The sequence below is a fragment of the Streptomyces rubradiris genome, assembly GCF_016860525.1.
In the GTDB taxonomy this organism is placed as follows: domain Bacteria; phylum Actinomycetota; class Actinomycetes; order Streptomycetales; family Streptomycetaceae; genus Streptomyces; species Streptomyces rubradiris.
The window spans coordinates 4390001-4446604 of sequence record NZ_BNEA01000015.1 but is presented as its reverse complement, the minus strand read 5'-3'; the positions used below and the strand labels follow the sequence as shown (position 1 = coordinate 4446604).

55 protein-coding genes and 2 rRNA genes (2 of these 57 only partly in view) are annotated in these 56604 nt (G+C 71.0%); 29 read left to right on the top strand and 28 right to left on the bottom strand.

The features are described 5' to 3' along the window. The 6 genes from besB to Srubr_RS32940 all read right to left on the bottom strand — a co-directional run. Positions 1–1316, bottom strand: the 5' portion of a protein-coding gene (besB, locus tag Srubr_RS32965; RefSeq protein WP_189992627.1) for an L-2-amino-4-chloropent-4-enoate dechlorinase/desaturase BesB. Its footprint begins 229 nt before the window's first position; 1316 of the gene's 1545 nt are visible here — the first part of the coding sequence; the start codon lies at positions 1314–1316; the stop codon falls past the left edge of the window. Next, positions 1313–2080 carry a 4-chloro-allylglycine synthase BesC gene (besC, locus tag Srubr_RS32960; protein ID WP_189992629.1) on the bottom strand — a complete coding sequence of 256 codons (768 nt, stop codon included), beginning with the start codon at positions 2078–2080 and terminating at the stop codon, positions 1313–1315. Before besC ends, besB begins: the two co-directional genes overlap by 4 nt. A 78-nt stretch (positions 2081–2158) precedes the next feature. Further along, a complete protein-coding gene (besD, locus tag Srubr_RS32955; RefSeq protein ID WP_189992631.1) occupies positions 2159–2914 on the bottom strand; it encodes an L-lysine 4-chlorinase BesD in 756 nt (251 codons plus the stop codon). 431 nt (positions 2915–3345) lie between these two features. Next, entirely contained in the window at positions 3346–4695 is a 1350-nt protein-coding gene (locus Srubr_RS32950; RefSeq protein ID WP_189992633.1) for a hypothetical protein, read from the bottom strand. Between the two features lie 2 nt (positions 4696–4697). Further along, positions 4698–4952 carry a MoaD/ThiS family protein gene (locus Srubr_RS32945; RefSeq protein WP_189992635.1) on the bottom strand — a complete coding sequence of 85 codons (255 nt, stop codon included), beginning with the start codon at positions 4950–4952 and terminating at the stop codon, positions 4698–4700. A 56-nt stretch (positions 4953–5008) separates the two neighbouring features. Next, positions 5009–5869 carry an alpha/beta hydrolase gene (locus Srubr_RS32940; protein ID WP_189992637.1) on the bottom strand — a complete coding sequence of 287 codons (861 nt, stop codon included), beginning with the start codon at positions 5867–5869 and terminating at the stop codon, positions 5009–5011. A gap of 182 nt (positions 5870–6051) precedes the next feature. Here Srubr_RS32940 and Srubr_RS32935 point away from each other — a divergent pair, with 182 nt between their 5' ends. The 6 genes from Srubr_RS32935 (at position 6052) to Srubr_RS32910 (ending at position 11573) form a co-directional block, all read left to right on the top strand. Then, on the top strand, positions 6052–6831 hold the full coding sequence (locus Srubr_RS32935) for a winged helix-turn-helix transcriptional regulator (protein WP_189992639.1): 780 nt from the start codon (positions 6052–6054) through the stop codon (positions 6829–6831). 84 nt (positions 6832–6915) lie between these two features. Next, complete coding sequence (locus tag Srubr_RS32930) at positions 6916–7938, top strand: LacI family DNA-binding transcriptional regulator (RefSeq protein WP_189992641.1); 1023 nt, start codon at positions 6916–6918, stop codon at positions 7936–7938. A 109-nt stretch (positions 7939–8047) separates the two neighbouring features. After that, positions 8048–9016: a S1C family serine protease gene (locus Srubr_RS32925; RefSeq protein WP_189992643.1), complete on the top strand. Its 969-nt coding sequence runs from the start codon at positions 8048–8050 to the stop codon at positions 9014–9016. 47 nt (positions 9017–9063) lie between these two features. Continuing rightward, positions 9064–9291: a hypothetical protein gene (locus Srubr_RS32920; protein WP_189992645.1), complete on the top strand. Its 228-nt coding sequence runs from the start codon at positions 9064–9066 to the stop codon at positions 9289–9291. A gap of 90 nt (positions 9292–9381) precedes the next feature. Continuing rightward, positions 9382–10116 (top strand): response regulator transcription factor, encoded by a 735-nt coding sequence (locus Srubr_RS32915; RefSeq protein ID WP_030612487.1) that lies wholly within the window; start codon positions 9382–9384, stop codon positions 10114–10116. Further along, complete coding sequence (locus Srubr_RS32910) at positions 10113–11573, top strand: sensor histidine kinase (protein WP_189992648.1); 1461 nt, start codon at positions 10113–10115, stop codon at positions 11571–11573. Before Srubr_RS32915 ends, Srubr_RS32910 begins: the two co-directional genes overlap by 4 nt. Before the next feature lies 1 nt (position 11574). Here Srubr_RS32910 and Srubr_RS32905 read toward each other — a convergent pair whose 3' ends face one another. After that, complete coding sequence (locus Srubr_RS32905; RefSeq protein WP_189992650.1) at positions 11575–12435, bottom strand: helix-turn-helix transcriptional regulator; 861 nt, start codon at positions 12433–12435, stop codon at positions 11575–11577. 146 nt (positions 12436–12581) lie between these two features. On the opposite strand from Srubr_RS32905, the gene Srubr_RS32900 reads away from it, so the two are divergent. Then, positions 12582–13361: an NAD(P)H-dependent oxidoreductase gene (locus Srubr_RS32900; RefSeq protein WP_189992652.1), complete on the top strand. Its 780-nt coding sequence runs from the start codon at positions 12582–12584 to the stop codon at positions 13359–13361. Between the two features lie 78 nt (positions 13362–13439). After that, positions 13440–15491 (top strand): pectinesterase family protein, encoded by a 2052-nt coding sequence (locus Srubr_RS32895; protein WP_189992654.1) that lies wholly within the window; start codon positions 13440–13442, stop codon positions 15489–15491. A 65-nt stretch (positions 15492–15556) separates the two neighbouring features. Here Srubr_RS32895 and Srubr_RS32890 read toward each other — a convergent pair whose 3' ends face one another. Then, the gene (locus Srubr_RS32890) at positions 15557–15778 is read right to left on the bottom strand and encodes a DUF397 domain-containing protein (RefSeq protein ID WP_189992656.1); all 222 of its coding nucleotides are present in this window, start codon (positions 15776–15778) and stop codon (positions 15557–15559) included. Next, complete coding sequence (locus Srubr_RS32885; RefSeq protein WP_189992659.1) at positions 15775–16599, bottom strand: helix-turn-helix domain-containing protein; 825 nt, start codon at positions 16597–16599, stop codon at positions 15775–15777. Before Srubr_RS32885 ends, Srubr_RS32890 begins: the two co-directional genes overlap by 4 nt. A gap of 119 nt (positions 16600–16718) precedes the next feature. Here Srubr_RS32885 and Srubr_RS32880 point away from each other — a divergent pair, with 119 nt between their 5' ends. From Srubr_RS32880 to Srubr_RS32870, 3 genes are all read left to right on the top strand, one after another. Then, on the top strand, positions 16719–17006 hold the full coding sequence (locus Srubr_RS32880; protein WP_189992661.1) for a hypothetical protein: 288 nt from the start codon (positions 16719–16721) through the stop codon (positions 17004–17006). Positions 17007–17099: 93 nt separating this feature from the next. Next, on the top strand, positions 17100–17426 hold the full coding sequence (locus tag Srubr_RS32875; protein WP_189992664.1) for a DUF6247 family protein: 327 nt from the start codon (positions 17100–17102) through the stop codon (positions 17424–17426). Beyond that, positions 17423–17662, top strand: a complete 240-nt coding sequence (locus tag Srubr_RS32870; RefSeq protein WP_189992665.1) for a hypothetical protein — start codon at positions 17423–17425, stop codon at positions 17660–17662. Before Srubr_RS32875 ends, Srubr_RS32870 begins: the two co-directional genes overlap by 4 nt. 47 nt (positions 17663–17709) lie before the next feature. On the opposite strand, the gene Srubr_RS32865 is transcribed toward Srubr_RS32870, so the two are convergent. Beyond that, the gene (locus tag Srubr_RS32865) at positions 17710–19500 is read right to left on the bottom strand and encodes a bifunctional metallophosphatase/5'-nucleotidase (RefSeq protein ID WP_189992667.1); all 1791 of its coding nucleotides are present in this window, start codon (positions 19498–19500) and stop codon (positions 17710–17712) included. Positions 19501–19671: 171 nt separating this feature from the next. On the opposite strand from Srubr_RS32865, the gene mshD reads away from it, so the two are divergent. Continuing rightward, positions 19672–20598, top strand: coding sequence for a mycothiol synthase (gene mshD, locus Srubr_RS32860; protein ID WP_189992668.1), 927 nt, complete (start codon positions 19672–19674; stop codon positions 20596–20598). A gap of 37 nt (positions 20599–20635) precedes the next feature. On the opposite strand, the gene Srubr_RS32855 is transcribed toward mshD, so the two are convergent. From Srubr_RS32855 to Srubr_RS32835, 5 genes are all read right to left on the bottom strand, one after another. Next, positions 20636–21310 (bottom strand): ABC transporter, encoded by a 675-nt coding sequence (locus tag Srubr_RS32855; RefSeq protein WP_189992670.1) that lies wholly within the window; start codon positions 21308–21310, stop codon positions 20636–20638. Further along, positions 21298–22761, bottom strand: a complete 1464-nt coding sequence (locus Srubr_RS32850) for an ABC transporter permease (RefSeq protein ID WP_189992816.1) — start codon at positions 22759–22761, stop codon at positions 21298–21300. The genes Srubr_RS32855 and Srubr_RS32850 overlap by 13 nt, the downstream gene beginning before the upstream one ends. Positions 22762–22817: 56 nt before the next feature. Next, complete coding sequence (locus Srubr_RS32845; protein ID WP_189992672.1) at positions 22818–23678, bottom strand: ABC transporter ATP-binding protein; 861 nt, start codon at positions 23676–23678, stop codon at positions 22818–22820. A gap of 142 nt (positions 23679–23820) precedes the next feature. Next, on the bottom strand, positions 23821–24648 hold the full coding sequence (locus Srubr_RS32840) for a cupin domain-containing protein (protein WP_189992675.1): 828 nt from the start codon (positions 24646–24648) through the stop codon (positions 23821–23823). Between the two features lie 28 nt (positions 24649–24676). Beyond that, a complete protein-coding gene (locus tag Srubr_RS32835; RefSeq protein ID WP_189992676.1) occupies positions 24677–25219 on the bottom strand; it encodes an RNA polymerase sigma factor in 543 nt (180 codons plus the stop codon). 132 nt (positions 25220–25351) lie between these two features. Between Srubr_RS32835 and Srubr_RS32830 the strand changes: the two genes are divergently transcribed. From Srubr_RS32830 to Srubr_RS32805, 6 genes are all read left to right on the top strand, one after another. Continuing rightward, positions 25352–25738: a GntR family transcriptional regulator gene (locus Srubr_RS32830; RefSeq protein ID WP_189992678.1), complete on the top strand. Its 387-nt coding sequence runs from the start codon at positions 25352–25354 to the stop codon at positions 25736–25738. Beyond that, a complete protein-coding gene (locus Srubr_RS32825; RefSeq protein ID WP_189992680.1) occupies positions 25735–26628 on the top strand; it encodes an ABC transporter ATP-binding protein in 894 nt (297 codons plus the stop codon). The genes Srubr_RS32830 and Srubr_RS32825 overlap by 4 nt, the downstream gene beginning before the upstream one ends. Further along, entirely contained in the window at positions 26625–27665 is a 1041-nt protein-coding gene (locus tag Srubr_RS32820) for an ABC transporter permease (protein WP_189992682.1), read from the top strand. Before Srubr_RS32825 ends, Srubr_RS32820 begins: the two co-directional genes overlap by 4 nt. A gap of 103 nt (positions 27666–27768) precedes the next feature. Beyond that, positions 27769–30135: an RNA degradosome polyphosphate kinase gene (locus Srubr_RS32815; RefSeq protein ID WP_373313434.1), complete on the top strand. Its 2367-nt coding sequence runs from the start codon at positions 27769–27771 to the stop codon at positions 30133–30135. After that, a complete protein-coding gene (locus Srubr_RS32810; protein WP_189992686.1) occupies positions 30116–31246 on the top strand; it encodes a CHAD domain-containing protein in 1131 nt (376 codons plus the stop codon). The genes Srubr_RS32815 and Srubr_RS32810 overlap by 20 nt, the downstream gene beginning before the upstream one ends. A 16-nt stretch (positions 31247–31262) precedes the next feature. Next, positions 31263–31679 (top strand): NUDIX hydrolase, encoded by a 417-nt coding sequence (locus Srubr_RS32805; protein WP_189992688.1) that lies wholly within the window; start codon positions 31263–31265, stop codon positions 31677–31679. 139 nt (positions 31680–31818) lie between these two features. On the opposite strand, the gene Srubr_RS32800 is transcribed toward Srubr_RS32805, so the two are convergent. Together Srubr_RS32800 and Srubr_RS32795 are read right to left on the bottom strand one after the other, a co-directional pair. Next, positions 31819–31989 carry a hypothetical protein gene (locus tag Srubr_RS32800; RefSeq protein WP_189992690.1) on the bottom strand — a complete coding sequence of 57 codons (171 nt, stop codon included), beginning with the start codon at positions 31987–31989 and terminating at the stop codon, positions 31819–31821. 478 nt (positions 31990–32467) lie between these two features. Then, entirely contained in the window at positions 32468–32653 is a 186-nt protein-coding gene (locus Srubr_RS32795) for a hypothetical protein (RefSeq protein ID WP_189992692.1), read from the bottom strand. 112 nt (positions 32654–32765) lie between these two features. Between Srubr_RS32795 and Srubr_RS32790 the strand changes: the two genes are divergently transcribed. Both Srubr_RS32790 and Srubr_RS32785 read left to right on the top strand, forming a co-directional pair. Next, complete coding sequence (locus Srubr_RS32790) at positions 32766–33626, top strand: SCO4651 family lipoprotein (protein ID WP_189992694.1); 861 nt, start codon at positions 32766–32768, stop codon at positions 33624–33626. Positions 33627–33743: 117 nt separating this feature from the next. Continuing rightward, on the top strand, positions 33744–33905 hold the full coding sequence (locus Srubr_RS32785) for a hypothetical protein (RefSeq protein WP_189992820.1): 162 nt from the start codon (positions 33744–33746) through the stop codon (positions 33903–33905). 24 nt (positions 33906–33929) lie between these two features. On the opposite strand, the gene Srubr_RS32780 is transcribed toward Srubr_RS32785, so the two are convergent. Further along, the gene (locus Srubr_RS32780; RefSeq protein ID WP_189992696.1) at positions 33930–34238 is read right to left on the bottom strand and encodes a metal-sensitive transcriptional regulator; all 309 of its coding nucleotides are present in this window, start codon (positions 34236–34238) and stop codon (positions 33930–33932) included. A gap of 215 nt (positions 34239–34453) precedes the next feature. Here Srubr_RS32780 and Srubr_RS32775 point away from each other — a divergent pair, with 215 nt between their 5' ends. Beyond that, complete coding sequence (locus tag Srubr_RS32775) at positions 34454–35074, top strand: DUF47 domain-containing protein (protein ID WP_030791894.1); 621 nt, start codon at positions 34454–34456, stop codon at positions 35072–35074. 7 nt (positions 35075–35081) lie between these two features. Continuing rightward, positions 35082–36080 (top strand): inorganic phosphate transporter, encoded by a 999-nt coding sequence (locus Srubr_RS32770; RefSeq protein ID WP_189992698.1) that lies wholly within the window; start codon positions 35082–35084, stop codon positions 36078–36080. 134 nt (positions 36081–36214) lie between these two features. Here Srubr_RS32770 and pstB read toward each other — a convergent pair whose 3' ends face one another. From pstB to pstS, 4 genes are all read right to left on the bottom strand, one after another. Then, entirely contained in the window at positions 36215–36991 is a 777-nt protein-coding gene (gene pstB, locus Srubr_RS32765; protein ID WP_189992700.1) for a phosphate ABC transporter ATP-binding protein PstB, read from the bottom strand. Positions 36992–37074: 83 nt separating this feature from the next. Next, positions 37075–38121 carry a phosphate ABC transporter permease PstA gene (gene pstA / locus Srubr_RS32760; RefSeq protein ID WP_189992702.1) on the bottom strand — a complete coding sequence of 349 codons (1047 nt, stop codon included), beginning with the start codon at positions 38119–38121 and terminating at the stop codon, positions 37075–37077. Continuing rightward, on the bottom strand, positions 38118–39122 hold the full coding sequence (gene pstC / locus Srubr_RS32755) for a phosphate ABC transporter permease subunit PstC (RefSeq protein ID WP_189992704.1): 1005 nt from the start codon (positions 39120–39122) through the stop codon (positions 38118–38120). Before pstC ends, pstA begins: the two co-directional genes overlap by 4 nt. 120 nt (positions 39123–39242) lie before the next feature. Next, on the bottom strand, positions 39243–40370 hold the full coding sequence (gene pstS / locus Srubr_RS32750; protein WP_189992706.1) for a phosphate ABC transporter substrate-binding protein PstS: 1128 nt from the start codon (positions 40368–40370) through the stop codon (positions 39243–39245). 328 nt (positions 40371–40698) lie between these two features. Between pstS and Srubr_RS32745 the strand changes: the two genes are divergently transcribed. Next, positions 40699–42261, top strand: coding sequence for an FAD-binding oxidoreductase (locus tag Srubr_RS32745; protein WP_189992708.1), 1563 nt, complete (start codon positions 40699–40701; stop codon positions 42259–42261). An 84-nt stretch (positions 42262–42345) separates the two neighbouring features. Here the strand turns inward: Srubr_RS32745 and Srubr_RS32740 are convergent, their stop codons facing one another. From Srubr_RS32740 to Srubr_RS32730, 3 genes are all read right to left on the bottom strand, one after another. Next, positions 42346–43041 (bottom strand): phosphatase PAP2 family protein, encoded by a 696-nt coding sequence (locus tag Srubr_RS32740; protein WP_189992711.1) that lies wholly within the window; start codon positions 43039–43041, stop codon positions 42346–42348. A gap of 230 nt (positions 43042–43271) precedes the next feature. Beyond that, entirely contained in the window at positions 43272–44273 is a 1002-nt protein-coding gene (locus Srubr_RS32735; RefSeq protein WP_189992713.1) for a C40 family peptidase, read from the bottom strand. A gap of 134 nt (positions 44274–44407) precedes the next feature. Then, a complete protein-coding gene (locus tag Srubr_RS32730) occupies positions 44408–45181 on the bottom strand; it encodes a trypsin-like peptidase domain-containing protein (protein ID WP_189992715.1) in 774 nt (257 codons plus the stop codon). A 380-nt stretch (positions 45182–45561) separates the two neighbouring features. Between Srubr_RS32730 and Srubr_RS32725 the strand changes: the two genes are divergently transcribed. The 6 genes from Srubr_RS32725 (at position 45562) to Srubr_RS32700 (ending at position 52757) form a co-directional block, all read left to right on the top strand. Then, the gene (locus Srubr_RS32725; protein WP_014673544.1) at positions 45562–45870 is read left to right on the top strand and encodes a hypothetical protein; all 309 of its coding nucleotides are present in this window, start codon (positions 45562–45564) and stop codon (positions 45868–45870) included. A 171-nt stretch (positions 45871–46041) separates the two neighbouring features. Next, on the top strand, positions 46042–46887 hold the full coding sequence (locus Srubr_RS32720; protein ID WP_189992718.1) for a hypothetical protein: 846 nt from the start codon (positions 46042–46044) through the stop codon (positions 46885–46887). Then, the gene (locus Srubr_RS32715; RefSeq protein ID WP_189992720.1) at positions 46877–48220 is read left to right on the top strand and encodes a hypothetical protein; all 1344 of its coding nucleotides are present in this window, start codon (positions 46877–46879) and stop codon (positions 48218–48220) included. The genes Srubr_RS32720 and Srubr_RS32715 overlap by 11 nt, the downstream gene beginning before the upstream one ends. Then, positions 48217–49770: an SCO6880 family protein gene (locus tag Srubr_RS32710; protein WP_189992722.1), complete on the top strand. Its 1554-nt coding sequence runs from the start codon at positions 48217–48219 to the stop codon at positions 49768–49770. Before Srubr_RS32715 ends, Srubr_RS32710 begins: the two co-directional genes overlap by 4 nt. A gap of 14 nt (positions 49771–49784) precedes the next feature. Next, a complete protein-coding gene (locus Srubr_RS32705; protein ID WP_189992725.1) occupies positions 49785–51197 on the top strand; it encodes an ATP-binding protein in 1413 nt (470 codons plus the stop codon). 12 nt (positions 51198–51209) lie between these two features. Next, positions 51210–52757 (top strand): P-loop NTPase family protein, encoded by a 1548-nt coding sequence (locus Srubr_RS32700; RefSeq protein WP_189992727.1) that lies wholly within the window; start codon positions 51210–51212, stop codon positions 52755–52757. Here the strand turns inward: Srubr_RS32700 and Srubr_RS32695 are convergent. The 3 genes from Srubr_RS32695 to Srubr_RS32685 all read right to left on the bottom strand — a co-directional run. Further along, positions 52754–53320 carry a GNAT family N-acetyltransferase gene (locus Srubr_RS32695; protein ID WP_189992729.1) on the bottom strand — a complete coding sequence of 189 codons (567 nt, stop codon included), beginning with the start codon at positions 53318–53320 and terminating at the stop codon, positions 52754–52756. The two genes, Srubr_RS32700 and Srubr_RS32695, sit on opposite strands and share 4 nt — an antisense overlap. An 83-nt stretch (positions 53321–53403) precedes the next feature. After that, positions 53404–53520 (bottom strand): 5S ribosomal RNA (rrf, locus tag Srubr_RS32690). A 70-nt stretch (positions 53521–53590) separates the two neighbouring features. Next, a 23S ribosomal RNA gene (locus tag Srubr_RS32685) occupies positions 53591–56604 on the bottom strand; it runs 109 nt beyond the window's last position.

Here is a 56604-nt window from a genome sequence, read left to right as displayed (position 1 = left end):
TCCAGGGGGACCTTGAGATCCAGCAGCAGCAGCCCGCCGGGGCCACCGGAGTCCCGCGCCACCTTGCGGTAGTTGGCGGCCGACCGGTCGTCGAGCGCCCAGCCGATGTCCCGGACCACGTCCGCACGGCGCCGCAGGCTCTCGGCGAGGGCCAGGGCGTTCGCGTTCACCCGCGCCATCCGCTCCGCGTAGCCGCGGATCCGGGCGGCCACCCGGGCCGTGTCCCGGCGGTAGGGCTCGTCGCCGTACCGCGGCAGCACGGTCAGCAGGTCCGCGGCGAACGGCGAACCGGGAGCGACCACCACCGCGCCCGCCAGCACGTCCGCCGATCCGGTGGCGTACTTGGTCAGGCTCTCGCAGACCACGTCGGCGTACGGCACCACGTCGACGTTGTGCGGGGTGGCGATCGTGGCGTCCACGACCAGCGCGCAGCCGGCCCGGTCGGCGATCTCGCGCAGCGCCGGCAGGTCGGGGACGCCCATCCCCGGGTTGCTCGGGATCTCCGCGATGATGCCGGCCAGTCCGCCCGCGTGCGCGGCGGCCACCCGGGCGACCTCCGCCAGGTCGAACGGGTCGGGCACGGTGGTGTGCTCGGCGTCCACGATCTGCTTCTCGAACAGGTGCATGGTGTCGAAGAAGATCCAGCCGAGCTGGAGCCAGTGGCGCCGGCCGCCGTCCCGCTGGATCTCCGTGACCGCCTCGATCGCCGCCGCCACCGCGTTCATGCCGCTGTTGCGCAGCGCCACGTACTCCGGGCCGGGCACGCCGTAGGCCCCGGCGAGGGTCTCCGCGACGGCGCGCGCGGGCGAGGCGTCCGCCGTCTCCTCGGGCTGCCGGCCGTCGATCAGGCCCGCGTCCCACAGCACGTCCTCCGCCTGCCGCGAGGACAGGTGGCCGCCGGTGTGCATGACGTGGGCCCGCGCCCGCGCGGCCTCCGGTCCCCCGGCGGGCAGCCGCACCCCGGACAGCGCGTGTCCGCCCAGGGTGAGGTCGCGCGCCGCGCCGGGCGGCAGGCCGGCGTAGGCCGCGGCGGCCCGCGCGGCCCGCGCCGAGCGGGTGAGCAGCAGTTCCCCGCCCGGGTCCTCCCGGGCGGCCAGCTCCGCCACCCGCACCACGTACGGGTGCGGGCGGAAGCGCGGGTAGCCCCAGGAGATGCGGCTCAGGGTGGCCGCGTCGTTCGACTCGTACCCGATGACCGACGCCACGTCGGGGATCGAGACGGACACCGAGTGCACGGAGCCGGGGACGGGCCGGCCGGCGGCGATGTGCCGCAGGCCGTCGGCCGACCCGGTGGTGCCGGATACCGCTTGGCTCATGCGTCGAGGCCCACGAGCCGCTGCACGCCGTCCCAGTAGTCCTCCACCAGCCCGAGGAACTCGTAGGCGCCCGCCTCGAACTCGGCGCGGGTGGCGGGCGAGTGGACGTAGGGCGCGATGGCGTTGAAGACGGAGTTGCTGTGCCCCACCTCGACGTCGATGTGCAACTGCCAGAAGTGGCGCAGGTCGTCGTCGTACCCCTGGTTGCGCAGCCCGTCGTTGATCTTCGAGACCATGATGGACGACATGGTCTCGTCGGCGTACAGCGCGCCGAGGGCCTTGTGGATCGGCGACTCGGTGTACAGCACCCGGATGCCGTCGTTGAGCCGCTTGGTGACCTCCAGCGGCTCGTAGGCGTCGAGGTGCTCCTTGTCGATGCCGAGCCGGGCGAGGAAGCCGGCGAAGAGCGTGGAGTGCGTGGGATCGCTGCCGACCTCGTCGGCGACGTTCAGGATGATCTCCCGGAGGATCATCTCGTCCCGTGTCTTGACCGCCATTCCCGTGATGTAGAACGGGAGGTAGCGGAAGAAGTAATAGCACTCGCTGTACATCAGGCGCTCCTGCTCGGGGGTGAGCGCCGTGGTGCGGTAGGCGTTCAGGTACGGGTGCTCGACGCCGCGGTGGGAGGCGATTTTCGCGAGCACGCCGTCCAGATAGTCCTTGATCTCCGGGTCCTGTACGGCGATCCGCCGGCGGATTCCCGGCTCCACGTGGTCGAAGTGGTCCGACAGCGGCTTGGTTTCCGGGGTGTTCAGATCGGTCATGGTGATCCCTCGTCGCGGGGGAAAGCGGGGGAAGAGCTCTGCGTCAGGCCCTTGCCGGGCCGCGGGCGCGGTGGCCGGTCAGTCGTCCAGGGCGGCGGCCGCCGAAACATCGGCGTCCTCCCACCAGCGGTCGTCGCCCTGCAGCTCGCGCCGCAGGTCGCGGTCGCCCGCCCAGGTCATGTTCAGGATGATGCGGGTGGTGTCCTCGCGCAGCGGAACCGTGCGGTGGAGCGTGGTGTCGGTGCGCAGGAAATACACGTCGCCCGACTCGAAGTGGTACGTGTGGATCGGATTGTCCACGAGATACTGGTGGATCCGCGGATCGGACTTGTCCCACTCCGTGTGCGGTACGCACTGGAGCATGCCGCCGATGTCGATGGGCGGGGCCTGGAGCACCCAGATGAGGGCGAAGCTGAAATCACCCCAGTGCCAGCCGTGCGTGTCCCCGCTCCGTTCCTGCCGGGTGATGAGGAATTCCTCGTCGGCCTTGGGGCAGGGATGCAGTTTCTCGCCGGCTATGCGCTCCAGCGCGCCGAGCAGTTCCGGATTCGCGTAGATCGAGGTGACCAGTTCGCTGTTGCCCGCGATCGTCTCGCTCTGCACCACGGACATGGAGCGGCGGGTGTATCCGGTGGTCTGGAGGCGGAGATCACGCCGCTCGGCGTATTTCTCCAGCAGCCGGTCCGCCTCCGCCCGCACGTTTTTGCGGACGTCTTCCCGAATCAGATCGGTGACAGTGACGATGCCGTACCGGTGGTAGTGATGCGCCATGCGGCGCAGTGCGCCCTGCTCCAGGGGATTGATGACGGTGCTTTCCTGCCCATTGCTGCTCACGGTGATCTCCCATGCTCGGCTGGGGATTTACGTGCTCGGCGAAGACGACGCGCGTCTGGGCCCGGCGAAGACTCCTGAAGAGGCTAGATAGGCCCCAGAGCCTGATCAACGGGTGCTGAATCGAAAGGCGCGATTTACGGCCAAGAGCATCTGTGCGAACCGGGACGATCAGGGAAAAGCGCAGGCCGGCGGACCGACGGCGGCGATATGGATCACCGGGGGAATTCACCCGGACCGCCGGCCGGTCCGCACAGTCGGCACCGCCTGGGGTGGAAGGGGCCCGTGTGACCGGGTTGATTGGCCCGATGAGCCCGCCCCCATATGCCCAGGACACGGGCCCATATGCCGAGGGCATGGGCTCATATGCCCAGGGCAAGGGCCCGGCCCCGGCGGACCGGGCCGGCCGAGCGCGCGGCCCGGGGCGGACCGGGCTAGCCGAGCGCGCGGCCCAGCACCCACACCACCGGGGCCGCCGCCGACAGCGGCAGGGCGACACCCGCGGTGAAGTGCACGAAGCGGGACGGGTAGTCGTAGCTCGCCGCCCGGTGGCCGATCAGCGCGCACACCCCGGCCGCCGCGCCGAGGACGGCGCCCTTGGTGCCGAAGCCGGTCATGCCGCCCACCACGAGGCCCGCGCCCCCCGCCGCGAGCAGCGCGGCCACGACCCGGGCCGGGCCCGGCAGCGGCAGGGCGCGGGCCACGACCGCCGCCGCGACGGCCGCCGCGCCCACCGACACCTCGTGGGCGCCGGCGGCCAGATAGCCGGTGGCCAGCACCGCGAGGGCCGCCGAGACCACCGTCGCCATCAGGCCGTACATCCGCTCGTCCGGCGAGGCGTGCGAGCGCAGCTGGAGCACGAGGGAGAGCAGGACCCACAGGCCGAGCGGGCCGAGGATGGCCACCAGGGCGTGGTCGCGGCCGGCCGCCAGGACCGCCACGTCGGCCGTCAGCGCGCCCGCGAAGGCCAGCGCGATGCCCTGCCGGGCGGGCCACATGCCGTTCAGCCGGAACCAGCCCGCGGCCGTCACCGCCTGGAGCACCACCAGCGGGACCACCAGCGCGTACGACGCGATGGGCGCCGCCGCGGCCAGCAGCAGTCCCAGCAGCGCGGTGAGCGCCGCCGGCTGCATCCCGGGCTCGATGATCGGGGACCGGCCCTCCAGACGGGCCCGCTGGGCGTCGGTGATCCGGGCGTTCCCGGCGAGGGTGGCGGGACCGTAGGCGGGCTCGTCGGAGGGGCCGGCGGAGTCGGCAGCGGGAGGAGCAGGAGGCGCGGAGTCGGCAGCGGGAGGAGCAGGGGGTTCGGGTTCCTGCGCCGGGGTGTACGTCCCGTACGAACCGCCGTATGAACCGCCGTACGAACCCGTATGCGCCCCGGTGTGCGCCCCTTCATATGCTCCCGTGTACGGGTCGGCGTACTGCTGAGGCTGGTGAGGCGGTTGCTGCTGCTGAGGCTGCTGATAGCCAGGGTCCTGGAAGTACGCCTGCGGCGGCTGCTGGTACCCCTGCGGCGGCTGCTGGTACCCCTGTGCCTGCTGATTCCCATGCGGCTGCTGGTGGCCCGGTGCCTGCGGGTACCCCTGCTCCTGCCGCGGCAGGTACGACGTCTCCTCCGCCGGCACCGCCGGATGCGTCTGGGTCTCCCAGGTCTGGCCCTGCCACTGCTGGGTCAGCTCGGGGTCGTGGCCGTACTGCTGCTCGTGTCCGGGCCACTGCTGCTGGGGCTGCTGATAGGGATCGTGGCCCTGGTGGGGGCCGCCCTGGTACGGCTGCTCGGTCATGCTCACCCTCCTGCGAACGGCGGGAGCACCTCGACCGTGCCGCCCTCGGCCAGCCGTACCGTCTCATGCGCGCGGGTCCCGACGGGGTCGCCGTCGACGAGGAAGGAGCAACGCTGGAGCACGCGGGTGAGTTCGCCGGGGTGGCGCTCGCGGACGGCGGCCAGCGCGCCGGCCAGCGTGTCCGCCTCGTACGGCTCCTCGGCGACCCCGGCCGCGGCCTTGGCGGCGGCCCAGTAGCGCACCGTGACCTTGGGCATCTGAATCCTCAATCGACGGCAAGAACAAGAAAAAGTCAAAGACAGTGTGAGTCAGGCTAGCCCGCCGCGGACACCGCCCAGTCCGCGATCCGCGCCACCAGGGCGTCGTCCGCCGCGTGCTCGGCGTGGCCCATGCCCGCCTCGATCCACAGCTCGCCGTGGCCGCCGGCTGCCTCGGCGAGCATCCGGGGGTGGTCGAGCGGGAAGTAGCCGTCGCGGTCGCCGTGCACGATGAGCAGCGGGGTCGGGGCGATCCGCCCGGCGGCCTGCACCGGGGAGAGCGGGACCGGGTCCCAGTCGCGGTGGTGGATGCGGGTGCGCAGGCCGTAGCGGCCGACCAGGCGGCCCTCGGGGCGGGTGACCAGCCAGTGCAGCCGGCGCATCGGGGCCGTGCCCCGGTAGTACCAGCGGGCGGGCGCGCTCACCGAGACCACGGCGTCGACCGTGCCGGGGTGCAGCGCCGCGTGCCGCAGGACCACCGAGCCGCCCATGGAGAAGCCGACGGTGACCACGCGCGCGTGCCCGAGGCGGCGGGCCCACGCCACGGCGGCGGCGAGGTCCAGCACCTCCTTGTCGCCGACGGTGGACCGGCCGCCGGAGCGCCCGTGACCGCGGAAGGAGAAGGTGAGGACCGCGCCGCGGGCGCGCAGCACGCCGGCCACCCGGCGCACATGCGGGCGGTCCACGTCCCCGGTGAAGCCGTGCGCGATCACGAACACCAGGTCACGGGAGGACGAAGAAGAGGCTGCCAAAGGGTCGGCAAAGCCTTCGTATACGGCGGCGCCCGGATCGTATACGGAATCGACCGGAATGCCGTCGGCCGTGCGCAGAAAAGTCCGCATAGGGCCGTCTCCGCCCGTCTCGCCATCCGGACGAACGGCGGAACGCGCCACATCACCTGCCGGTCGGTTGCTCATGTGGGCTATTCTGCTGGGCAGAGGACTCGGGCAGCGTAGCCCCCGGGTCCTTTTGTGCTTTCGGAAGCGTTGTATACGAAGCGGGAAACCTCAGGTGACCGCGGGTGTACGGGGCCTTCGGGATCGCAGAGCAGTGCCCGTCCGCACAGCGTCCTCGCAGGGACCGAGGAGGAACCAGACATATGAGTTCTCTGCTGCTCCTGACCAACGCCCTCCAGCCGTCGACAGAAGTGCTCCCCGCCCTCGGCCTGCTCCTGCACAACGTGCGGGTGGCCCCGGCGGAGGGTCCGGCGCTGGTCGACACGCCGGGTGCCGACGTCATCCTCGTCGACGGCCGCCGCGACCTGCCCCAGGTGCGCAGCCTGTGCCAGCTGCTGCGCTCCACCGGCCCCGGCTGTCCGCTGGTCCTCGTCGTCACCGAGGGCGGTCTCGCCGCCGTCACCGCGGACTGGGGCATCGACGACGTGCTGCTCGACACCGCCGGTCCCGCGGAGGTCGAGGCCCGGCTGCGCCTCGCCATGGGCCGCCAGCAGCTCGTCAACGACGACTCGCCCATGGAGATCCGCAACGGCGACCTGTCCGTGGACGAGGCCACCTACTCCGCCAAGCTCAAGGGCCGGGTCCTGGACCTGACCTTCAAGGAGTTCGAGCTGCTCAAATACCTCGCGCAGCACCCCGGCCGGGTCTTCACCCGCGCCCAGCTGCTCCAGGAGGTGTGGGGCTACGACTACTTCGGCGGCACCCGGACCGTCGACGTGCACGTACGGCGGCTGCGGGCCAAGCTCGGCCCGGAGCACGAGTCGCTGATCGGCACCGTCCGCAACGTGGGTTACCGATTCGTTACCCCCGAGAAGGCCGACCGCTCCGCCGACGAGGCCAAGGGCAAGTCCGCCCGGGCAAAGGCGGAAGATGCGGACGCAACCGCCGTGCCGGCCGGCGCCGAGGTGCACGCCGACGCCTGACCGCCCCCGGCAGCGCCCGGTCCGGCCCGGTTCGCCGGGTGATACGCCCTGCCCAGGAGGGGTCCATCCGCGTAGACTCCGCGCGTGGCCAAGGTGACTCGGGATGACGTGGCACGGCTGGCTGGGACCTCCACCGCCGTCGTCAGTTATGTCATCAACAACGGACCCCGGCCGGTCGCCCCGGCCACGCGCGAGCGCGTCCTCGCCGCGATCAAGGAACTGGGGTACCGGCCCGACCGGGTGGCGCAGGCCATGGCGTCCCGGCGCACCGACCTCATAGGGCTGATCATCCCGGACGCCCGTCAGCCGTTCTTCGGCGAGATGGCGCACGCGGTGGAACAGGCGGCGTCCGAGCGCGGGAAGATGGTGCTGGTCGGCAACACCGACTACATCGGCGAGCGCGAGGTGCACTATCTGCGCGCCTTCCTCGGGATGCGGGTCTCGGGCCTGATCCTCGTCTCCCACGCGCTGAACGACCTCGCCGCCGCCGAGATCGACGCCTGGGACGCCCGGGTGGTGCTGCTGCACGAGCGGCCGGAGGCCATCGACGACGTGGCCGTGGTGACGGACGACCTCGGCGGCGCCCAGCTCGCGGTCCGCCACCTGCTGGAGCACGGCTACGAGTACGTGGCCTGCATGGGTGGCACGGCCGAGACCCCGGCCGTAGGCGACCCGGTCTCCGACCACGTCGAGGGCTGGAAGCGGGCCATGGCGGAGGCCGGGCTGCCCGTCGAGGGCCGGCTGTTCGAGGCGCCGTACAACCGCTACGACGCCTATCGCGTCGCCCTGGACATCCTGTCCGGGCCCCGGCGCCCCCCGGCGATCTTCTGCTCCACCGACGACCAGGCGATCGGCCTGCTGCGGGCCGCGCGCGAGCTGCGCATCGACGTGCCCGGGGAGCTGGGGGTGGCCGGGTTCGACGACATCAAGGAGGCCGCGCTCGCCGACCCGCCGCTGACCACCGTGGCCTCCGACCGGTCGGCGATGGCCCGGGCGGCGGTCGACCTGGTGCTGGACGACGGGCTGCGGGTGGCGGGATCACGCCGGGAGCGGCTGAAGACGTTCCCGTCGCGGCTGGTGGTCCGGACGAGCTGCGGGTGCGTGTAGCGCCCCACCGCCGCGCCGGTCCCCGTCTTTATATCGGGCAAACACGGTTCTGCCGGGCTTCTCAGCGTGCACTCAGGAAGCTCTCATGGTCACGGGGGACTCTTTTGTCATGACCGAGAGCCAGGGCACTTACGAGCAGCCGTACCCTTCCTCCCCCGCGCACGCCGAGTGGCCGCCCCCGCCGCCGTACCAGCCGGGGCAGCCGCCGGAGCCGGGGAAGAAGCGCAGGCGCGGACCGGTGGCCCTGCTCGCGGCCGTCGCGATCGTGGCGGCGGCGGTCGGCGGCGGCACGGCCTACACCGTGCAGGAGCTGACCGGCAAGGACGCCACCACCGCCGTCGGCGCCCCCGCGGTACCGACCAGCCAGCGGGGTGACGTCGCCGCGATCGCCGCCGCGGTCAGCCCGAGCGTGGTCGAGATCAACGCGACCCTCGCGGGCGGCTCCTCCACCGGCTCCGGCGTGATCATCAGCTCGGACGGCGAGATCGTCACCAACAACCACGTCGTCTCCGGCGCCTCCTCGGTGACGGTGCGCACCAGCGACGGCAAGCGCTACACCGCCGAGGTGCTGGGCACCGACAGCTCCAAGGACCTCGCACTGATCAAGCTGCGGGGTGCCAAGGGACTGAAGGCGGCGGCACTCGGCGACTCCGACGCCGTGCGGGTCGGCGACCCGGTCGTGGCCATCGGCTCCCCCGAGGGCCTGACCGGCACGGTGACCAGCGGCATCGTCTCCGCCCTGAACCGGGACGTCACCGTCTCCACCGACGACAACCAGGGCCAGGACCCGGACGGCGACTGGCCGTTCCGGTTCGGCGGCCGCGAGTTCAACGGCGACACCGGCTCGTCCACCACCACCTACAAGGCGATACAGACCGACGCGTCCCTGAACCCCGGCAACTCCGGCGGCGCGCTGTTCGACGCCAACGGCCGGGTCATCGGCATCAACTCCGCGATGTACTCGTCCGGTTCGCAGGCGTCGTCCTCGGCGGCGGGCAGCATCGGCCTCGGCTTCGCCATCCCGGTCAACACCGTCAAGTCCGACCTGGCCGCGCTGCGGTCGGGCGGCACCAGCTAGACCACTCACGCGCCCCAGCCGGCGCACGAGTCAGCAAGGAGCAGGTCATGATCAAGCACGTTCCGCACCGCATGGCCGAACGCGGCCCCGCCGGCCTCACCCTGGCCCTGTCCATCGTGTCCGAGCTGCATGTCCCCGTACCGGCGCCCCGCGCCCCCGAGGTGGCGACCCGGGCCGTGACCCCGGTCCCGCAGCTGATGGGGCTGCGCACCTCCGCCGTCCGCCGGCACCGCCGCAAGGTTCCGCTGCACCGGCTGAGCACGGTCCGGACCTGACCGGCCCGCGCGTCCCTCACCGGCCCGCCTGACGTGGCACGCTGAGAGACGACCGCATCCGTCCCACCGCACCCCGAGGAACCGCGAGCGATGAGCCCCGCCGAAGGCGACCGTGACCCCCAGCGCATCCTGATCGTCGACGACGAGCCGGCCGTGCGCGAGGCCCTGCAGCGCAGCCTGGCCTTCGAGGGGTACGACACCGAGGTCGCCGTCGACGGGGCGGACGCCCTGGAGAAGGCGGGCGCCTACCGGCCGGACCTGGTCGTGCTGGACATCCAGATGCCCCGCATGGACGGTCTGACGGCGGCCCGCCGCATCCGGGGCGCGGGGGACACCACCCCGATCCTGATGCTCACCGCCCGCGACACGGTCGGCGACCGGGTGACCGGCCTGGACGCGGGCGCCGACGACTACCTGGTCAAGCCGTTCGAGCTGGACGAGCTGTTCGCCCGGATCCGGGCGCTGCTGCGCCGCAGCTCCTACGCGGCGGGCGTGTCCGCCGAGGCCCGGCAGGACGAGGCGCTCACCTTCGCCGACCTGCGGATGAACCTGGCCACCCGGGAGGTGACCCGGGGCGAGCGGCCGGTGGAGCTGACCCGCACCGAGTTCACCCTGCTGGAGATGTTCATGGCCCATCCGCGCCAGGTGCTCACCCGGGAGCAGATCCTGAAGGCGGTGTGGGGCTTCGACTTCGAGCCGTCCTCCAACTCGCTGGACGTGTACGTGATGTACCTGCGCCGCAAGACCGAGGCGGGCGGCGAGCCGCGCCTGGTGCACACGGTGCGGGGCGTGGGCTACGTCCTGAGGCAGGGCGGCGCCGAGTGAAACGTCTGCTGCGCCGGTACCGGGCGCTGCCGATCCGGGCACGGCTGGCGATGCTGGTCGCGGCGGCGGTGGCGTTCGCGGTGGCCGCGGTGTCGATGACCTGCTGGTTCATCGTGGAGCGCAAGCTGTACGACCAAGTGGACGACGATCTGCGCAAGTCGCTGAAGAACAACACCCAGCCCGACCAGGTGCTGCTGGCCCTGGCCCGCTGCACGGACACCCCGCCGTCCGACAACCCGTTCCGGGACCGGTACTCCCAGGTGGTCACGGAGGACGGCAAGGTCTGCCTGTTCGGGGGCGCCTCGGTGAAGATCAACGTCACGGCGGCCGACAAGTCGGAGATCCGGAACCTGGACGTCGGCACGCTCTACTTCCGCAACGGCACCGACAGCGAGGGCAACGACGTACGGGTGCTCACCCGGCCGCTGCTGGCCACCGCGTCCTCGACCGGCGAGCGCGGGCCCAACGTCGGCGTGCTCATCGCGATGCCGCTCAAGAGCACCCAGCAGAACCTCAACGACCTCGCGCTGATCCTGCTGCTGGTGTCGGCCATCGGGGTCCTCGGCGCCGGCGCGGCGGGGCTCGCGGTGGCGCGGGTCGGGCTGCGGCCGGTGGACCGGCTGACGGAGGCCGTGGAGCACGTGGCCCGTACCGAGGATCTGAGCGTGCGCATCCCGGTGGAGGAGGACAGCGAGGACGAGGTGGCCCGGCTGTCCCGGTCGTTCAACTCGATGACCGCCTCACTGGCCAGCTCCCGCGACCTCCAGCAGCAGTTGATCGCCGACGCCGGCCATGAACTCCGTACGCCCCTGACGTCGTTGCGCACCAACATCGAGCTGCTGACCCGCAGCGAGGAGACGGGCCGCCCGCTGCCGCCCGAGGACCGCAAGGCGCTGCTCGCCTCGGTGAAGGCGCAGATGACGGAGCTGGCCGCGCTGATCGGCGACCTCCAGGAGCTGTCCCGCTCGGAGGGACAGCGCGGCGAGCGGGTACAGGTCGTCTCGTTCCGGGACACCGTGGAGGCGGCGCTGCGCCGGGCCCGGCTGCGCGGCCCGGAGCTGTCGATCACCGCCGACCTGGAGCCCTGGTACGTGCGGGCGGAGCCGTCCGCGCTGGAGCGGGCCGTGGTCAACATCCTGGACAACGCGGTGAAGTTCAGCCCCGAGGGCGGCACGATCGAGGTGGCGCTGCACGCGGGCGTGCTGACCGTCCGCGACCACGGCCCCGGCATCCCCGAGCAGGAACTCCCGCACGTCTTCGACCGGTTCTGGCGCTCCCCCAGCGCCCGCGCCCTGCCCGGCTCGGGTCTCGGCCTGTCCATCGTGGCCCGTACGGTCCAGCAGGCGGGCGGCAAGGTCACCCTGGCCCGCGCCGAGGGCACCGGCACGGTGGTCACGGTCCGCCTGCCGGGCGCCCCGACCCCGCCGCCGGAAGCGCCTCAGACGGCGGCCGGCTGAGTCAGGCCCCGTCCGCGGCCCGCTCGGGCCGGTCGGCGACCGGGGCTCGCCGGCCGGTCGCGCCGAGGCTGGCCAGCAGGCGCAGGCTGTCGTGGGCGGCGGTGCCGGGGGCGGCCGACTGGATGATCAGCTCCGCGCCGGTGACGTCCGGGAGGGCGAAGTTCTCCTGGTGCAGTTCCAGGTAGCCGACCGCCGGGTGGTGGTACGCCTTGGGGCCGTGGGTGCGGGTGCGGACGTCGGCGCGCGCCCACAGCTGCCGGAAGCGTTCGCTGTGCATGGCGAGTTCGCCGATGAGGGCGGCCAGTTCCCGGTCGCCGGGGCAGCGGCCGGCCGCCAGCCGCAGATGGCCGACGATGTCGAGGGTGCAGTTCTCCCAGTCCGCGAACAGCGCCCGCCCCTCCTCGGTCAGGAAGATGTGCCGGGCGATGTTCAGGCCCTCGGCCGGCCGGCTGTAGATCATGTCGCCGAGCCGGTTCGCGGCCAGCACGGTCAGCCGGTGGTCGATGAGGAACGCGGGGGCGTCGCCGATCAGCTCCAGCACCCGCAGCAGTCCGGGGCGCGGCCGTGCCGAGGTGGCCCGCCGGGGCTCGCCCACCGCCCTGCGGGCGAGCCGGTGCAGGTGCTCGCGTTCCACGTCGTCCAGGCCGAGGACCCGGGCGAGCGCGTCGAGCACCTGCACCGACGGCTGCCGGGCCCGGCCCTGCTCCAGCCGGACGTAGTAGTCGACGCTCACGCCCGACAGGTGCGCGACCTCCTCGCGCCGCAGCCCGGTCACGCGGCGCCGGGAATCCGGGCGGATGCCGACGCTCTCGGGGCGGACCCGGGCCCGCCGGGTGCGCAGGAAGTCAGCCAGATCGTCCATCGCTCCAGTATCCGCGCGCGACGGCCCGGCTGGGTGGCCCCGCCAGTACCAGGAAGTCCGGGCCTACGGAGGAAGCGCCCCTGAATCGCGGGCGTCGGTCCGGCCAGGATCGAGGGCATCCCGATCCAACCGAGCAGGAGCAGAACATGAAGGTCTTCATCGTGCACGCCCACCCCGAGCGGCGGTCGCTGAACGGCGCGCTCACCGACATCGCGGTGGAGACGCTGACCGGAGCGGGGCACGAGGTGCGGGTCAGCGACCTGTACGCGATGGACTGGAAGCCCACCGTCGACGCGGACGACTTCGGCGACGCCGCCTCCAGCCCGCTGGACGTGGTCCACGACTCCGGCCGCGCCTTCGAGTCCGGCGCGCTGTCCGCCGACATCCGGGCCGAGCAGGAGAAGCTGCTGTGGGCGGACACCGTGATCCTCCAGTTCCCGCTGTGGTGGTACTCGATGCCGGCGATCCTCAAGGGCTGGGTGGACCGGGTGTACACCTACGGCTTCGGGTACGGCGTCGGCGAGCACAACGAGACCCGGTACGGCGACCGCTTCGGCGACGGCACCCTGAAGGGCAGGCGCGCCATGCTGTCGGTGACGGTCGGCGGCCCCGAGTCCCAGTACTCGGACCGGGGCATCAACGGCCCCATCGACGACCTGCTGTTCCCGATCCAGCACGGCATCCTCTACCACCCCGGCATGGACGTGCTGCCGCCGTTCGTCCTGCACCGGACGGTACGGATGTCCGCCGAGGCCTTCGCGGACGCGGCCGAGCGGTGGAAGAAGCGGCTGCTGACCCTGGAGGACACCGACCCGATCCCCTACCGCCGCCAGAACCACGGCGACTACGAGATGCCGTCGATGCGCCTGCGCGAGGGCCTGGAGCTGCCGGGCCGCACGGGCTTCGGCCTCCACATAGCGGGCTGACCGCCGCCCGGCAACCTTTCCGCGTCCCGCGGCGACTCCGGTGTGGCACCCCCACACGGACCACACCTGGAGTCGCTCATGAGCACTCGCACTCCCCGTCACCGCAGGAGCCGTGCCGCGTTCGCGGTCGGGCTGCCGCTCGCGCTCGCGGCGGCGGGCGGACTCGGCTACGGCCTGCTCGGCCCCGGCGGTTCGTCGCACGCGTCGGCCGCGACCGCCGTACCGGCGTGGGCCACGCAGGCCGCCGACGGGTTCGCCTCGGTGAACGCGCTCGGGCAGAACGGCACGTACGGCGGGCGCGGCGGCGAGATCGTCACCGTGAAGACCCTCGCGGACCTGGAGAAGTACGCCACCGCCGACAAGCCGTACATCATCGTCGTGGCCGCGGCCATCACGATGGACCCGGTCGGCAAGGAGATCAAGGTCCAGTCGGACAAGACCATCATCGGCGCCGGCACCTCGGGCCAGATCGTCGGCGGCGGCTTCTTCCTGGGCCAGGGCGTCCACAACGTGATCATCCGGAACCTGACGATCCGGGACGCGTACCAGGGCGTCTGGAACGACAAGGAGCACGACTACGACGGCATCCAGATGGACGGCGCCCACCACGTCTGGATCGACCACAACGACATCCGGCACATGGCGGACGGGCTGATCGACAGCCGCAAGGACACCACGTACCTGACCGTGTCCTGGAACCGGCTCGGCCAGGAGAACAAGGCGTTCGGCATCGGCTGGACCGAGAACACCACGGCGGACATCACCATCCACCACAACTGGATCCGCGAGACCGAGCAGCGCAACCCGTCCACGGACAATGTGGCCCACGCCCACCTGTACAACAACTACCTGGTGGACGAGCCGGGTACGACGATCAAGGCGTCCTACGGCAACTACGCGCGCGGCAGGACGAACATGCTGCTGGAGAACTCGTACTTCCAGGGCCTGGCCAACCCGGTGATCAGGGACTCGACGGCCACCCTCGTGCAGCGAGGCAACGTCTTCTCGGGCACGAGCGGCCGCAACGAGAGCGGCGGCACGGGCGGGTCGTGGGACCCGAGGAGCTACTACGCGTACACACCGGACAAGGCGGCGGACGTCCCGTCGGTGGTGAAGTCGGGCGCCGGTCCGCGTAGTTCCCTGGGCACGACCACGAAGACGGCCAAGGCGGCGGCCACCACGCTGATGGTTGCCAAGGACGGCTCGGGCCAGTACACGTCCGTCCAGGCGGCCGTGAACGCGGTCCCGGCGAACAACCCGTCCCGGGTGGTCATCGCGGTGAAGCCCGGCACCTACCGCGAGACGGTGAAGATCCCGTCGAACAAGCCGCACGTCACGATCCAGGGCACGGGCGCCAGCCGCAAGGACACGGTGATCGTCTACAACAACGCGTCCGGGACGCCCAAGCCGGACGGCTCGGGCACGTACGGCACCGGCGGCAGCGCGACCGTGGCCGTGGAGGCCGACGACTTCCAGGCGCGCAACCTCAGCATCACGAACGACTTCGACGAGGCGGCCCACCAGGACATCGCGCAGCAGGCGGTGGCGCTCCGCACGGCGTCCGACAAGATCTTCCTGGACGGGGTGATCGTCTCCGGCGACCAGGACACCCTCCTCCTGGACACGGCGTCGAAGGACCGCCTCGGCCGGGTCTACATGACCAACTCGTACGTGATCGGCAACGTCGACTTCATCTTCGGCCGGGCGACCGCGGTGATCGACAAGTCGGTCATCACCCTGAAGAAGCGCTGGAACGGCACGTCGGCGGGTTACGTGACGGCCCCGTCCACGGCGGCGAACCGCAAGGGCATCCTGATAGCCAACTCGACGGTTTCGGGCGACGTCTCCGACCGCACCTTCTACCTGGGCCGCCCCTGGCACGCCGGCGGCGACGCCACGCTGGACCCGCAGACCACGGTCCGCAACACGTCGTTGAGCGCGGCGATCAAAACAACCCCCTGGACCGACATGAGCGGCTTCTCCTGGAAGGACGACCGCTTCGCGGAATACAAGAACACGGGCGCGGGCGCGGGAGCGGCAAGCACGGACCGCCCCCAACTGACCGACGCGCAGGCCTCCGGCCAGGAGATCGGTGACTGGTTGGGGGACTGGACTCCTTCGGCGTCCTGAGTGTGGGACACGCCGTCAGCCGCCTCGGTTACGGGGCGGCTGACGGCGACCATGGACGCCTCACATCACCCGCACGTGCGCACGCCCCACCCACGCTTGATCCCGTCCACCAACCCGACCCAGGAAACGGCCGAGAGAACCAAGGGCCGGGAGGCGGGGGTTTTGCTGTCGCGGACCGGGACAACACCCGGGTAGCCGTCGGCAACCTCGACGCAGTTGTTGGCTCCTCCGTCGCTGTAGCTCGACTTGCGCCAAGCCGCGCTGCTGAGGTCGAGGTTGCGGTTCATGATCTGTGCTCCTCCAGTAGGTCCCTGATGAACCCGAGCGAGTCCGTGGGGGACAACGCCATGTCCCGGAGCCGATCGTAGGACAGTCTGTGGCGCAGAACACTGTCCGGATCCTCGGTCAACTCGCCCCGGGTGCTGCCTTCTACGTAGGCCACTCCCGTCGCGTCCTTCTGCCACAGCAACGTCAGCGACGCATGCATGTGGTGATGGAGTCCGGCGGTAAACGGCAGCACTTGGAGCGCCACATTCGGCAGCATCGCAACGGCCTCTATGCGGATCAGCTGCTCCTCCCAGGTCTTCTGGACGGCCGCCGGACGCCGGAACGCGTATTCATCCATGATGATCCGGACGCTGGGCTCCGGCTTCTGTCGCAACAGGTACTGCCGTCCAAGCCTGGCCGCTACCTGCTCCTCAACCCAGTCGTCGTCCTCGAGCGTTGTCTGAGGTCCCGACAGCACTTCTTGAGCGAAGTCCTCGGTCTGGATGAGCCCTGGCACACCCGGCGTGAACATCCACATGATCCGCGCCGTAGCCTCCAGCTTCATGAACGCCTTGTACTGGTCCTTGAAGGCGTCCAGGCGCGCAGCCTTCCAGTGGCCGACCAGCAGGGAACCCGTGCCGTAGTAGCTGTCCAGGTCCTCCATCACCGTCACCTTGGACAGGCGCTCGCCGGACTCCAGGCGGCTCAGGTAGCTCTTGTCGTAGCCGGTGTCCTCGGCCAGTTGGCCCAGGGACTTGCCGGCCTTGTCGCGCAGGACTTTCAGGGTCTGCCCGAGGATGGCCCGCCCGGACACCGGCCCCGGGTCAACGGTTTCGCCCACGTCACCCCTCCCTGTTGTCCCTGCTCACGGACAACACGACACCTCTTCCGCAGCCTACTCGCCGTCCGTGACGATCGAGGTACGAACCGTAATCGTCACCCCCACAACGGAGACTTCTCATGGCCGAGTTGCGCCTGCTGCCCTGGACGAGCCCCGAGGGCAAGCCCTGCTATCTCAGCGCGGACCACGACGGCAGCCGCCTGTCCCGGCTCGCGGACGACGTGGAGGCGGCACAGCTGCGGTCGGGTGAGCAGGTGCTGGCCGGCGCGAGAGCCGTGCTCGCGGACGAAACGGCGGGCGAACGCGCCGTACGCTTCGCGCTGACCCGGGCCGGCGAGTCCCTGGAGGAAGTGATCCGCATCGCCCACAGCAGGGGCGCCCGCATCCCCGCCGCGTACGAGCGCTGACGCCTCGTGCACAACCGGTCCCGCACCCCCGCAACGGTCTACCGTGGACTCCCAGGCGCCCCCACCGTCCCAGCCGAAGAAGAGAGCGCGATCATGGCCCACGAGGTGGATCCGAACTCCTGCGAGAGGACCCCGGACGCGATCCGTGCGGCTCTGCAGCGGCGCCCCGACTGGCTGAAGGACTTCGAGCGGGACTGGCTGAGCGCGGCGGCGGAGTTCGACCGGCCGGGGCTCGACGCGGTGATCGACAAGTGGTTCCCGTTCGCCTGCGCCTGCGCCACCCCCGGGTACCTCGACGAGGTGGAGCAGACCGTCAAGCGCATGACGGAGGGCGACACGGAAGACCTGGTCTTCTACGACGCGGACGGCAACGCCTACGACGCCGACAACCACCCCGTCGACACGAGCAGGTGCGGGTGAGCGCGTACTCGATCAGGTACGTGGAGCGTGCGGCCCGGCGCAAGGCCGCGCTTCCGGGACCTCAGCGGGAGGCCCTGGAGAGCCTGGAGAAGCGGCTCGCCCTCAACCCGTTCGGCCCGCCCGCGACCAGCAACCGCGACAACAGCTGGTCCGCCGCGTTCACCGGCGGCTTCGTCACCTACATCGTGTCGAACCGGCACGTGGTGATCAACGTGATCGATCTGGTCGCCCTCTGACCTTGTCCACAGCTGTGGACAAGGTCAGAGGAGCGGCACACACGGGCCTACTTGATGATCGTGATCCGGTTCGCCGCTGGAGGCGCCATCGGCGACGACGCCGACGAGTTCGCCGTCAGGTACTTCACCAGGGCCGCCAGGTCATCCGAGCCGACCAGGGGGTTCTTGCCCTGCCCGAGGGACGGGAAGCCGTCGCCGCCGCCCGCGAGGAAGGCGTTCATGGCGACGCGGTAGGTGGCCGTCGGGTCGATGGGCGCGCCGTTCAGGCGGATGGAGTCGGTGACCACCCGGTCCGCGCCGGACTTGGTGAGGTCCAGGGTGTAGGTGAGGCCGGCCGAGGGCTGGAGGATGCGCGGGGCCGCCTCGTTGGAGCCGCTGACCTGCTCCTTGAGGGCCTGGACGAGCTGGGCGCCGGTGAGGTCCACGAGGTTGACCGTGTTGGCGAACGGCTGGACCGTGAAGCCCTCGGCGTAGGTGACCACGCCGTCGCCCTCCGCGCCCTTGGCCGCGTAGGTCAGGCCCGCCCGGACGCCGCCGGGGTTCATCAGCGCCAGGCTGGTCTTCGGGTCCAGCTCACGGCCGTGGGCGAGCTGCGCGTCGGCGACCAGGTCGCCCATCGGGGACTCGGTGCCGGTGTTGCCGATGTCGCCGGAGATGTAGCCGATGGGTCGGTTGCCGATGGGGGCGGCCAGGGTGTTCCACTTGCCGATCAGGTCGGTGATGTCGCGCGCCTTGGGGACGTCCCGCGTCACCACGTGATTGGCCGAGTTCACCGCCGTCCGCACGATGTCACCCGTCCGGCGGTCGTACGTGAGCGTGGTGTCGGTGTAAAGGCGGCCGAAGGAGGACGCCGACGTGACCATACGCGGGCGGCCCGACGGGTCCGGGACCGTGCAGACGTACGCCTGGTGGGTGTGCCCGGTGACCAGCGCGTCCACGGCCGGGGTCACGTTCTTGGCGATGTCCACGACGGGGCCGGAGATGCCGTCGCCCGCGCCCGGGGAGTCGCAGTCGTAGTTGTAGGAGCCGGAGGCCGGGTAACCGCCCTCGTGGATCAGGGCCACGATGGACTGCACGCCCTGCCGCTGGAGCACCTTGGCGTACTTGTTGATGGTCTCGGTCTCGTCCTTGAAGGACAGGCCCTTGACGCCCTCGGCGGAGACGACCCCCGGGGTGCCCTCCAGCGTGACGCCGATGAAGCCGATCTTGACGCCGTTCTTCTTCCACACCCAGTAGGGCTTCAGGATCGGCTTGCCGGTCTTGTCGTCCTGGACGTTCGCCGCCAGGTACGGGAAGTCCGCGCCCTCGAACTCCTGGTCCGTGTAGCAGCCGTCCTTCGGGTGGCAGCCGCCGTTCTGGATGCGGGCCAGTTCCCGCGCACCCTCGTCGAACTCGTGGTTGCCGACCGACGTGACGTCCAGGTCGAGCTTGTTCAGCGCCTCGATGGTGGGCTCGTCGTGGAACAGGCCCGACAGCAGCGGGGAGGCACCGACCAGGTCGCCGCCGGCCGCCGTCACCGAGTACGGGTGCCCCTTGCGGGCCTGCCGCAGGTGGGTGGCCAGGTACTCGACGCCGCCCGCGTCGATCGTCTTCGTCGTGCCGTCCGGCTGGAGTTCGCTGACCCGGCCGGAGGAGCCGGACGGCGGCTCCAGATTGCCGTGCAGGTCGTTGAACGACAGCAACTGGACGTCCTGGTAGCGGCCCGGGTGGTGGGGGCGGTGCTCCTCGCGCGCGTCCGCCGGGAGCGCGGTGGCCAGCGCCGCCGCCGTGGCGAGACCGGCCGCGGACGCGAGGAACGCGTAGGTACGGCGTCTGGTGCGCCGGGGTACGGATGACATGAAACCCCCCTGTGGGTCGGCTGTCGTGCTCGGCGCAGCCTAGGGTCAACGCGCGTAGAGCGACAGGGGGTTCAGGTCACAACCTGGTTTCCCTTCGACGCCGCTCGCGCCCGGTGCCTTCACCCCTGGTATGCCGGGACTTCGCCCCGGGCGCCCCGTACTCTCGTACGCATGAGCAGCGACGACACCGTACGGGGCTTTTCCGCCCGCTCCATCGAGACCTACTCCGCGCTCACCCCGGACCAGGGCGAGGCCGTACTGCGCCTGCTCGGCGAGGCCGCCCGGGCCGACGGGCAGCAGCCGGTGTCCGAGCAGGGCCGGCTGCACCTGCGCGGCGGCTCCCGCGAGGGCGTCTCACATCTGCTGCTGACGGTCGGCGGCGAACTCGTCGGCTACGCCCAGCTGGAGGACACCGACCCGGTGGAGCCGCCGGCCGCCGAGCTCGTCGTGCACCCCGCGCAGCGCGGGCACGGACACGGGCGGGCCCTCGGCTCGGCCCTGCTCGCCGCCTCCGGCAAGCGGCTGCGGGTCTGGGCGCACGGCGGACACCCCGCCGCCCGGCACCTCGCCCAGGTGCTGGGCCTCACGCTGTTCCGGGAACTGCGCCAGATGCGGCGGCCGTTGACCGAACTGGAGCTGCCCGAGCCGGTGCTGCCGGAGGGCGTCAGCGTGCGGGCCTTCGTCCCCGGCAAGGACGACGCGGCCTGGCTCGCGGTCAACGCCGCCGCCTTCGCCCACCACCCGGAGCAGGGCTCCCTCACCCAGCGGGACCTGGACGACCGCAAGGCCGAACCGTGGTTCGACCCGGCCGGGTTCTTCCTCGCCGAGCGGCGCGGGGAGCTGATCGGCTTCCACTGGACCAAGACGCACGCCGAGGAGGGGCTCGGCGAGGTGTACGTCCTCGGGGTGCGTCCCGGCGAGCAGGGCGGCGGCCTCGGCAAGGCCCTCACCACGATCGGGCTGCGCCACCTGGCCGCCCAGCAGCTCCCCACCGCGATGCTCTACGTCGACGCCGACAACAAGGCGGCCGTGACGGTGTACGAGCGGCTGGGCTTCACCGTCCACGAGACCGACCTGATGTACCGCACGGAGACCTGAGCGACGGTTCGGCCCTGGAGCCGGGCGCCCGCGCGCGTCAGCCGGAGCGCCGGGGTCTGGGGGACCGGCGGCGGAAGGGTATCCGGAACAGGCGTCGTATCGGCTCGCGGAGGGTTGCCAGCCATACCGCGCCGGACGCCGCCAGCAGCCAGGCCCAGTGGTCGTGGGCCGTGTCCCAGCGGGGGTCCCCGGCGGGCACGAACAGGGGCCAGTCGTCCGGCAGCAGTAGCGGGGCGAGCAGCGCGGCGGCCAGCAGGGTCGTGGCCGCCGGCCGGCTCGGGTGCGGGTCGTCCGAGTGGCGCGCGGCGAGCCCGGCCAGGGCCAGGGCCAGCGCGCAGGCGGCCCCCGCCTCCAGGGTGACGTCCCCCGTCGGCGGGCGGTGCGCGCCGGGTGCCAGCAGCAGGACGGCCGTCCACCACGCGGCGGCGAACGGCGCCACCAGCGCCACCCGCAGCGCGGACCGCACCGCCCGCCCCGTCGGCACCGGCGTGGTGCCGTGCCGGGCGGGGTCGTCCAGCAGGAAGGCCAGGCCCAGCGCGAGGACGAGGGCGGCGGTGCGCAGCAGCAAGAGCGTGACCCACTCGGCCGGCTCGGCGCCGGACAGCCGGGGCAGTCCCGGGATCAGCAGGCCGACCGCCCCGGCCGCGCCCAGCGTCCGCCACGGCAGCGTGCGCCAGACGGGGACGGCCAGCGCCCGGATCACGCCCCGCACCGGTCCGGCCCCACCTTGGCCCGCACGCCCAGCAGTTCGGCAGCGCGGGCGGTGGTGATCTTCGGAGCGGTCAGCTCCGCCCAATGGGCCTTGACCCGGCCGACGACCGAGGGCAGCGGCCGGTCCAGCAGGGCACGGACGACGTCCGTCTGACCGGCCGTCATGGTGAGCGGGTCGGTCGGGGAGAGGACGACCGCCTCGCCGCTGAGGCTGTCGTCGAGCCGGACGTTCCTGAGCTGCGACTCGGGGTCGTGCTGCCAGGCGAGGGACAGCCACATGACGGTCACCATCCGGCCGTCGCACAGCTCGGCCGCCGCCTTCTCGTCGCCCGCCACCAGCACGGCGGCCACGGCCGTGGAGAACTCCGGGACCCGGTTGCCGCCCCAGGCGGTGCCCACGGTGACCTGGTGGGCAGTGGCGGACGGGGGCAGCGCCGAGTCGTTGTCGAGGCCGTAGCGGGCGTCCAGCCGCTGCCGGACCAGCAGCCGCTGCCCCTGCGCGGGACCGCCCGCCAGCGACTGCACCTCGCGCACGACCCGCTCCCATTCGGCGGTGCGCGGTGCCCACTCGGGGAACGCGCAGTACTCCGAGGTGCCGCGCCGCAGGCACGTCTGCTCCTTCTCCGGGGTGAGCGAGGCCCGCTGCCGGGCCGCCGCCGTCGCCTCCGGGACATCACGGGTCTGCGCGACGCCGCCCAGCACGGTCACGGCCAGCGCGGCGGCGACGGCCCCCTGGACGGACCGGCCGCGGGAGCCGGAGAGCAGGACGGCGAGCAGCGCGGCCGTCGCGGCGAACCCGGCGAGGTAGAGGGCGTGCCAGGCGGCGGGGCGGCCCAGCAGGCCGGACGGGAAGGGGTACTTGTTGGCCGTGCCGACCACCGGGGCCAGCCAGGCGATCCCGGTCTCCCCGGCGAACGGGAACGCGGCTCCGACGAACATCAGGTAGAACACCACGAACAGCAGCGGCGCCGCGACGGCCGACGGCACCAGCCGGGCGAGCAGCACGCCGAGCGCCCCGAACAGCAGCACCGTCAGCGGCCCGACCAGCAGCTCGGCCGGCGAACCGTGCCCGATCGCGCCGGGCTTGACCGCCTCCCAGGTGAACTGGACGATCACACCCACGGCGACCAGCAGCGCGAGCGGTACGACGGACAGCGCGTGCGCGGCCGTCCGCTGCCCCCGGGACAGCGCCAGCACCGCGAAGTGGCGCTCGGTGTCCCGGCGGCGCGAGCGCAGCACGGCCTGGTTGGCGCACAGCAGCGCGGCGAGCGCCACGAACAGCGGGCCGCCCTGGGTGGCGCGGTCGGCGTCCTGGAGCGCCGGGAACTCGTCCCAGGGCTGGAGGTTGTGCCACACCAGCCAGGCCGTGTAGCCGGCGAGGGCGAGCAGGACGGGCAGGCGCAGCAGCAGCCTGCGGGCCTCGAAGAGGGCGAGCGCGAGCACGGCCGCCATGGGGGTGCCGGGGGCGGCCGGGGCGGCCTGCGCCTCCTTCTCCAGTACGGGCGCGGTCACGCGGTCACCTCCGCGAGCTCGCCGTCGAGGGTGAGCAGGTAGCCGTCCTCCAGGGTGGGTTCGAGCAGTTCGGCGCCGGGGGGCGGATCGCCCACGTTGCGGAAGGTGCCCGTACCGGTGCGCCAGCCCGCCTTCGCCCCCGGATCGCGCCCGCCGCTGCTCCACACCCGGCCGGCGGCCCGCGCGGTCAGCTCGGCTGGGGTGCCGGCGAACCGGATCCGGCCGCCCGCCATCACCAGGACCCGGTTGCAGAGCATCGCCACGTCCTCGGTCTGGTGGGTGGACAGCAGCACCGTGCGGTCCTCGCCGGCGCGGGCGATCACCTCTCGGAACCGCATGCGCTGTTCGGGGTCGAGGCCGACGGTCGGCTCGTCCAGCACCAGGAAGCCGGGATCGCCGACGAGGGCGGCGGCCAGCGCGACGCGCTGCCGCATGCCGCCGGACAGCTTCTTGATGCGCTTGCCGCGCACGTCGTCCAGGTCGGCCTCGGCGAGGACGCGGCGCACCTCCCGGTGCCGGGCGGCGCGGTCGGTCAGCTCCTTGAGGATCGCGACGTAGTCCACGAACTCGAACGGCGTGAAATCGGGGTGGAAACCGGGGGTCTGCGGGAGATAGCCCAGGTTCCGGCGCAGTTCCTGGCGGCCCCGCGCGCTCGCCGGGTCGTGCCCGAGCACCGTGAAGGCGCCCCGGTCGGCCGGGACGGCGGTGGCCAGGACCCGCAGCAGCGTGGTCTTGCCCGCGCCGTTCGGCCCGAGGAGTCCGGTCACACCCCGGCCGAGCCGCAGCGACACGTCGTCCAGGGCGCGGGTGCCGCCGTAACGGAGGGTGAGTCCGGAGGCGGAGACGGTGGTGGTCATGTGGTGCTCCTGCGGGAGGTGGGGGACGGAAGGTTCATCGGGCGCCCGGACAGGCGGGTCATCGGGCGCCTCCGGCGGACGCGGGACTCATCGGATGCCTCGGTGGGCACTGGGCTCATCGGTCGCCCCGGCGGAACGGCGTTCATCGGACGCCCCCGGTGGACTGGTCGAAGCGGTCCCGGGTGAGGAAGAGCAGGCCGGCGGCGAAGGCGGCGACCCCGGCGGCCACGCCCTGCCCGGTGGCGGTGAACGGCGCGAGCACGCGGTCACCGCTGTTCCGGGCCGCCTCGGCGACGAGCAGCAGCACGACCCAGCCGCCGCCGGCCAGGGCGGGCGCGGTGACCGGCCCGAGCCGGGGGGTCAGCGCCAGCCCGGTCGCGGTGAGCGCCAGCGCGGGCAGCAGCCAGGCGAACGCGCTCAGCCCGAACCCCGGCAGGGCGAGGCCCGCCAGACCGGTCAGGGCGAGGGCGGCGGTCAGCACGGCGACCGTGCGGATCATCAGCAGGCGGAAGCCGTGCAACGGGGAGACGACCGTCATCTCGTACGTCGGGTCGACCACCGGCCCGTACGACAGGGCGACCCCGGCGAGCGGCAGCAGCGGGGTGAGCGCCAGGAACAGGGTGGTCGAGTGGCCCGCTCGCGCGGTCAGCACGGACATCACCAGCACCAGTGCCACGGCCGTCAGCCACGAGCGGCGCAGCACCGGCGTCGCGGCCAGCAGCCGCGCGGTGTGGTCGGCCACGCCGAACCGCAGCAGCAGCCGCTCGAGCGGGCGGGGCCTGGGCGCGTCCAGCTCGGCGTCCAGCCGCGCCCAGGCCGCGTCCAGCGCCCCGGCGTCCCAGGCCGAGGCCAGCACCGCGCGGCACTCGGCGCAGCCGGCCAGGTGCGTGTCGGCGGACCACAGCAGCGGCGGCTGAAGCTCCCCGCGCGCGTAGGCCCGCAGGTCCTCCTCGGCGACGTGCCAGCTCATGCCGACACCTCCGCCGGTCCTCGGTCCGTCATGCCAGTGCCTCCCGCAGTTGCTTCCGGGCCCGCATCGCCCGTGTCTTGACCGTGCCGGGCGGAATCCCGAGCAGGTCGGCCGCCTCCCGGGTGGTCAGCCCGTCGATGACCGTTGCCTGGAGCACCGCCCGCAGCTCCGGGGAGAGCCGGACCAGTGCGCCCGCCAGATCCCCGTGCTCCACGCCCGCCAGCACGCGGTCCTCGGCGGACACCTCGTCCCGGTGGCGCAGCCGGGCCAGCGCCTGCCGCAGCCGGCCGCGCGCGCCGTCGCCGCGCTGGGCGTCCACGAGGCGGCGGGAGCCGATGCGCCACAGCCAGCCGGCCACCTCGCCCTCCTGGCGGTAGCGGGCCTTGCCCCGCCAGATCGCGAGGAAGGTCTCCTGGACGATGTCGTCCACGACCCCGGCGTCGGCGCAGCGCCCGCGCAGGCGCGCGGTCAGCCACGGCGCGTACCGCCGGAACAGCTCCTCGAAGGCGTGCCGGTCGCGGTCCGCCGCGATGGCCCGCAGCAGCTCCGCGTCGCTTCTCGTCTCGCTCACATCTCCTCATCGGACGGGGGCCGCCGAACGGTTCACGGCCGGTGCATTCGTTTTCCGGAAGCCCCGTTTGACTTCCGGACACCCCCTCCACCACCCTTTCACTACTTAATTAGTGAAAGGGTGGGTGGCCGGGTGGTCGAATACCGCATCGACCGGCACAGCGGTGTGGCCACCTACGTCCAGATCGTCCAGCAGACCAAACAGGCCCTGCGCCTCGGCCTGCTGGCCCCGGGGGACCGGCTGCCCACGGCACGCGAGGTGGTGGAGGCCACGGCCATCAATCCCAACACCGTCCTGAAGGCGTACCGCGAACTGGAGCGCGAGGGCCTGGTGGAGGCGCGGCGCGGGCTCGGCACCTTCGTCCGGCGCACCCTCGGCGCCGCCCCGGCCGACTCCCCGCTGCGGGCCGAGCTGGAGGAGTGGGCCCGGCGCGCCCGGGACGCGGGGCTGGAGCGGGACGACGTGGCAGCGCTCTTCACCGCCGTACTCGACACGCACTTCCAGGGAGACCCGACATGAGCAGCGACACGGCGTTGACGGCCGAGGCTCTGGGGAAACGGTTCCGCCGCCGGGCGGGCTGGGCCCTGCGGGACTGCTCGTTCCGGCTGCCCGCCGGACGCGTGTGCGCGGTCGTCGGCCCCAACGGCGCCGGAAAGTCCACCCTGCTCGCCCTGGCCGCGGGCCTCACCGCCCCCACCGAGGGCGCGGTGACCGTGCTGGGCACCACTCCGTCCGCCGCCCGGCCCCGGGTCGGCTACGTCGCCCAGGACAAGCCCCTCCACCCGCAGCTCACCGTCGCCGAGACCCTGCGCATGGGCGCCGACCTCAACCCCGCGCACTGGGACGCGGCCGGCGCCGAACGGGTCGTAGCGGCCGGGGACCTCGATCCCGAGGCCCGTGTCCGCTCCCTCTCCGGTGGCCAGCGCACCCGTGTCGCGCTCGCCCTCGCCCTCGGCAAGCGGCCCGAACTGCTGCTCCTGGACGAGCCGATGGCCGACCTCGATCCGCTGGCCCGGCACGAGCTGATGGGCACGCTGATGGCCCAGGCCGCCCAGTACGGCACCACCATCGTGATGTCCTCGCACGTCGTCGCCGAGCTGGAGGACTCCTGCGACCACCTGCTGCTGGTCGGCTCCGGCCGGATCCGGCTGGCCGGCGAGATCGACGACCTGCTCGCCGCCCACCTGCGGATCTCCGGCGCCGCGGAACCCGCCGCCCTCGACGGGCACACCGTGGTCGAGTCCCGGGTCACCGGACGCCAGCTGTCCGCCCTGATCCGCCCGGCCGGACCGCTCCCCGAGGGCTGGCGCACCGCCGCGCCCTCGCTGGAGGAACTGGTCCTGGCCCATCTGCGCAACCCGGGGGCGCCCGCCCTGACCCCGGCCGAGAACCAGGAGTACGCCGCGTGACCGCCCCCCTGAGCACATCCGCCCCGCCGGCCGCCGTCCCGCGCCAGGTCCGCTGGCTGCTGCGGCTGCACCGCCCCGCCCTGTGCGCCTGGACGGTCCTCGTCGTGGGCCTGGCCGCCGCGCTGCTGTGGCTGTGGGGACCGCTCACCGACGCCTCGGCCGCGGCCTGGCAGCAGTTCGACACCGACCCCGCCTGCCAGGGCCCCGCCCCGTGCGGATACGACCAGGACGCGATCCTGCGCTACAAGGACGTCTACCAGTACACGACCCTCGCCGTCCTCGCCGTCCCGTTCCTCGTCGCCGCCTGGTCGGGCGCCGCGCTGACCGGCCGGGAGATGGAGACCGGCACGGCCCGGCTCGCCTGGACCCAGGGCATCACGCCGGTGCGCTGGCTGGCCGCGCGGCTCGGCGTCCCCGCCGTCCTGGTCACCGCCGGCACCGGCCTGCTGGTGTGGCTGCACCACCTGGCGTGGTCGGCGGGCCGGGGCCGGATCGACAGCGCCGAGGACTGGTACAGCCTGACGACCTTCTACGCGGGCGGCCCGCTCACCGTCGCCCTCGCGCTGGCGGGCCTGGCCGGCGGCGCCCTCCTGGGGCTGGTGCTGGGCCGGTCGCTGGTCGCCCTGTGCGGCTCCGTGCTCACCGTGGCCGCGCTGTGGACCGCCGTCCACCTGGCCCTGCCCCACCTGTGGCCGACCGCCACCGTCACCTCCGGCCGCCGGGCCTACCCCGAGCACTCGGGCATCAAGACCGGGGAAGGCATCATCACCCCGGACGGCGCCCATGTGCCCGTCTCGTCCTGCGTGTCCGACGCCCAGCAGGCGTGCCAGGCCCTCAACGACCGGCGGCACGCCACCGGCTTCTGGGTCGACTACCACCCCTACGCCCACTACGGGCCCCTGCACCTGGTCGGGGCCGCCCTCCTGCTCGCCCTCACCGCCGTACTGGCCGTGGCGGCCTTCCGCCTGGTGCACCGCCGCACCACCGGCCGCCGCCCGGCCCGCACCCGGGCCACCGGCCCGAAGGCGGCCGTCTGACCTCGTCGCGGCACCGCTCGTGCCCCCTTCGGGCCGCCCCCCGCTATCCCACACGTCATGTCGCCGTAACCATTGATTCAGCCTGGCTTGCGACGCTCGGCCAATGACACCCGTCGTGCCAGAGCCTTCGCCGCCCCCCGAGGGGCCCGCCGCGGGCAGCGGAACCGTGCGGCTCCCGCCCGCGCGTTCCGACGCGCCCGTGTCGCCCGCGGCGGGGAAGAATGGGTCCATGAGGCAGCACGAGACCCAGGCCGAGGCTCCGCACACGCCCCAGCCCCCCGTGGGCTCCATCGCCGCGCACCGGCAGCGCGCCGTGTCCACCACCGTCTCCGGTCTGGCGCCCGACCTCGACGCGGACCTCGACGCGTACGAGGAGGCCCAGGCCGTCGGCGCCCCCCTGCCCCAGGGACGATTCCTCGACCGTGAGCGCAGCTGGCTCGCCTTCAACGAGCGGGTCCTGGAGCTGGCCGAGGATCCGGCCACCCCGCTGCTGGAGCGCGCGAACTTCCTGGCCATCTTCGCCAGCAACCTGGACGAGTTCTTCATGGTCCGGGTGGCCGGCCTGAAGCGCCGCATCGCCACCGGGGTCGCGACGAGGTCCGCCTCCGGGCTCCAGCCGCGCGAGGTGCTGGAGATGATCTGGGGCCGCTCCCGCGAGCTGATGGCCCGGCACGCCGCCTGCTACCACGAGGACGTCGCCCCCGCGCTCGCCGAGGAGGGCATCCACCTGGTCCGCTGGCAGGAGCTGACGGAGAAGGAGCAGGCCCGCCTCTTCACGCTCTTCCGGAACCAGATCTTCCCCGTCCTCACCCCGCTGGCCGTCGACCCCGCGCACCCCTTCCCGTACATCTCCGGCCTCTCGCTGAACCTGGCCGTCGTCGTGCGCAACCCGGTCAGCGGGCACAAGCACTTCGCCCGGGTGAAGGTGCCGCCGCTGCTGTCCCGCTTCCTGGAGGCCTCCCCGGGCCGCTACGTCCCCATCGAGGACGTCATCGCCGCCCCCACCCACCTGGAAGAGCTGTTCCCGGGCATGGAGATCCTGGAGCACCACGCCTTCCGGATCACCCGCAACGAGGACCTGGAGGTCGAGGAGGACGACACCGAGAACCTGCTCCAGGCCCTGGAGAAGGAACTCATGCGGCGCCGCTTCGGCCCGCCGGTGCGCCTGGAGGTCGAGGAGTCCATCGACCGCGAGGTGCTGGACCTGCTGGTGCGCGAGCTGAAGATCTCCGAGGCCGAGGTCTACCCGCTGCCCGGCCCGCTGGACCTCACCGGCCTGTTCCGGATCCACTCCCTGGACCGGCCCGAGCTGAAGTACCGGAAGTTCGTCGCCGGCACCCACCGCGACCTCGCCGAGGTGGAGTCCGCGTCCCCGCCCGACATCTTCGCCGCCCTGCGCGCCCGGGACGTGCTCCTGCACCACCCCTACGACAGCTTCTCCACCTCCGTGCAGGCCTTCCTGGAGCAGGCCGCCGCCGACCCGGACGTCCTCGCGATCAAGCAGACCCTGTACCGGACCTCCGGCGACTCCCCCATAGTCGACGCGCTCATCGACGCCGCCGAGTCCGGCAAGCAGGTCCTCGTCCTGGTCGAGATCAAGGCCCGCTTCGACGAGCACGCCAACATCAAGTGGGCGCGCAAGCTGGAGGAGGCCGGCTGTCACGTCGTCTACGGCCTGGTCGGGCTGAAGACCCACTGCAAGCTGTCCCTGGTGGTCCGCCAGGAGGGCGAGGTCCTGCGCCGCTACAGCCACGTCGGCACCGGCAACTACCACCCGAAGACGGCCCGGCTGTACGAGGACCTCGGCCTGCTCACCGCGGACCCCCAGGTCGGCGCGGACCTCTCCGACCTGTTCAACCGGCTGTCCGGCTACTCCCGCCGGGAGACCTACCGCCGGTTGCTGGTGGCACCCAAGTCGCTGCGTGACGGCTTGATCTCCCGCATCCACAAGGAGATCCAGCACCACCGCGCGGGCCGGCCGGCCTTCATCCGGATCAAGGTCAACTCGATCGTGGACGAGGCACTCATCGACGCCCTCTACCGCGCGTCCCAGGCGGGCGTGCCGGTGGACGTGTGGGTGCGCGGCATCTGCGCGATACGGCCCGGCGTCGCCGGCCTGTCGGAGAACATCCGGGTCCGCTCGGTCCTCGGCCGCTTCCTGGAACACTCCCGGGTGTTCGCCTTCGGCAACGGCGGCGAGCCCGAGGTGTGGATCGGCAGCGCCGACATGATGCACCGCAATCTCGACCGCCGGATAGAGGCCCTGGTCCGGGTCGTCGACCCCGGCCACCGCGCAGCCCTCAACCGGCTGCTGGACACCGGCATGTCCGACACCACCGCCTCCTGGCACCTCGGCCCGGACGGCGAGTGGACGCGGCACGCGACCGACGGGGACGGCGGGCCCCTGCGCAACGTCCAGGAGATGCTCATAGACGCCCGGAGGCGCCGGCGTGGCACAGCAACACCTTGACCAGACGGACCCCACGGCCGAGGCGGTGACGGGTGACGCCCTCGCGGACTACCTGCGCGCCCAGGCCACGGAGTTCCTCCGCGCCCTGCGCCTGCACCGGGAGACCGGCGGCAACGGCGGGAGCGCTCCCCCGCGCGCGGGCACGGGCGGAGCGGGCGAGGGCACGGAGGGGTCCGTCGACGCGGCACGCGCCCTGCGCCGCTCGGCCCGCCGCATCAGCGGCAGCCTGCACACCTTCCGCCCGCTCCTCGACCCCGACTGGTCCGAGGAGATCCGCCCCGAACTGGCCTGGCTGTCCGGCACGCTGGGCCTGGAGCACGCCTACCAGGCGCGCCTGGACCGGCTGTTGCTGGCGCTGCACCGACTGTCCGGGGTGACCGCGCTGCCCGTGCACACGGTCGACGCGATGGCGGTCGGCGGCCGTGCCCTGCCCGGCAAGACGGCGAACCCCGGCGGGCCGGCGTACGCCACGGCGCCGCCGGAACGCGGCACCCTCACCGTCGGCGCGGCCAAGGCCGGTGCCCTGCTGGAACGCCAGCTCACCCTGGCCCGGACCCGGGCCCACTCCACGGCGCTCCAGGCCCTCGGCTCCTCCCGCTTCCACGCGGTGGCCGACAAGGTCGCCGTACTGGCCAGCGAGGTCCCCCTCGCCCCGGCCGCGCCCGGCACCGAGCTGGGCCCGCTGGCCGCCGCCGCGGAGGAACGCCTCACGGACGCCGTGGCCGCGCTGCCCCTGGTCACCGCCGGACACCCCTACAACGCGGAGGCGCTGGTCCACGGCCTGTCCCCGGAACCGTCCCCGCACCCTCAGGACGGCCCCTGGCACCAGGTCCGGCTGCTGCTGCGGCTGTACCGGTACGCCCGCGAGGTGCTGCACGGCGGCGACGCCCCGCTGGACGTACGGCTGCTTACGGCCGGGCAGGCGCTGAACCGGCACCGGGACGCCTCGGAGGCGGCAGCGGCGGCGGCCCAGGCGGCCCGTACGCCCCGGATCACGCCGGCCACCGCCTACGCCCTCGGCGTGCTCCACGCAGACCAGCGGCACGAGGTGGAGGCGGCCCGGTTCGCGTTCCAGCAGGCGTGGCAGAAGCAGACCGTCAACACGCCCTGAACCGGGAGGAGACGGCGTGCCCGACACCGTGGTCCAGGCGGCCGGCTGCGTCCTGTGGCGCCGCGCCGCCTCGGGCGGCATCGAGGTGGCCCTGGTCCACCGACCGAAGTGGTCCGACTGGTCCTGGCCCAAAGGCAAGCTCAAGCGGGGGGAGACGGCCCGCGCCGCCGCACTGCGCGAAGTGCGGGAAGAGACCGGCCACACATGCCGGCTCGGGGCGTCCCTGCCGTCTCGGCGTTACGTCGACCGCGCGGGCCGGGAGAAGGAAGTCACCTACTGGGTCGCCGAGTCGACCGGTGGGACTTTCGCCCCCAACGACGAGATAAGCGCTCTCGTCTGGCTGCCGCCGGACGCCGCTCGCGCACGTCTGACCTACGAGGGGGACAGAGAGCTCCTCCCTCCGGCGCTCGCCGCGATCGACGCCGGCCAGTGATCGGTGCTCGGGTCGCTCGCGCCGGGCGTGCACGACGGCTTCCGGGACCGACCGGCGTCCCGACCGGGCGAGCCCGGACGGAACGCCGGTACGGCGGCCTCGGATCACCGCTGCCGCGGAGACGGGACTGAGCGACCCGTCAGCAGCCGATGCCGCTACAAATCACCACGGTGTCACAGACGATGACCGTGCAGACGCCGCTGCACCCCTCGGTGTAGGCGCCGGACGGCAGCAGGGTGTCCTCGGTGATACGCGTCTCCAGGTCGCCGATGAGGGCGTCGAGGTCGGTCAGTTGCATGGTTTCGGGCATTGCTGTTCTCCTTCGGTGGACGGGATGGGTGTTGTTCGCCCCGGTGGCGGACCGCCTCTAGCGGACGAGCGTCCCCGGGCGTCGGTACCGCCGCACAGCGCGGCGGAGAGCGCAGGAGCCCCTGCGCGTCGGTCGTGCGGAAGTCTCAGCGGTGGTCGGATGACCGCGGCGGCACCCTGATGCGGGGGCCGGGTAGCAGCAGGTGCCCGGCGGCCGGTGAGCGCTGAACCACTCAGGAAGCTGGGGGGCGGTCAGTGCTCGCTCCCTGACCCAGGCTTCTCCGTGCTTTGAGAACGTGAAACTGCAAACCGCTCACGTCAGTGAACCGGCAGCGTTTGCGCCACCGGACCACCCGGCCGCGCACTACCGCCGTGCCACCGCGCACGCCGTTGCGGTGAGGCGTGAAGAACCAACCTCGGACACGACCCGGAGGTGCGGCCCGGGCGCCGGTCACCGAAAGGCACCGGGGCCCGGTCCGTCAGCCGCCCGTGGCGTGGGTTTCCGCGTCCGTGCGGGCCTGGCTGCGGGCCCGGCGGGCGGGGCCGCGCCAGCCGCAGGTGCAGCGGGCCACGCAGAAGCGGCCCTGTTCGGTCGTCGTGGTGCGGTGTTCCTGCCCGGGCCGGCTGTGCTCCGGCCCGTCCTGCTGCGCCGAGGTGAGTGCCACACCGGCCACCGTATCCAGCGCGTGCGGCGGCGCGTGACGGTGCTCCCCAGCCGTCGTTATCCGGACGACAGGGGGCCCGTGACGGACACTCCGGCTTGGGGGTAGGCAGGCGATGGATCGGCGGCAGCACAGGCGCGCGGGCAGGACGGTCGCGGCGACGGTCATCCTCCTCGGCCTCGCGGCGGGCGCCTGCGGCTGTTCCGGCAGCGGGGCCGCCGCCGAGGACGTCAAGGGCGCGGACGACCCCCTGGGCGCGCTGCACCGGGCCGCGCGGGCGCTGCGGGACGCGGGCAGCTCCAAGGCCGGCACCTCCATGGAGATGGCCACCGGCGGCACCCGCGTCACCATCCGCGGCCGGGGCGTCTACGACTACCGCCGCCGCCTCGGCCGGCTCACCGTGATGCTCCCCGCGGACCCCACCGGCGCCGCCGGACACCGGCCCATCACCGAACTCCTCACCCCGGGCGCGGTGTACATGAAGAACCGGGGCGCGGGCGTGCCCGCCGACAAGTGGGTGCGGGTGGAGACCGCGACGCTGTCCGACGGCAATCTGGTCACCGGCGGCGCCACCGACCCGTACGTGGCGGCCGAGCTGCTGCGCGGGGCCCGCGAGGCGGCCTTCGTGGGCCGCACCGAGGTGGCCGGGACGGCCGTACGCCACTACCGGGGCACCGCCGATCTCGGCCACGCGGCCCGGTACGCCTCGGCCGGTGACCGGGCGGCGCTGGCCGCGGCGGCGAAAGGGTTCGCCACGGCCCGGGTGCCGTTCGACGCCTACCTGGACGACCAGGGCCGCATCCGCAAGCTCCGGCAGCGCTTCAGCTTCTCCAACGGCCACGCCAAGGCCACCGTCGCGGTCGCCTCCACCCTGCTGTTGTACGGCTTCGGCACGGCGGCGGACGTCCGGCTGCCGGCCCCGGCGGACATCTACACGGGCCGGGTCGCCGGGGACGAGCCCGGCGAGAGCGGCTGATTCCGGCCAGGCACTAGTACCAGACGTCCCTTTGTAAGTAGCCCGTCCGTGCCATGCGCGGGGCGCGGACCACTGCCTACCCTAGGAGGCGGTGACGGCAGGGAAGAGGTGAGGCGGGTGGCTCCGGTCGGCGGCACGGCGGTTCAGGACCACGTGGCCCTCGCCGAGATCGAACTCTGCGGAGAGCTGATCATCGCGGCCTCGGCCGCCGAGGACCGGCTCAGCCTGGAGAGCATCGACGAGGTGCTGCGCGTCGCCGAGGAACGGAATCAGGGCTGAGCCCCGCCCGTACCGCCCCGCCGCTCAGGTGCGCAGCAGGCGGGCGATCGCCTTCGTCGCCTCGTCGACCTTCGTGTCGATCTCGTCGCCGCCCTTGAGGGCCGCGTCCGCCACGCAGTGCCGCAGGTGCTCCTCCAGCAGCTGGAGCGCGAAGGACTGCAGGGCCTTGGTGGAGGCGGAGACCTGGGTGAGTATGTCGATGCAGTAGGTGTCCTCGTCCACCATCCGCTGTAGCCCGCGGATCTGCCCCTCGATGCGGCGCAGCCGCTTGAGGTGCTCGTCCTTCTGCTTGTGGTAGCCGTGCGTGGCGCCGGCCTCGGTCGTCGTCGTCATCGCGGGCCTCCGTCTCGGGACGAGCTTCGGACAAAAGGGATAGATACCCCTACTGGGTATATGGTAACGAACTTTGCGGGGTAAGGGGGCCTTCGTACGCCCCTGTGCTCATCACCGCGGCCGATGGGCGACACTGGGATGCGGCCCGTTAGCCGTGGCCGGATGATGCGCCTAGCATCAGCCTGACCGAAACCGAAGCACCCCGAGGACCCCACGTGCGCTTTCGTCTGACCCCCAGGGAGACGAGCTTCTACGACATGTTCGCCGCGTCCGCGGACAACATCGTCACGGGCTCGAAACTCCTGATGGAACTGCTCGGGGCGGACCCCTCCGCCCGGGCCGAGATCGCAGAGCGTATGCGGGCCGCGGAACACGCAGGTGACGACGCCACGCACGCGATCTTCCACCAGCTGAACTCCTCGTTCATCACGCCGTTCGACCGGGAGGACATCTACGCTCTCGCCGGTTCCCTGGACGACATCATGGACTTCATGGAGGAAGCCGTCGACCTGGTCGTCCTCTACAACGTCGAGGAACTGCCCAAGGGCGTCGAGCAGCAGATCGAGGTCCTGGCCCGCGCTGCCGAGCTGACGGCCGAGGCCATGCCGAACCTGCGGACCATGGACAACCTCACCGAGTACTGGATCGAGGTCAACCGGCTGGAGAACCAGGCCGACCAGATCCACCGCAAGCTGCTCGCCCACCTCTTCAACGGCAAGTACGACGCCATCGAGGTGCTGAAGCTCAAGCAGATCGTGGACGTCCTGGAAGAGGCGGCGGACGCGTTCGAGCACGTGGCGAACACGGTGGAGACCATCGCCGTCAAGGAGTCCTGAGGCGTCGATGGACACCTTCGCCCTGATCGTGACCGTAGCGGTCGCGCTCTTCTTCACGTACACGAACGGCTTCCACGACTCCGCGAACGCCATCGCCACCTCGGTGTCGACGCGGGCGCTGACCCCGCGGGCGGCGCTCGCCATGGCGGCCGTGATGAACCTGGCCGGCGCCTTCCTGGGCTCCGGCGTCGCCAAGACGGTCAGCGAGGGCCTGATCGAGACCCCGCAGGGCTCGACGGGGATGGGCATCCTCTTCTCCGCCCTGGTCGGCGCGATCGTCTGGAACCTGGTCACCTGGTACTTCGGCCTGCCCTCGTCCTCCTCGCACGCCCTGTTCGGCGGCATGGTGGGAGCGGCGCTGGCGGGCGGCACGGACGTGCTGTGGGGCGGGGTGGTCGAGAAGATCGTCATCCCGATGTTCGTCTCCCCGTTCGTCGGCCTGATCGTCGGCTACCTGGTCATGACGGCGATCATGTGGCTGTTCCGGCGGTCCAACCCGCACAAGGCCAAGCGGGGCTTCCGCATCGCCCAGACCGTCTCGGCCGCCGGCATGGCGCTCGGCCACGGTCTCCAGGACGCCCAGAAGACGATGGGTGTCGTGGTGCTGGCCCTGGTGATCTCCGGCCACGAGACGTTCGGCGACCCGATCCCGGTCTGGGTGAAGATCGTCTGCGCGGTGATGCTGTCCCTGGGCACGTACGCCGGCGGCTGGCGGATCATGCGCACCCTGGGCCGCAAGATCATCGAGCTGGACCCGCCGCAGGGGTTCGCGGCCGAGGCCACCGGCGCGTCGATCATGTTCACCACCGCGTTCATCTTCAAGGCGCCGATCTCCACCACCCATGTCATCACCTCGGCGATCATGGGCGTGGGCGCGACCAAGCGGGTCAACGCGGTCCGCTGGGGCGTGGCCAAGAACATCGTCCTGGGCTGGTTCATCACCATGCCGGCCGCCGCCCTGGTCGCGGCCCTGGCCTTCGGCATCGTGAAGCTGGTCGCCCTGTAGGGACCCTCCGGAGCAACGCGACGGGCCCGCCCCCGGGAGCTGGGGGCGGGCCCTTCTGCGTCCTCGCGGTGGCACCGCCATGCAGCACCGCGAGGGTCCGTCCCGTCCCGGCGGGGCCGGGGCGGGGTTGCCGGTCAGCCGAAGCGGCCGGAGATGTAGTCCTCCGTGGCCTGGACCGACGGGTTGGAGAAGATCCGCTCGGTCTCGTCGATCTCCACCAGCCGGCCCGGCTGGCCCACCGCGGCCAGGTTGAAGAACGCCGTACGGTCCGAGACCCGCGCCGCCTGCTGCATGTTGTGGGTCACGATGACGATGGTGAACCGGTCCTTCAGCTCGCCGATCAGGTCCTCGATGGCGAGCGTGGAGATCGGGTCCAGCGCCGAGCACGGCTCGTCCATGAGCAGCACCTTCGGCTCGACCGCGATGGCCCGCGCGATGCACAGGCGCTGCTGCTGGCCGCCGGAGAGCCCGGAGCCGGGCTTGTTCAGCCGGTCCTTGACCTCGTTCCAGAGGTTGGCGCCCTTGAGCGACTTCTCGACGATGTCGTTCAGCTCGCTCTTCTTGTAGTTGCCGTTCAGCCTGAGGCCCGCCGCCACGTTGTCGAAGATCGACATGGTGGGGAACGGGTTCGGGCGCTGGAAGACCATGCCCACCTCGCGGCGCACGGACACCGGGTCGACCCCGGCGCCGTACAGGTCCTCGGCGTCCAGGAGCACCTTGCCCTCGACGCGCCCGCCGGGGGTCACCTCGTGCATCCGGTTCAGGGTGCGCAGGAACGTCGACTTGCCGCAGCCGGAGGGGCCGATGAACGCCGTCACCGAGCGCGGCTCGACCGTCATCGAGATGTCCTCGATCGCCTTGTGGGAGCCGTAGTAGGCGGTGAGCCCGCTTACGTCGATTCGCTTGGCCATGTCTGCTTCACTTCCAGGAAATTCAAGCTCGGTCGCTGTGGGGCCGCGTCGGCGGCCGGCCAGGCGGCGGTGGCCGCGGCGGGTCAGCGCGGGGACTTCCAGCGGGCGATGCCGCGGGCCACCAGGTTGAGGATCATCACAAAGGCGATCAGCGTGAGGGACGCCGCCCACGCGCGGTCGTACGCCGGGTCACCGCCGGCGGCGTACTGCTGGTAGATGTACAGCGGCAGCGAGGCCTGCGCGCCCTCGAACGGGTTGTTGTTGATGAAGGGGTTGCCGAACACCAGCAGCAGCACCGGCGCGGTCTCGCCCGCGATCCGGGCGATGGCGAGCATGACGCCGGTGGTGATGCCGCCGATCGCGGTCGGCAGGACCACCTTCAGGATGGTCCGCCACTTGGGCACGCCGAGCGCCAGGGACGCCTCGCGCAGCTCGTTCGGGACGAGCTTGAGCATCTCCTCGGTGGAGCGGACGACAACCGGCATCATCAGGATGGCCAGGGCCAGCGAACCGGCGAAGCCGAACGGCTCCAGCTTCAGGATGAGCATCAGGCTGAGGATGAACAGGCCCGCGACGATCGACGGGATGCCCGTCATGACGTCCACGAAGAAGGTCACCGACCGGGCGAGCCGGCCGCGCCCGTACTCCACCAGGTAGATGGCGGTGAGCACGCCGACCGGGGCGCCCATGAGGGTGGCGAAGCCGACCTGCTCCAGGCTGCCGATGAGGGCGTGGTAGATGCCGCCGCCGGTCTCGGAGTCGGCGACGATGCCCATGGAGTGGGTGAGGAAGTGGACGTCGAGCACCTGCACGCCGCGCGAGAGGGTCGTCCACACCAGGGAGACCAGCGGGACGACGGCGAGCAGGAAGGCGACCCAGACCAGCGAGGTGGCGACCCGGTCCTTGGCCTGCCGGCGGCCCTCCACGCGGGCGGCGATGCCGTACGTGCCGAGGACGAACAGGATCGCGGCGATCAGCCCCCACTGGATCTCGCTGTCCAGGCCCGCGCCCAGGCCGATGCCCACGGCGACGGCGACAGACCCGGCGGCGATCGCCCAGGGGGACCACTTGGGCAGGCGGGCGCCGCTCAGCGAACCAGGGCGCTTGTCGGTGACGGCTGCGGTGCTCATGCGTTGGCCCCCGAGTACTCCTTGCGGCGGGCGATGATCGCGCGGGCCGCGCCGTTGACCAGCAGGGTGATGACGAACAGGACCAGGCCGGAGGCGATCAGCGCGTCCCGGCCCTGCTCGCTGGCCTCGCCGAACTTGCTGGCGATGTTCTGGGCGAAGGTGCCGCCGCCGGGGTTCAGCAGGCTGGCGTGGATGTCGTAGTCCGGGGAGAGCACGGTGGCCACGGCCATCGTCTCGCCGAGGGCGCGGCCGAGGCCGAGCATGGACGCGGAGATCACACCGGAGCGGCCGAAGGGCAGGACGGACATCCGGATGACCTCCCAGCGGGTGGCGCCGAGGGCCAGGGCGGCCTCCTCGTGCATCCGCGGGACCTGCCGGAACACCTCGCGGCTGACGTTGGTGATGATCGGCAGGATCATGATCGCCAGCAGGATGCCGACGGCGAGCATGGTGCGCGGGGCGCCCTCCTCCCAGGCGAAGATCCCGGTCCAGCCGAGGTAGGTGTCCAGCCAGCCGTACAGGCCGCGCAGGTGCGGCACGAGGATCAGGGCGCCCCACAGGCCGTAGACGATGGACGGCACGGCGGCGAGCAGGTCGATCACGTAGGCGATCGGGCCGCTCAGCCGGCGCGGGGCGTAGTGGGTGAGGAACAGCGCGATCGCGACGGCGATCGGGACCGCGATGACCATGGCGATCACCGAGGAGACGACCGTGCCGAAGGCCAGCACCGCGATACCGAAGACCGGCGGGTTGAGGTTGGTGTTCCACTCGAAGGTGGTCAGGAAGTTCCCGTGGTCCCTGCTGATCGCGAGGGAGGCGCGGTAGGTGAGGAAGACCGCGATCGCGGCCATGATCACCAGCAGCAGGATGCCGGAGCCGCGCGACAGGCCGAGGAAGACGCGGTCGCCGGGCCGGGTGGCGCCGCGGGCCGCGCGCTTGCGTTCGACGGGCGAGGGCGGGGAGGCGGGAGGGGGAACGTCGGTTGTCGTCGATATGTCCATCGGGTTCTCCGGTCTGCTAAGCCGCGGCCCCCGCCAGGGGGGCGCGGCTCGTGGCGGCGGTGCACCGGACGGGTGCGGCCCGGCCCGGACGGGCGCCGGGCCGCACACTCACGGATCAGGTCAGCTCAGGCCCTCGATGGTGGTGCGGACCTTGGCGATGATCTCGGCGGGGATCGGGGCGTAGTCGTTCTGCGCCAGCACCTTCTGGCCGTCCTCGCCGGCGATGTAGCGCAGGAACGCCTTGGTGGCGGGCAGCGTGTCGGCCTTGTTGCCCTTGTCGCAGACGATCTCGTAGGTGACCAGGGTGATCGGGTAGGCGCCCTCGGCCTTGGTCTTGTAGTCGAGCTGGAGCGCCAGGTCCTTGCCGGTGCCGACGACCTTGGCGGCGGCGATGCCCGCGGTGGCCGACTCGGTGGACGGCTTCACCGGGGCCTTGGCGCCGGTGGCGATGGCGACGGTGTCGAGCCCCTTGGCGTAGGACAGCTCGAAGTAGCCGATCGCGCCGGAATTCTGCTTGACGCCCTGGGCCACGCCGGCCGAGCCGGAGGCCGCCTGGCCGCCCTGCGCCTGCCAGGCCTTGCCACCGGAGTACTTCCAGTTCTCGGGCGTGGTCGCGAGCAGGTACTTGGTGAAGTTGTCCGTGGTGCCGGAGTCCTCGGAGCGGTGGAAGGCCTGGATCTTCAGGTCGGGGAGCTTCGCGCCGGGGTTGAGCTTCTTGATCGCCTCGTCGTTCCAGTTCTTGATCTTGCTGTCGAAGATCTTGGCGATGGTCGGAGCGTCCAGGACCAGGTTGTCCACGCCGGGGACGTTGTAGCCGAGGGCGATCGGGCCGCCGACCATCGGCAGGTCGATGCCCTGGCCGCCCTCGCAGACCTTCTTGGAGGCGGCGACCTCCTCGGGCTTCAGCGCGGAGTCGGAACCGGCGAACGCGATCTGGCCCTGGGTGAAGGAGGTGACACCGGCACCGGAGCCGGCGCCCTTGTAGTTGATCTGCACGTTGCAGGCCGGGGAGAAGACCTTGGTCCAGGCGTCGATCGCGTTCTTCTGCGCCGAGGAACCGTCCGCGAGCAGCTGGCCCTTGGCGTCGTCGCACTTCACGGAGCCCGCGCTCGCGGCGGCGGACGAGCCCCCGGAGCCGTTGCCCTCGCCGTTGTCGTCGGAGCCGCACGCCGTCAGGGCCAGGGCACTGGAGACGGCGACAGCACCGAGAGAGAGGGCGCGCAGCCGGTTCTTGCGCTGAAGCTTCACTTTCGGGAGTCCTTCCAGGAGCCGCCGCGATCGGCGGCGCGCGAGGTGAGTGAGTGCGGTGCGCGCGAGCGCAATCCATGCCGCACTCCGCACCGGGTACGGCCGAAATTAGGCAGAACAGGTGAAGCCGCCGATGGCCAGAAATGAACGCAGAGTGAACCCCTGCCGTCAGCCCGGTTAGGTCACGGAATGCTCACGGGGAGAGCACATGGAGGTTCCGACGAGTCGGCCACACGAACACCCGTACGCCGTTCCTCACCCGTTCGGCGGAACCCCGCGGCGCGGGGCGCCGTCTCGTTCCACAGGAGCCGAGGAAAGGGCGACGGACATGGAACGGCGTACGTTCATCTCGGGCGGCGCGGCCGCCCTGGCGACGACCGCGCTCACCGCGTGCACGGCGGGCGGGGACTCCTCCGCACCCCGCGCGTCCCTCACGGGCACGACCTCCCTCGCCGCCCTGCGGACCACCGGCCCGGCCAGGGCCGCCGCGAACTGGACGGCCCTCGCCCGGGACCTGGACGGCACCCTCGTCCGGCCCGGCGACGCCTCCTGGAAGACCGCCCGCCAGCTCTACAACACCCGCTTCGACGGCCTGAAACCGGCCGCGGTCGCCTATGTGGCGCACGCCGCCGACATCCGCACCACCCTGGCGTACGCCCGCGCGCACGGCGTCAAGGTCGCCATCCGCAACGGCGGCCACTCCTACGCCGGCTATTCCTCCGGCGACCAGCGGCTGATCGTCGACGTGTCCCGGCTGAACCGGATCCGGGTCGGCGGCGGCCAGGCCGTCGTCGGCGCCGGCGCCAAGCTGATCGACGTCTACCGCGCGCTCGCCGCGAAGGGCGTGACCATACCCGCCGGCTCCTGCCCCAGCGTCGGCGTCTCCGGCCTGGTGCTCGGCGGCGGCCACGGCGTCGCCTCCCGCGCCTACGGCCTGACCTGCGACAGCCTCACCCAGGCCACCCTGATCACCGCCGACGGCACCCAGCTCACCGCCGACACCGGCCACCACGCCGACCTGTTCTGGGCGCTGCGCGGCGCGGGCAACGGCAACTTCGGCGTCGTCACCGAGCTGCACTTCCGCACCCACCCCGCGCCGCAGGCCGTCACCGCCTATCTGACCTGGCCCTGGTCCAAGGCCGCCAAGGTGCTGAAGGCCTGGCAGGAGTGGGGCCCGTCCCAGCCCGATGAGATCTGGTCCTCCCTGCACCTGGCCTGCTCACCGGGCCGCACCCCGACCGTCTCCGTCTCCTGCTTCTCCCTCGGCACCTACCGCGAGCTACAGAACGCCGTGGACCGCCTGGCCCACCTGGCCGGCGCCAGCGCCCGCTCGGTCTCGCTGCGCCGCCGCGGCTACGAGGAGGCCATGGAGATCTACGCCGGCTGCTCCTCCTTCGCCACCGACGCCCAGTGCCATCTGCCGGGCCCCACCCCGGGCCGCTCCCCGCAGGGCCGGCTCGGCCGGGAGACGTACGCGGCCCGCTCCGACTTCTTCGACCGCTCGCTGTCCGCGGCCGGCATCCAGACCGCGCTCAAGCAGATCGCGGCGGTGCGCGGCGGCGCCGGCAGCATCGCCTTCACGGCGCTCGGCGGCGCGGTCAACCGGGTCTCCCCGACCGCGACCGCCTTCGTCCACCGCCGCTCGCGCATGCTGGCCCAGTACATCGCCTCCTGGGGCGCGGGGGCCGCCGGCACCACGGCCCAGACCTGGCTGGCGTCGGCGCACAAGGCGATGGCCCCGTACGCCTCCGGCGCGGCCTACCAGAACTACACCGACCCCACGCTGAAGAACTGGAAGAAGGCGTACTACGGGGACGCGGCCGCGCGCCTGGACAAGGTGAAGAAGCAGTACGACCCCAAGCGGTTCTTCTCGCACCCGCAGGGGCTGTAGGAGCCCGTAAGGGTTCAGGAACGGCCACGGGCCGGCCCCCCGCCGAGGAGGAGCCGGCCCATTCCCGCGTTCCCGCTTTCCCGCTTACGCGGCCAGGTCCCGCTCCCCGGTCTCCGCCGAGCGGCGCGCACCGGGCAGCACCGGGACGTCCGGCGCCGTCCGCCGCCGCACGAGCCAGCCCACCCGCGGCGAGCGCTCCACCGCCCGCATCAGCGGGGTGAGCAGCGCCGTGGCGAGCGGGGACAGCAGCAGTACGACGGCCGTACCGAGCGCGAAACCGCCCACGACGTCCGTCGGGTAGTGCACGCCCATGTAGACCCGGCAGAAGCCCTCCAGCAGGGCCAGGCCGATGCCCACCAGGCCGAAGCGGCGGTTGGCGACGAAGAGGCCCACGCCGAGCGCCATCGTGAGCGTCGCGTGATCGCTGACGAAGGAGAAGTCGTCCTTGCCGGAGACCAGGACGTCCAGGCCCTGATGGTCCCGGAACGGGCGGGGGCGCTCCACGAAGCCCCGTATCGGGACGTTCACGAGGACCGCGAGGCCCGCCGCGAGCGGCGCCCACACCAGCGCGGCCACCGACGGCGCCGCCTCCTCGCCGCCCCGGCGCCGCACGCCCCACCAGCACCACAGGACCAGCAGCACCATGGCGAGCAGCAGCCCGTACTCGCCGACGAACTCCATGACCCGGTCGAACCAGTGCGGCGCGGCCTTGGCCAGGCCGTTGATGTCGTACAGCAGGTCGACGTCGGGGTTCGATCCGGATTCGGCGAGTACAGCCATGGTGCTGCGGCCCCTTCGTCGTTCGTCCGGACGCACCGGGTGTGCGTCGCTCCAGCCCCCCGTGGTTCGTAGATCCGCTTCCGCTGCACTGCCGCACTGACGTCCGCCGGGCTACGTCAACAGGAACGCACGGGCACCATGAATACGTTCCACTCTCCACTGAATGATCACGCAGACGTTATCGAAGAGAGACTCGTCAGCGCAGCTCAGGGGGCAGCTTCACGCATCGTTCACACGGCCGTGGGAAGTGCCTGCGCGCCCTCCTCCGTCACCCGTGTCGCGCCGAAGTAGTCGGGGGTGTCGATCGGGTCGAAGCGGATCACGGCGCCGGTGCGCGGGGCGTCGATCATGTACCCGCCGCCGACGTAGATCCCCACGTGCCGGATGGCCCGCGAGTCGGTGAGGTCGTCGGAGAAGAAGACCAGGTCGCCGGGGAGCAGCTCGTCCCGCGAGGGATGCGGCCCGGCGTTGTACTGATCGTTGGCCACGCGCGGCAGGGTGATCCCCACCTTCTCGTACGCGGCCTTGGTCAGGCCCGAGCAGTCGAAGCGCCCGCCCTGCTCGGGGGTGCCGTTGCCGCCCCACAGGTACGGCGTGCCGAGCCGGCTCTGCGCGAAGGCGATGGCGCCGGCGGCCTGCCGGGTGGGGTCGAGCCGGCTGACCGGCGCGGCGAAGCTCTTCTCCAGGCTGCGGATCCGCTTGACGTAGTTCTGCGTCTCGCTGATGGCCGGCACCCCGCCCGCCCGGATCACCCGGTAGGCGCCCGCGTTGTAGGCGGCGAGCATGTTGTCGGAGACGTCACCGGGCACGTCCTTGACGTACTTGGCCAGTTCGCAGTCGTACGAGGCCGCCGACGGGATCGCGTCGTCCGGGTCCCAGATGTCCCGCTTGCCGTCACCGTCGCCGTCGATGCCGTGCGTCGCCCAGGTGCTCGGGATGAACTGCGCGATACCGCGCGCGTCGGCCGGGCTGACGACGGTCGGGTTCCACCCGCTCTCCTGGTACAGCTGCGCGGCGAGCAGCGCGGGCGTGAGCGCCGGGCACAGATTGCCCCACCGCTGCACCAACGACTTGTAGGCGGCCGGCACCGCCCCCTTCGCCAGCCCCCGGCTCCCCGAGGTCACCCCGTTGACCAGGTTTCCCGCCACGATGTACACACCGACGACCAGCAGCATCACGAAGCTCACGCCGAGCGCGCCGGCCGCCCCACCGATCACCCATGACTTCCGCACGGTTCAACTTTCCCCCATGGCGGGCGGATCCAAGAGTCCTTTCTCATGATGTGGCGTCATTTCGCGGTGGCGACCGCATACATGAGACCGCTCCGGCCACCGGAACCGCCGGCGAGCCGAAGGGCGGGCCCAGGTCAGGACGGTTCGGCCGCCGCCTCCTCGTAGAGCTCCGCCGCCACACGTCCCAGCGCCACGCTGTACGAGGTCCCGGCCGTGCTGCCGCCCTCCTCGTGACCGCCGAGGACCCCGACGATCTCGTGGTCCCCGTTGACCCAGGGGCTGCCGCTGGTGCCTCCGGTGAAGTCGGGGCAGTCGACGCGCTGTTGGGTACGGCCGTGCCGGGCCGGCTTGTCGGTGCAGGTGATGGGCACCTCGCGGGAGGCCGGGTACCCGGTGACGGTCACGCCGGTCGCGCCGGTGGCCACGCCGGGCGTGAACCGGTAGCCGCCCACCGCGTCCTCCACCCGGCCCCCGCCCCGCCCGGCGACGGTGGCGAAGGCGAGGTCGCTGTCCTCGTCCCGGCCCCGGGTCCACTCCTCGGGCAGGAACCGCCGCGTCACCTTCCACACCCCGTACGGCGCCCGCCCCGCGCGGTAGCCCGGCACGAACACCAGGTCGCGGCCGGGGTCGTCCAGGCAGTGGGCGGCGGTGACGATCAGGTCGCCGTGCGGGCTGTGCGCCACCGACGCGGTGCAGAAGTGACCGCCGGCCGGACGGCCCGCCCCGTCCGCGGCGAACAGCGCGCCCACCCGCGCGCTCCACCGGTTCGCGACGGCGTCCACGGTGACCCCGAACGGCCCCGGCCCGTCGTCGGCGGCGGCCACGGAGGCCGAGGTCAGCGAGAGCAGCACCACCGCGCCGAGCAGCGCGGGCCGCGAGGTGGCCGGGCCGCGTGAGATGCGCTTCATCGGGACCGAGTCTCACCGTCAAAGGTGAGAGGCAAACCCCGAGTTGTCTGAGATTTCCCTGTGAATCGGCACACCCGGACGAACCCGCCCGCCACCTGCCCCGTGAGAACATCGACGCGACAGCTCACCCGGCCGGCCGTCACAGCCGCGCAGGTCGTAGAGGGGGTCAACGACGGAACCGCACACCAGGTTCCGCTCCGACCTCATTGCCCGGGGTGACCTGCCGTGATACACAGAGTGACAATAGGCGCCACCCAGACGAAACCCGCCGGTGAATGACGCCAAGTCGACATACGTTGGCGACGTTGTCGGCGACAATGAGGCCTGACCTCTGCGCCCGCAGGGGCTCGCGGAACTACCCACCAGGGGCGGTGACTTACATGCTCTTTGCGGCCGACAAGGGAGACATCAACACCATCATCGGCGGGATCGCTCCGGACTGGGGCCCCTTCGGCAGCCTGGGCAACGAAGCCAAGGTGATGATCGAGGTGGTCATGGCCGTCGCCATCCTGCTGTGCCTCGGCATCGCGGTATGGGGGGCGGCCAAGCAGCGTATCGGCGCCACGGCCCTGCGGGACACGTTCAGCGCTGAGCAGGGCAAGGGCCTGATCATCGCCGGCCTCACCGGGGTCTTCATCATCGGCTCCCTCGGCACACTGTTCACCATCGTGTACGGCATGGCGGTGTAACCCCACCCGTTCCGGGCACGCCCGGCCACGGCTGTCCCCTCCACCCCACCCACCCGTCGTGCCCACCGGCTGAGGTTGCGTTTCCCTGATGTCGAGTCACCACACCGCGCCCGCGCGGGAACCAGCACGGCTACCGTCGTATGTCTACGAGGTGGAGGGGGCGTACGCGGCATGAGTCCCGTCGACGAGCAGGGTTACCGCGACTACCAGGGCTACGGCGACCACCCGGAGCCCGGCCAGACCCGGACCCGCCTCCCCGACCCCGACCCCTACGGCGGCGCCCCCCGCCGCCCCCAGCGCTCCTCCTCCAGAAGCCTGATCACGGTGGTCGGCGTGGTGGTCCTCCTCATCGCCGCCATCGCCTTCGCGAACCGGGGGGGCGAGGAGGAGAAGACGGGGGCGTCGACGAAGAGCGACCAACCCGTGACCTCCGCGACGGCGGCGAGCGGCACACGTCCGGTGGAGACCAAGTCCGGGGGTGTCCCCACGGGGTTCGCCCACACCGAACAGGGAGCCCAGTCGGCGGCCTCGAACTACGCCGTGGCCCTGGGTTCGACAGGCATGTTCAACAAGGACAGCCGTCACAGTCTCCTGGATCTGCTCTACACCCAGGAGGCGGCGGCCCGCCTCAGGGGCCCCATGGACCAGGCCTACTCGGCCGAGTTCCTAGCCAAGATGGGCCTCGACCCGGCCGGCAACCCGCCCAAGGGCAGCACGTTCGTCTCCCGTGTGATTCCGATCGGCACCACTGTGCGGCAGTACAAGGCCGACTCCGCAAAGGTCGCGGTTTGGTACATGGGCCTCATCGGCATGGCCAGCAGCACCTCGACCGACCCCGTCACCTCGTCCTGGAAGACCTGGACGTTCGACCTGCGCTGGTCGGACGGTGACTGGAAGATCAGCTCCGAGACACAGCAGGACGGTCCCGCGCCGGTACCCGGTGACGACAGAGCCGCCACCTCCGACGAGATCAGCAAAGCCATCGAAGAGTACGGAGGGTTCACCTATGCCCGGTAGCCCGCAGCGTGCGCTCAAGCTCGCCGGAGTCGTGACAGCCCTACAGACCACGGCCGTGCTGCTGGCCACGCGCGCCTTCGCGGAACCCTCGCCCACCCCCTCCGGCAGTCCGTCCCCCTCGCCGTCGAACGGCGGGGTCGACTGCGGACCCATTTCGGGCGAGGCCAAGGAGTATTGCGAGCGCGGCAACACGTCCGGGAAGTCCGGCAACCTCGCCCCGGACACCTCCACCCTCGACCCACTCTCCTCACTGGCCAAGGGATGCGCCGACGCCGCCTCCTGGACCGTCGACAAGCTCAGTCAGGCCGTCAAGGAGACGGCTACCGTCGACTTCACCAATCAGGCGTTCCTGAAGCAGTACGCGATCGTCTTCGCCGCCTCCACCATCCTGACGCTTCTGCTGTGGCTGCTCGCCGTGGCCAAGCGCGCGGTGCGCGGCGTGCCGCTGACCACCGCGATCACCGAAGCCGTCGGCTTCCTCTGGCTGACCGTGCTGGCCTCCGCCTTCACCCCGCTGATCCTGTACACCGTCGTCTCGGCCACGGACAGCGTCACCGACGTCCTCGCGAAAGCCACCGGCGACCAGGCCGACACGTTCTTCGGCACCTTCTCCGGCGCCCTGAAGAAGGGCAACGACATCGGCGGCGGCCCCATCATGCTGATCGTCGTCTCCCTGGTCAGCATCCTCGCCGCCGGCGTCCTCTGGCTGGAGCTGGTCATCCGCGCCGCCCTCCTCTACGTCGGCGCCCTCCTCGGCACCGTCGTCTACGCCGGACTCGTCGACAAGAACCTGTGGGGCCACGTCCGCCGCTGGGCCGGCATCATGATCGCCGTCATCCTCGTGAAACCCGTCATCGTGATCGTGCTCGGCCTGGCCGGCGCGCTGTCCGGCGACAACGGCCCCGACGCCTTCTCCGCCGTCGTCTCCGGCCTCGCCATCATCCTGCTCGCCATCTTCGCCAGCGCGATGATCTACCGCTTCGTCCCCGGCTTCGGCGACGAGATCGCCAGCGGCCGCAACAACCGCATCATGCGAGGCGCGGAGGGCAAGGCCGCCGCCGTCATCAGCTCCCCCGCCACCCTCGTCGCCCAGGGCATCAAGACCCACAGCACCCGCGCCGACAGCAACGCCGGCGCCGGCCAGTCGGGCAGCACCCCCCGCCAGGCCAACCCCGCCTCCGGCGGCGTCACCGCCCACAGCAGCCGTACCCCGGCCGGGAACGGCGGCGGAACCGTCCCCTCCGCCACGCCCGCGCCCCGCGCGTCCAGCCCGGTCAACACCCCGCACGCCAGCAACACCCGCAACAACCGCTCGGGAGGTGAAGGGCGTTGACGACCGAGTCCCACCTGTCCCATCCGGTCACGCCCCGCCGTACGTATCTCATCGGCCGCGCCCGGCCGAACGCGATCATCGGCCGCAACCGCGAATCCGGCGAGATCGCCCTGATCATCGCCGGCGCGTTCCTCGGCATGATGTGCGGCCTCCTCGTACCGGTCCTGCCCCTGCGGATCGCGCTGCTCATAGGCTTCCCCCTGCTCGCGCTCGCCGCGGTCTACGTGCCGTACAAGCACCGCACGTTCTACAAGTGGTTCGAGATCAACCGCTCGTACAAGCGGACCGTCAAGCGCGGAGCCGTCTACCGGTCCGGCGCCATGGAGGCCGGCACCCGGCTCGACGGCCGCGAGATCGAGGTCGGCCCGCCGCCCGGCATCGGCCGCATCACCTGGCTCGCCGCGCCCTTCGGCCCGGACGAGATCGCCGTCCTCCTGCACGCCGACCGCAAGACGGTCACCGCCGCCATCGAGATCGAGGGCCCCGGCGTCGGCCTGCGCGACTCCGAGGACCAGGAGGCCCTGGTCGACCGCTTCGGCACACTGCTCAAGCACGTCGCCAACGGCGACGGATTCGTCACCCGGCTGCAGATGCTCGCCCGCACCCTGCCCGCCGACCCGGACGCGCACGCCAAGGACGTCGCCGTGCGCGGCGACGACCGCTCCCCGGACTGGCTCCAGAGCTCCTACGACCAGCTCCAGTCCATGGTCTCCACCAGCAGCGAGCAGCACCGCGCCTACCTCGTCGCCTGCATGCACTACAGCCGGGAACTGGCCGCCGAGGCCCACGCCATGGCCCGCGCCGCCCGCACCCGCGGCAAGGTGGACCGGGACGCCGGACTCGCCGTCGTCATGGCCCGCGAGCTGACCGACATCTGCTCCCGGCTCCAGGAGGCCGACATCCGGGTCCGCCAGCCGCTCGGCCAGGGCCGGCTCGCCTCCCTGATCCACTCCATGTACGACCCGGACCACCCCATCGACCACATCCAGGCGATGACCCAGCGCAACGCCTGGCCGGCCGAGCTGGACGCCGTGGAGCCCACCTACCTCCAGGCCAAGACCCGCGAGTCCAGCACCCGCGCCCCCTGGTGCCACGCCACCGCCTGGGTGAAGGAGTGGCCGATGACGCCCGTCGGCGTCAACTTCCTCGCCCCGCTCCTCGTCCACACCCCGGACGTCATCCGCACGGTCGCCGTGACCATGGACCTGGAACCCACCGAGGTCGCCATCGAGCGGATGCTGACCGAGAAGACCAACGACGAGGCCGAGGCGTCCCGCGCCGCCAAGATGAACCGCACGGTCGACCCCCGGGACATCGCCGCGCACAACCGGCTCGACCAGCGCGGCGAGGACCTCGCCAGCGGCGCCGCCGGCGTCAACCTGGTCGGCTACATCACCGTATCCGCCCGCTCCCCGGAGGCCCTCAACCGCGACAAGCGCACGATAAGGGCCTCCGCCGGCAAGTCGTACCTCAAGCTGGAGTGGTGCGACCGAGAGCACCACCGCGCCTTCGTGAACACACTTCCGTTCGCCACCGGCATCCGAAGGTAGGGGCTGATTCTCCGATGCGGGATCCGCTGTCCGTCCTCACCGAGGCCTTCACCTCCTTCCTCTTCGGGAAGGTGGAGACGACCCGGCCGCCGGTGCGCACCTCCACGGGCCAGGCCCAGGCGGTCTACCTGCCCACGGCCGCGCCCGGCCTCGGCGACTCCGGCGTCATCATCGGCCGCGAGGTGTACTCCGGGAAGGGCTACATCTACGACCCCTTCCAGCTGTACGGCCAGCAGCTGCCGGCCCCGCACTGGCTGGTCCTCGGCGAGTCCGGCAACGGCAAGTCGGCGCTGGAGAAGACGTACGTCCTGCGCCAGCTCCGGTTCAGGGACCGCCAGGTCGTCGTCCTGGACGCACAGGGCGAGGACGGCGTCGGCGAGTGGAACCTGATCGCCGAGGAGCTGGGGATAACCCCCATCCGGCTCGACCCGACGGCCGCCCTCGACCACGGCATCCGGCTCAACCCCCTGGACCCGGCGATCACCACGACCGGGCAGCTCGCGCTGCTGCGGACCATCATCGAGGTCGCCATGGGCCACGGCCTGGACGAGCGCGCCGGCTTCGCCCTGAAGGTCGCGCACTCCTACGTCAACGAGACGATCACCGACCGCCAGCCGGTCCTCTCCGACATCGTGGAGCAGCTACGGCACCCCGAGCCGGAGTCGGCGGAGGCGATGAACGTCGCCATAGACGACGTACGGGCGTGGGGCCTGGACGTCGCGCTGGTCCTGGACCGCCTGGTCGACGGCGACCTGCGCGGCATGTTCGACGGCCCGACCACGGTCGGCATCGACCTCGACGCGCCCCTGATCGTCTTCGACCTGTCCCACATCGACCGCAACTCCATCGCCATGCCGATCCTCATGGCGATCGTCGGCGTGTGGCTGGAGCACACCTGGATCCGCCCCGACCGGAAGAAGCGCATCTTCCTGGTCGAGGAGGCCTGGCACATCATCAACAGCCCGTTCGTGGCCCAGCTGTTCCAGCGGCTGCTGAAGTTCGGACGCCGGCTCGGCCTGTCCTTCGTGGCGGTCGTCCACCATCTGTCCGACGTGGTCGACGGGGCGGCCGCGAAGGAGGCGGCGGCCATCCTGAAGATGGCCTCGACCAGGACGATCTACGCCCAGAAGGCGGACGAGGCCAGAGCCACCGGCCGGGTCCTCGGCCTGCCCCGCTGGGCGGTCGAGATCATCCCCACGCTGACCCCCGGCATCGCGGTCTGGGACGTCAACGGCAATGTCCAGGTGGTCAAGCACCTGGTCACGGAGACGGAACGGCCGCTGGTCTTCACCGACCGCGCCATGACCGAGTCGGCCAGCGACCTGGCGGCCGACGACGCCCTGCGCGCGGCCGAGCTGGAGGCCGAGCAGCGGGCGGCGGCCTTCGTGGAACAGCACCTGGGCGACTCCGAGTCGACGGTGGCCTAGAGGGAGTGCAGCGTGAGACCGGACGATCACCGTGACATCCGCCGGGAACGCCAGGGCGGCATCCCCGACGGACTGCTGATCGGCATCCTCGCGTTCCTCATCGGCCTCACCGTCCTGGTGTGGACGGCCACCGGCCTCGCGGCCCGGTTCGCCCAGGGCGCCTGGCCTGAGGGCGTCACCTTCACCCGCACCCCTCTGGCCATGCGCCACCTCGTCAGCAGGCCCCACGACCTCCCCGGCGCCTGGCCGGACACCCCGCCGGGCCAGCTGTCCGGCTGGGGCCTGTTCTGGGGGCTGTTCCTCGGCCAGCTGATGATCCTCTTCGTGCTCACCGTGTTCGCGATGGGCGCGGTGGCCCGCTGGCGGGCGGCCAGGCTACGACGGGCCATGGCGGCCCGGGGCACCACGCCGGGCCCCGCGCGGACCGAGCCCCGGTACGCGTACGAGGCCCAGGACCCGCGCCACGCCGACCCGGCCCCCCGCCACGACGTCCCAGAGCCGCGCCACGACGTCCCAGAGCCGCGCCACGAGGTCCCTGTGCCGCGCCCGGAGCCGCGGCCGGCGGACCCCGTGAGCACGGTGGCCGCACCGGCACCTGCGATCGCCCTCCCTCCCGAAGACGACCGGGCCGGCGGCTGGGAGAAGGTCCTCCTCGGGCCCCGGGAGGCCCGGCAGACGGCCGCGACCCAGGCCGTACGGGACGCCGAGGGTCCGGTCGTCCTCGTCACCTCCAACCCGGCCCTGTGGGCGGAGACCAAGGACACCCGGGCCAAACTGGGCCCCACCCTGCTCTACGACCCCACGCACCTGTGCGACACCCCGGCCCGCCTGCACTGGTCCCCCACGGCGGGCTGCGATGACAGACAGACGGCACTGCACCGGGCGACGGCCCTGCTCGCCCCCGTACGGCCCACCGCACGGATCGACCAGGCGGTGGCCGACACCGCGACCACGCTGCTGCGCAGCTATCTGCACGCCGCCGCCCTGGAGAACCGCACCATCCGGCATGTGCACCGCTGGGCGCAGGGCACCCAGGTCCAGGACGCCGTCCGCACCCTGCGCACCCACCCCAAGGCCGCGCCCGGCGCCGCCGGCGAGCTGGAGGCGGCACTGACCGCGCACCCGGACCGGCGGGACATCGCCCAGGAACTGACCAGCAGGGCCCTGTCGGCGCTGTTCACGGTGAACATCCGGGAGGCGTGCACCCCCAACCGAACCGATGCCCTCGCCCTGGATTCCTTCGTCCATGAAGGGGGCACGCTTTATATGGTCGGTGAATCCATCGAGGACCCGCGGAGCAACCCGGGCGCGATGCCGCTCCTCACGGCCCTCGTCTCCAGCGTGGTCGAGCACGGCCGGCGCATGGCCGAACGGTCATCCTCCGGTCGGCTCGACCCACCACTCACCCTGGTCCTGGACGACATCGCGGCCGTGGCCCCGTTCCCCGAACTGCCGGACCTGCTGGCCACCGGCCCCGATCAGGGCCTGCCGGCGCTCGCCCTGCTCCGCTCCCGCGAACAGGCCCGCACCCGCTGGCCGCACCAGGAACTGCCCGTCTAGGACGGCCGCTCCATGACGAACTCCAGCTCGTTGGCGGACTCGTCCTTGGAGAAGGCCACGACGAGACCGCTGGGCGCGAACCCGATCCTCCGGTAGGCCGTCCGGGCCCGGAGGTTGTCCTCGTGGACGAACAGCCGCACCCGCTCGGCGTCCTGCTGCCACGCCCAGGTCAGGCCGGCTGTGAACAGGGCCTCGATCAGCCCGTTGCCCCGGTGCTCCGGCCGTACGAAGACACCGACCGCGTGTCCCTGCCACCGCTCGACCGGGTTCCCGGCCCAGTCCTGGGTTCCGGGCTCCTCCATGAGCACGGTGACCGAGCCGGCCCAGGTCCCGTCCGGGGCCTCGGCGATGAACTGGTGGGCGGTGGTGGAGCCCGCACCGGAACCGACGGCCCGGTCCTGCCAGAAGGAGTCGGGCTTGCTGGCGGCCTCCTCGTAGGTCTCCAGGAACGCGAGGTGCGCGACCGGGTCCCGCAGCGCGTCCAGCCGCAGCTGCCTCACCCGCTCCCAGTCGTCGGGTCGTATGGCACGAACTACATAGTCGTTCCTGGTGACAGTGGTCATGCGACCACCGTAAGTCAAAGCCCTTGGCCCGGAAAACAGAAAAACCCCCGCACCGTAAGGTGCGGGGGTCTCCCTCAAAATTTGTTCGGCGGCGTCCTACTCTCCCACAGGGTCCCCCCTGCAGTACCATCGGCGCTGTGAGGCTTAGCTTCCGGGTTCGGAATGTAACCGGGCGTTTCCCTCACGCTATGACCACCGAAACACTATGAAACAAACAACAACCAAAGGCTGTTCGTGGTTTCAGAACCAACACAGTGGACGCGAGCAACTGAGGACAAGCCCTCGGCCTATTAGTACCGGTCACCTCCACACGTTACCGTGCTTCCAGATCCGGCCTATCAACCCAGTCGTCTACTGGGAGCCTTACCCCATCAAGTGGGTGGGAGTCCTCATCTCGAAGCAGGCTTCCCGCTTAGATGCTTTCAGCGGTTATCCCTCCCGAACGTAGCCAACCAGCCATGCCCTTGGCAGAACAACTGGCACACCAGAGGTTCGTCCGTCCCGGTCCTCTCGTACTAGGGACAGCCCTTCTCAAGACTCCTACGCGCACAGCGGATAGGGACCGAACTGTCTCACGACGTTCTAAACCCAGCTCGCGTACCGCTTTAATGGGCGAACAGCCCAACCCTTGGGACCGACTCCAGCCCCAGGATGCGACGAGCCGACATCGAGGTGCCAAACCATCCCGTCGATATGGACTCTTGGGGAAGATCAGCCTGTTATCCCCGGGGTACCTTTTATCCGTTGAGCGACGGCGCTTCCACAAGCCACCGCCGGATCACTAGTCCCGACTTTCGTCCCTGCTCGACCCGTCGGTCTCACAGTCAAGCTCCCTTGTGCACTTACACTCAACACCTGATTGCCAACCAGGCTGAGGGAACCTTTGGGCGCCTCCGTTACCCTTTAGGAGGCAACCGCCCCAGTTAAACTACCCATCAGACACTGTCCCTGATCCGGATCACGGACCCAGGTTAGACATCCAGCACGACCAGACTGGTATTTCAACGACGACTCCACCCACACTGGCGTGCGAGCTTCACAGTCTCCCAGCTATCCTACACAAGCCGAACCGAACACCAATATCAAACTGTAGTAAAGGTCCCGGGGTCTTTCCGTCCTGCTGCGCGAAACGAGCATCTTTACTCGTAGTGCAATTTCACCGGGCCTATGGTTGAGACAGTCGAGAAGTCGTTACGCCATTCGTGCAGGTCGGAACTTACCCGACAAGGAATTTCGCTACCTTAGGATGGTTATAGTTACCACCGCCGTTTACTGGCGCTTAAGTTCTCAGCTTCGCCCACCCGAAAGTGAGCTAACCGGTCCCCTTAACGTTCCAGCACCGGGCAGGCGTCAGTCCGTATACATCGCCTTACGGCTTCGCACGGACCTGTGTTTTTAGTAAACAGTCGCTTCTCGCTGGTCTCTGCGGCCACCCCCAGCTCACGGCGCAAAGCCGATCACCAGACGTGGCCCCCCTTCTCCCGAAGTTACGGGGGCATTTTGCCGAGTTCCTTAACCATAGTTCACCCGAACGCCTCGGTATTCTCTACCTGACCACCTGAGTCGGTTTAGGGTACGGGCCGCCATGAAACTCGCTAGAGGCTTTTCTCGACAGCATAGGATCATCCACTTCACCACAATCGGCTCGGCATCAGGTCTCACCCTGCAAGAGTGGCGGATTTGCCTACCACTCGGGCTACACCCTTACCCCGGGACAACCACCGCCCGGGATGGACTACCTTCCTGCGTCACCCCATCACTCACCTACTACCAACTTGGGTCAGCGGCTCCACCACTCCCCTTTGCCCGAAGGCTCCAGGGCGGCTTCACGGCCTTAGCATCACTGGATTCGATGTTTGACGCTTCACAGCGGGTACCGGAATATCAACCGGTTATCCATCGACTACGCCTGTCGGCCTCGCCTTAGGTCCCGACTTACCCTGGGCAGATCAGCTTGACCCAGGAACCCTTAGTCAATCGGCGCAAACGTTTCTCACGTTTGTATCGCTACTCATGCCTGCATTCTCACTCGTCAACCGTCCACGACTACCTTCCAGTGCCGCTTCACCCGGCAGACGACGCTCCCCTACCCATCACAACACCCGTTAGGGCTATACGCTGCAATGACACGACTTCGGCGGTACGCTTGAGCCCCGCTACATTGTCGGCGCGGAATCACTAGACCAGTGAGCTATTACGCACTCTTTCAAGGGTGGCTGCTTCTAAGCCAACCTCCTGGTTGTCTCTGCGACTCCACATCCTTTCCCACTTAGCGTACGCTTAGGGGCCTTAGTCGATGCTCTGGGCTGTTTCCCTCTCGACCATGGAGCTTATCCCCCACAGTCTCACTGCCGCGCTCTCACTTACCGGCATTCGGAGTTTGGCTAAGGTCAGTAACCCGGTAGGGCCCATCGCCTATCCAGTGCTCTACCTCCGGCAAGAAACACACGACGCTGCACCTAAATGCATTTCGGGGAGAACCAGCTATCACGGAGTTTGATTGGCCTTTCACCCCTAACCACAGGTCATCCCCCAGGTTTTCAACCCTGGTGGGTTCGGTCCTCCACGAAGTCTTACCTCCGCTTCAACCTGCCCATGGCTAGATCACTCCGCTTCGGGTCTTGAGCGTGCTACTAAAACCGCCCTATTCGGACTCGCTTTCGCTACGGCTTCCCCACCCGGGTTAACCTCGCAACACACCGCAAACTCGCAGGCTCATTCTTCAAAAGGCACGCAGTCACGAGAACAAGGCAAGCCTCGTTCCGACGCTCCCACGGCTTGTAGGCACACGGTTTCAGGTACTATTTCACTCCGCTCCCGCGGTACTTTTCACCATTCCCTCACGGTACTATCCGCTATCGGTCACCAGGGAATATTTAGGCTTAGCGGGTGGTCCCGCCAGATTCACACGGGATTTCTCGGGCCCCGTGCTACTTGGGTGTCTCTCAAACGAGCCGCTGACGTTTCGACTACGGGGGTCTTACCCTCTACGCCGGACCTTTCGCATGTCCTTCGCCTACATCAACGGTTTCTGACTCGTCCCACGGCCGGCAGACCGTGGAAGAGAGATCCCACAACCCCCACGACGCAACCCCTGCCGGGTCTCACACGTCGAAGGTTTGGCCTCATCCGGTTTCGCTCGCCACTACTCCCGGAATCACGGTTGTTTTCTCTTCCTGCGGGTACTGAGATGTTTCACTTCCCCGCGTTCCCTCCACACTGCCTATGTGTTCAGCAGCGGGTGACAGCCCATGACGACTGCCGGGTTTCCCCATTCGGAAACC

Coding starts and splice junctions, on each gene's coding strand:
- besC (WP_189992629.1), bottom strand. CDS start 2,080: ATGACCGATCTGAACACCCCGGAAACCAAGCCGCTGTCGGACCACTTC.
- Srubr_RS32950 (WP_189992633.1), bottom strand. CDS start 4,695: ATGACCGAGCAGCCGTACCAGGGCGGCCCCCACCAGGGCCACGATCCC.
- Srubr_RS32945 (WP_189992635.1), bottom strand. CDS start 4,952: ATGCCCAAGGTCACGGTGCGCTACTGGGCCGCCGCCAAGGCCGCGGCC.
- Srubr_RS32940 (WP_189992637.1), bottom strand. CDS start 5,869: ATGAGCAACCGACCGGCAGGTGATGTGGCGCGTTCCGCCGTTCGTCCG.
- Srubr_RS32935 (WP_189992639.1), top strand. CDS start 6,052: ATGAGTTCTCTGCTGCTCCTGACCAACGCCCTCCAGCCGTCGACAGAA.
- Srubr_RS32925 (WP_189992643.1), top strand. CDS start 8,048: ATGACCGAGAGCCAGGGCACTTACGAGCAGCCGTACCCTTCCTCCCCC.
- Srubr_RS32920 (WP_189992645.1), top strand. CDS start 9,064: ATGATCAAGCACGTTCCGCACCGCATGGCCGAACGCGGCCCCGCCGGC.
- Srubr_RS32915 (WP_030612487.1), top strand. CDS start 9,382: ATGAGCCCCGCCGAAGGCGACCGTGACCCCCAGCGCATCCTGATCGTC.
- Srubr_RS32905 (WP_189992650.1), bottom strand. CDS start 12,435: ATGGACGATCTGGCTGACTTCCTGCGCACCCGGCGGGCCCGGGTCCGC.
- Srubr_RS32900 (WP_189992652.1), top strand. CDS start 12,582: ATGAAGGTCTTCATCGTGCACGCCCACCCCGAGCGGCGGTCGCTGAAC.
- Srubr_RS32895 (WP_189992654.1), top strand. CDS start 13,440: ATGAGCACTCGCACTCCCCGTCACCGCAGGAGCCGTGCCGCGTTCGCG.
- Srubr_RS32890 (WP_189992656.1), bottom strand. CDS start 15,778: ATGAACCGCAACCTCGACCTCAGCAGCGCGGCTTGGCGCAAGTCGAGC.
- Srubr_RS32880 (WP_189992661.1), top strand. CDS start 16,719: ATGGCCGAGTTGCGCCTGCTGCCCTGGACGAGCCCCGAGGGCAAGCCC.
- Srubr_RS32875 (WP_189992664.1), top strand. CDS start 17,100: ATGGCCCACGAGGTGGATCCGAACTCCTGCGAGAGGACCCCGGACGCG.
- Srubr_RS32865 (WP_189992667.1), bottom strand. CDS start 19,500: ATGTCATCCGTACCCCGGCGCACCAGACGCCGTACCTACGCGTTCCTC.
- mshD (WP_189992668.1), top strand. CDS start 19,672: ATGAGCAGCGACGACACCGTACGGGGCTTTTCCGCCCGCTCCATCGAG.
- Srubr_RS32850 (WP_189992816.1), bottom strand. CDS start 22,761: ATGGCGGCCGTGCTCGCGCTCGCCCTCTTCGAGGCCCGCAGGCTGCTG.
- Srubr_RS32845 (WP_189992672.1), bottom strand. CDS start 23,678: ATGACCACCACCGTCTCCGCCTCCGGACTCACCCTCCGTTACGGCGGC.
- Srubr_RS32840 (WP_189992675.1), bottom strand. CDS start 24,648: ATGAGCTGGCACGTCGCCGAGGAGGACCTGCGGGCCTACGCGCGCGGG.
- Srubr_RS32825 (WP_189992680.1), top strand. CDS start 25,735: ATGAGCAGCGACACGGCGTTGACGGCCGAGGCTCTGGGGAAACGGTTC.
- Srubr_RS32815 (WP_373313434.1), top strand. CDS start 27,769: ATGACACCCGTCGTGCCAGAGCCTTCGCCGCCCCCCGAGGGGCCCGCC.
- Srubr_RS32800 (WP_189992690.1), bottom strand. CDS start 31,989: ATGCCCGAAACCATGCAACTGACCGACCTCGACGCCCTCATCGGCGAC.
- Srubr_RS32790 (WP_189992694.1), top strand. CDS start 32,766: ATGGATCGGCGGCAGCACAGGCGCGCGGGCAGGACGGTCGCGGCGACG.
- Srubr_RS32780 (WP_189992696.1), bottom strand. CDS start 34,238: ATGACGACGACGACCGAGGCCGGCGCCACGCACGGCTACCACAAGCAG.
- Srubr_RS32770 (WP_189992698.1), top strand. CDS start 35,082: ATGGACACCTTCGCCCTGATCGTGACCGTAGCGGTCGCGCTCTTCTTC.
- pstB (WP_189992700.1), bottom strand. CDS start 36,991: ATGGCCAAGCGAATCGACGTAAGCGGGCTCACCGCCTACTACGGCTCC.
- pstA (WP_189992702.1), bottom strand. CDS start 38,121: ATGAGCACCGCAGCCGTCACCGACAAGCGCCCTGGTTCGCTGAGCGGC.
- pstC (WP_189992704.1), bottom strand. CDS start 39,122: ATGGACATATCGACGACAACCGACGTTCCCCCTCCCGCCTCCCCGCCC.
- Srubr_RS32745 (WP_189992708.1), top strand. CDS start 40,699: ATGGAACGGCGTACGTTCATCTCGGGCGGCGCGGCCGCCCTGGCGACG.
- Srubr_RS32740 (WP_189992711.1), bottom strand. CDS start 43,041: ATGGCTGTACTCGCCGAATCCGGATCGAACCCCGACGTCGACCTGCTG.
- Srubr_RS32730 (WP_189992715.1), bottom strand. CDS start 45,181: ATGAAGCGCATCTCACGCGGCCCGGCCACCTCGCGGCCCGCGCTGCTC.
- Srubr_RS32725 (WP_014673544.1), top strand. CDS start 45,562: ATGCTCTTTGCGGCCGACAAGGGAGACATCAACACCATCATCGGCGGG.
- Srubr_RS32720 (WP_189992718.1), top strand. CDS start 46,042: ATGAGTCCCGTCGACGAGCAGGGTTACCGCGACTACCAGGGCTACGGC.
- Srubr_RS32715 (WP_189992720.1), top strand. CDS start 46,877: ATGCCCGGTAGCCCGCAGCGTGCGCTCAAGCTCGCCGGAGTCGTGACA.
- Srubr_RS32705 (WP_189992725.1), top strand. CDS start 49,785: ATGCGGGATCCGCTGTCCGTCCTCACCGAGGCCTTCACCTCCTTCCTC.
- Srubr_RS32695 (WP_189992729.1), bottom strand. CDS start 53,320: ATGACCACTGTCACCAGGAACGACTATGTAGTTCGTGCCATACGACCC.